The sequence below is a fragment of the Psychrobacter sp. TPE 89C genome (assembly GCF_055522395.1).
The window spans coordinates 115,343-169,403 of the sequence record NZ_JBVFXW010000003.1 but is presented as its reverse complement, the minus strand read 5'-3'; the positions used below and the strand labels follow the sequence as shown (position 1 = coordinate 169,403).

General features: G+C 42.2%; 41 protein-coding genes (1 of these 41 only partly in view). 28 read left to right on the top strand and 13 right to left on the bottom strand.

The annotated features are described in order from the left end of the window. Positions 1-324: 324 nt before the first annotated feature. The 3 genes from ACZW67_RS02375 to ACZW67_RS02365 form a co-directional block, all read right to left on the bottom strand. Positions 325-1,422: a hypothetical protein gene (locus ACZW67_RS02375; RefSeq protein WP_465182013.1), complete on the bottom strand. Its 1,098-nt coding sequence runs from the start codon at positions 1,420-1,422 to the stop codon at positions 325-327. Between the two features lie 224 nt (positions 1,423-1,646). Continuing rightward, the gene (gene coq7, locus ACZW67_RS02370) at positions 1,647-2,291 is read right to left on the bottom strand and encodes a 2-polyprenyl-3-methyl-6-methoxy-1,4-benzoquinone monooxygenase (protein ID WP_110922382.1); all 645 of its coding nucleotides are present in this window, start codon (positions 2,289-2,291) and stop codon (positions 1,647-1,649) included. A gap of 287 nt (positions 2,292-2,578) precedes the next feature. Next, positions 2,579-3,910 (bottom strand): MFS transporter, encoded by a 1,332-nt coding sequence (locus ACZW67_RS02365; protein ID WP_465182012.1) that lies wholly within the window; start codon positions 3,908-3,910, stop codon positions 2,579-2,581. Positions 3,911-4,367: 457 nt separating this feature from the next. Here ACZW67_RS02365 and ACZW67_RS02360 point away from each other — a divergent pair, with 457 nt between their 5' ends. Both ACZW67_RS02360 and ACZW67_RS02355 read left to right on the top strand, forming a co-directional pair. Then, entirely contained in the window at positions 4,368-7,682 is a 3,315-nt protein-coding gene (locus ACZW67_RS02360; RefSeq protein ID WP_465182011.1) for an autotransporter assembly complex protein TamA, read from the top strand. Between the two features lie 75 nt (positions 7,683-7,757). Further along, positions 7,758-12,752, top strand: coding sequence for a translocation/assembly module TamB domain-containing protein (locus ACZW67_RS02355; RefSeq protein WP_465182010.1), 4,995 nt, complete (start codon positions 7,758-7,760; stop codon positions 12,750-12,752). A 237-nt stretch (positions 12,753-12,989) separates the two neighbouring features. Here the strand turns inward: ACZW67_RS02355 and hemP are convergent, their stop codons facing one another. Next, entirely contained in the window at positions 12,990-13,148 is a 159-nt protein-coding gene (hemP, locus tag ACZW67_RS02350) for a hemin uptake protein HemP (RefSeq protein ID WP_227672156.1), read from the bottom strand. A 295-nt stretch (positions 13,149-13,443) separates the two neighbouring features. Between hemP and ACZW67_RS02345 the strand changes: the two genes are divergently transcribed. The 19 genes from ACZW67_RS02345 to ACZW67_RS02255 all read left to right on the top strand — a co-directional run bounded on the left by ACZW67_RS02345 (position 13,444) and on the right by ACZW67_RS02255 (position 36,134). Beyond that, complete coding sequence (locus ACZW67_RS02345) at positions 13,444-14,580, top strand: NUDIX domain-containing protein (protein ID WP_465182009.1); 1,137 nt, start codon at positions 13,444-13,446, stop codon at positions 14,578-14,580. 427 nt (positions 14,581-15,007) lie between these two features. Beyond that, positions 15,008-16,174 carry a lipocalin family protein gene (locus ACZW67_RS02340; protein ID WP_465182008.1) on the top strand — a complete coding sequence of 389 codons (1,167 nt, stop codon included), beginning with the start codon at positions 15,008-15,010 and terminating at the stop codon, positions 16,172-16,174. A gap of 396 nt (positions 16,175-16,570) precedes the next feature. Then, complete coding sequence (locus ACZW67_RS02335; protein ID WP_465182007.1) at positions 16,571-18,013, top strand: glyceraldehyde-3-phosphate dehydrogenase; 1,443 nt, start codon at positions 16,571-16,573, stop codon at positions 18,011-18,013. Positions 18,014-18,312: 299 nt separating this feature from the next. Continuing rightward, on the top strand, positions 18,313-19,524 hold the full coding sequence (gene cgtA / locus ACZW67_RS02330) for an Obg family GTPase CgtA (protein WP_465182006.1): 1,212 nt from the start codon (positions 18,313-18,315) through the stop codon (positions 19,522-19,524). Positions 19,525-19,602: 78 nt separating this feature from the next. Continuing rightward, entirely contained in the window at positions 19,603-20,775 is a 1,173-nt protein-coding gene (gene proB, locus ACZW67_RS02325; RefSeq protein WP_110922390.1) for a glutamate 5-kinase, read from the top strand. 186 nt (positions 20,776-20,961) lie between these two features. Beyond that, a complete protein-coding gene (hemE, locus tag ACZW67_RS02320) occupies positions 20,962-22,098 on the top strand; it encodes a uroporphyrinogen decarboxylase (protein WP_465182005.1) in 1,137 nt (378 codons plus the stop codon). 85 nt (positions 22,099-22,183) lie between these two features. Further along, the gene (argC, locus tag ACZW67_RS02315) at positions 22,184-23,251 is read left to right on the top strand and encodes an N-acetyl-gamma-glutamyl-phosphate reductase (RefSeq protein ID WP_465182004.1); all 1,068 of its coding nucleotides are present in this window, start codon (positions 22,184-22,186) and stop codon (positions 23,249-23,251) included. 101 nt (positions 23,252-23,352) lie between these two features. Further along, complete coding sequence (locus tag ACZW67_RS02310) at positions 23,353-24,186, top strand: hypothetical protein (protein WP_465182003.1); 834 nt, start codon at positions 23,353-23,355, stop codon at positions 24,184-24,186. Between the two features lie 223 nt (positions 24,187-24,409). Next, positions 24,410-24,817: an ATP-dependent Clp protease adaptor ClpS gene (locus ACZW67_RS02305; protein WP_197218433.1), complete on the top strand. Its 408-nt coding sequence runs from the start codon at positions 24,410-24,412 to the stop codon at positions 24,815-24,817. 514 nt (positions 24,818-25,331) lie between these two features. Further along, positions 25,332-27,896, top strand: a complete 2,565-nt coding sequence (gene clpA / locus ACZW67_RS02300; RefSeq protein WP_465182002.1) for an ATP-dependent Clp protease ATP-binding subunit ClpA — start codon at positions 25,332-25,334, stop codon at positions 27,894-27,896. Positions 27,897-28,073: 177 nt separating this feature from the next. Continuing rightward, positions 28,074-28,811 carry a uracil-DNA glycosylase gene (locus ACZW67_RS02295; protein ID WP_465182001.1) on the top strand — a complete coding sequence of 246 codons (738 nt, stop codon included), beginning with the start codon at positions 28,074-28,076 and terminating at the stop codon, positions 28,809-28,811. Further along, positions 28,812-29,378: a tRNA adenosine(34) deaminase TadA gene (gene tadA / locus ACZW67_RS02290; protein WP_465182000.1), complete on the top strand. Its 567-nt coding sequence runs from the start codon at positions 28,812-28,814 to the stop codon at positions 29,376-29,378. Between the two features lie 120 nt (positions 29,379-29,498). Beyond that, entirely contained in the window at positions 29,499-30,266 is a 768-nt protein-coding gene (gene cmk, locus ACZW67_RS02285) for a (d)CMP kinase (RefSeq protein ID WP_465181999.1), read from the top strand. A 300-nt stretch (positions 30,267-30,566) separates the two neighbouring features. Continuing rightward, positions 30,567-32,255, top strand: coding sequence for a 30S ribosomal protein S1 (gene rpsA, locus ACZW67_RS02280; RefSeq protein ID WP_110922399.1), 1,689 nt, complete (start codon positions 30,567-30,569; stop codon positions 32,253-32,255). A 351-nt stretch (positions 32,256-32,606) separates the two neighbouring features. After that, positions 32,607-32,912: an integration host factor subunit beta gene (locus ACZW67_RS02275; RefSeq protein ID WP_110922400.1), complete on the top strand. Its 306-nt coding sequence runs from the start codon at positions 32,607-32,609 to the stop codon at positions 32,910-32,912. 117 nt (positions 32,913-33,029) lie between these two features. Further along, a complete protein-coding gene (locus ACZW67_RS02270; RefSeq protein WP_465181998.1) occupies positions 33,030-33,437 on the top strand; it encodes a lipopolysaccharide assembly protein LapA domain-containing protein in 408 nt (135 codons plus the stop codon). 73 nt (positions 33,438-33,510) lie between these two features. Next, complete coding sequence (gene pyrF / locus ACZW67_RS02265; RefSeq protein WP_465181997.1) at positions 33,511-34,209, top strand: orotidine-5'-phosphate decarboxylase; 699 nt, start codon at positions 33,511-33,513, stop codon at positions 34,207-34,209. Positions 34,210-34,335: 126 nt separating this feature from the next. Beyond that, a complete protein-coding gene (locus tag ACZW67_RS02260) occupies positions 34,336-35,133 on the top strand; it encodes a metallophosphoesterase (RefSeq protein ID WP_465181996.1) in 798 nt (265 codons plus the stop codon). A 164-nt stretch (positions 35,134-35,297) separates the two neighbouring features. Continuing rightward, entirely contained in the window at positions 35,298-36,134 is an 837-nt protein-coding gene (locus ACZW67_RS02255; RefSeq protein WP_465181995.1) for a histidine phosphatase family protein, read from the top strand. A gap of 224 nt (positions 36,135-36,358) precedes the next feature. Here ACZW67_RS02255 and rpsT read toward each other — a convergent pair whose 3' ends face one another. Beyond that, a complete protein-coding gene (gene rpsT / locus ACZW67_RS02250) occupies positions 36,359-36,625 on the bottom strand; it encodes a 30S ribosomal protein S20 (protein ID WP_110922405.1) in 267 nt (88 codons plus the stop codon). 503 nt (positions 36,626-37,128) lie between these two features. On the opposite strand from rpsT, the gene ACZW67_RS02245 reads away from it, so the two are divergent. The 5 genes from ACZW67_RS02245 to ACZW67_RS02225 all read left to right on the top strand — a co-directional run bounded on the left by ACZW67_RS02245 (position 37,129) and on the right by ACZW67_RS02225 (position 44,833). Further along, a complete protein-coding gene (locus ACZW67_RS02245) occupies positions 37,129-37,830 on the top strand; it encodes an NAD-dependent epimerase/dehydratase family protein (RefSeq protein WP_465181994.1) in 702 nt (233 codons plus the stop codon). Between the two features lie 138 nt (positions 37,831-37,968). Further along, positions 37,969-38,484: a ribonuclease E activity regulator RraA gene (gene rraA / locus ACZW67_RS02240; protein WP_465182019.1), complete on the top strand. Its 516-nt coding sequence runs from the start codon at positions 37,969-37,971 to the stop codon at positions 38,482-38,484. Between the two features lie 218 nt (positions 38,485-38,702). Next, the gene (mfd, locus tag ACZW67_RS02235) at positions 38,703-42,404 is read left to right on the top strand and encodes a transcription-repair coupling factor (RefSeq protein WP_465181993.1); all 3,702 of its coding nucleotides are present in this window, start codon (positions 38,703-38,705) and stop codon (positions 42,402-42,404) included. A gap of 223 nt (positions 42,405-42,627) precedes the next feature. Further along, positions 42,628-43,062 (top strand): HIT domain-containing protein, encoded by a 435-nt coding sequence (locus ACZW67_RS02230; protein WP_110922409.1) that lies wholly within the window; start codon positions 42,628-42,630, stop codon positions 43,060-43,062. A gap of 703 nt (positions 43,063-43,765) precedes the next feature. Further along, positions 43,766-44,833 (top strand): adenylate/guanylate cyclase domain-containing protein, encoded by a 1,068-nt coding sequence (locus tag ACZW67_RS02225; RefSeq protein ID WP_465181992.1) that lies wholly within the window; start codon positions 43,766-43,768, stop codon positions 44,831-44,833. A gap of 105 nt (positions 44,834-44,938) precedes the next feature. Here the strand turns inward: ACZW67_RS02225 and fdx are convergent, their stop codons facing one another. From fdx to ACZW67_RS02185, 8 genes are all read right to left on the bottom strand, one after another. Next, a complete protein-coding gene (fdx, locus tag ACZW67_RS02220; protein WP_110922411.1) occupies positions 44,939-45,277 on the bottom strand; it encodes an ISC system 2Fe-2S type ferredoxin in 339 nt (112 codons plus the stop codon). Between the two features lie 70 nt (positions 45,278-45,347). Then, positions 45,348-47,228: a Fe-S protein assembly chaperone HscA gene (hscA, locus tag ACZW67_RS02215; RefSeq protein ID WP_465181991.1), complete on the bottom strand. Its 1,881-nt coding sequence runs from the start codon at positions 47,226-47,228 to the stop codon at positions 45,348-45,350. Positions 47,229-47,436: 208 nt separating this feature from the next. Then, positions 47,437-48,018, bottom strand: coding sequence for a Fe-S protein assembly co-chaperone HscB (gene hscB / locus ACZW67_RS02210; RefSeq protein WP_465181990.1), 582 nt, complete (start codon positions 48,016-48,018; stop codon positions 47,437-47,439). A 127-nt stretch (positions 48,019-48,145) separates the two neighbouring features. Next, complete coding sequence (gene iscA, locus ACZW67_RS02205; protein ID WP_110922414.1) at positions 48,146-48,466, bottom strand: iron-sulfur cluster assembly protein IscA; 321 nt, start codon at positions 48,464-48,466, stop codon at positions 48,146-48,148. 225 nt (positions 48,467-48,691) lie between these two features. Then, positions 48,692-49,093, bottom strand: a complete 402-nt coding sequence (gene iscU, locus ACZW67_RS02200; RefSeq protein WP_465181989.1) for a Fe-S cluster assembly scaffold IscU — start codon at positions 49,091-49,093, stop codon at positions 48,692-48,694. Between the two features lie 149 nt (positions 49,094-49,242). Next, a complete protein-coding gene (locus ACZW67_RS02195) occupies positions 49,243-50,469 on the bottom strand; it encodes an IscS subfamily cysteine desulfurase (RefSeq protein ID WP_465181988.1) in 1,227 nt (408 codons plus the stop codon). After that, the gene (locus ACZW67_RS02190; RefSeq protein ID WP_197132551.1) at positions 50,466-50,975 is read right to left on the bottom strand and encodes an Rrf2 family transcriptional regulator; all 510 of its coding nucleotides are present in this window, start codon (positions 50,973-50,975) and stop codon (positions 50,466-50,468) included. The genes ACZW67_RS02195 and ACZW67_RS02190 overlap by 4 nt, the downstream gene beginning before the upstream one ends. 442 nt (positions 50,976-51,417) lie before the next feature. Next, a complete protein-coding gene (locus ACZW67_RS02185) occupies positions 51,418-52,062 on the bottom strand; it encodes a hypothetical protein (RefSeq protein ID WP_465181987.1) in 645 nt (214 codons plus the stop codon). 518 nt (positions 52,063-52,580) lie between these two features. Here ACZW67_RS02185 and ACZW67_RS02180 point away from each other — a divergent pair. Next, entirely contained in the window at positions 52,581-52,853 is a 273-nt protein-coding gene (locus tag ACZW67_RS02180) for an HU family DNA-binding protein (protein ID WP_045445077.1), read from the top strand. Between the two features lie 372 nt (positions 52,854-53,225). Further along, positions 53,226-54,061, top strand: partial view of a SurA N-terminal domain-containing protein gene (locus ACZW67_RS02175; RefSeq protein ID WP_465181986.1) — the 5' end (the start) only. Its footprint extends 1,039 nt past the window's final position; only the first 836 of its 1,875 coding nucleotides appear in the window; it begins with the start codon at positions 53,226-53,228; its stop codon lies off the right edge, out of view.

Below are 54,061 nucleotides of genomic sequence, written 5' to 3'. Positions count from 1 at the left end.
ACTTGTGCTCGAAAATCTGCTGAGTAGGTCATCTTTTATATTTCACTTTGCTTGGTTTAAAAGTATTGTACCTTTTCTATTTTGGACTGACTATATCTATCATTGATACTACTATTGATATTGCTTAATTATATTTACATCTCATATATAGAATATATTATTCATTTAAGTGGGATAAGAGGCCAATTAAAATAACGGGTTTATTAGTGGACATAAAAAAGCGTCTCCATTTTATATTGAAATAATATCGATATAAAATGAAGACGCTGACTGCTTTGGTCGTAGATTATGTATCAATTATTTTGATCAATACATAAAACCGTTTTAGACACCTGGTTTAACGTTGATGTCAGGTGCTGGTATGTCCCAGATGTAGAACTTACCTTCTTCAACAAGTTTTATCTGCTGACCAATCATAGCATTGTTGGGGTTTTTGCTCTCAAGGCGACGCAGACGCTCTAGCGCGCTATCACGACGGTCGCTTAAGACGTCTGACTGTGCCAAGCTTTGTTCTGCTTCGGTATAGCCTAGAGAGACAGCTTTATCTAAGTATTTTTGACCTTCTTTAAAACCGCCGCCTTCCGATAGCATCATGCCATACAAGAAGTTGGCTTCACCGCTATCAGGTTGTAGCTTGATGGCACGGTCCACATATTTTCCGCCGCGTATCGTATAGTCTGAACCCAAATCTAGGTTACGTCCCATGCCATTAAGCTTGGCTGCACGAAGCAGTACATCATAAGAGGCATTTGGTGACAGTGCATAAGGTTCAATCCACTCAGTTAATACTTTGATTTTTTCACGAACATTATATCGTTGTGTACGGTTAGGGAAGTTTGGTGGGTAATGGCGGGCATTAGGTGACGCCTCTTGGATAAAGTCATCAAGCAAGCTCACGTCTAATTTGTCAGAGTTAGCGGTTGTTTGTTGTGGAATCAATACGGTCTTTAAAAAGCTCACATTTGACAATTGCACTTTTGGCGTTGGAATGTTTGCAAGTTGACCACTACGCAGGTCGATACCAGATGTCGTCATTGGACCTGGCTCATAGACCTGAGTGCTACCTGTGTATACCGGCTTGGTTGGGGCAGGTCTAACAGTCTGTGGCTGCCCAGAACTCATAGGAAAAAGGCTCTGGGTAGGAGTGCTTTGTTGAGTAGCAGCGACAGGTGCATTAGTCTGTGGCGTTGGTTGAGTGTTTGATTGAGCTGTACTGTCTGCTTTAGGTTGTGCCAAACGAATCACACGTTTACTAGAGTCTACAGCACTCGGGACGGATGTGGCTGCTGCATTGGTTTCCGCTGCATTGACAGGCGCTGATAGTAACATTGTGCATGCTGCTGCCAGTGCGGTCATTGTGACCAGTTTAGAAGACTTGGTAGACACACTGCTAGAGAGCATTGATTTTTTAATGGTTTTCATAAAGATTGTTACCTTGTTTATTTAGTCGTTATTTAGCAATTAAATGGTCATATAGGTTGTGTCTTTGCTGCAAAATCGTACAAATTTCTCATACCGTAGCAAATTAAGCTTTACGCTATCAGTAGTAGGATTGTTAATAATAAACGTCAAAAACTCGATAGTAGACGTGATAATCAAGCTTATAGTCTCTATTAATCTAGAGCTGGCAACTACATCGTTTACTACTATAAATGATAAGCAGTGGCTTTCATACGGTTGGCCATCCAGCGCATCGTCTTGCGTACAGGCGGTGACAATGCAGCGCCGCCGCTGGCAAGTGCGAGCTCACGATGGTGCAACTCTTCGATATCCATTTGTGCCAGTATCTCTTTTGAGCGTTTGTCATGCTCAGGCAGTTGCTGGATATGATCTTGCAAGTGCTCACTGACTTGTGCTTCTGTCTCTGCGACAAACCCCAAGCTGAATTCATTAGAGATAGCACCCGCTACTGCCCCAAGACTAAAAGACATGCCGTACCATAGTGGCGTAAAGAGACTGGCGTGGCTACCAAGCTCACTTAGACGAGTCTCACACCAAACCAGATGGTCAACTTCCTCTTCGGCAGAGTGTTGCATGGCTTGCTTGACGCCATGATCTTTCGCAGCAAATGCTTGACCGTGATAAAGCCCTTGCGCGCATACTTCACCCGTATGATTGATACGCATCAGTCCTGCGACATGCCGTGCTTCAGTGATGGTTAGCTCAGGAATCTCGTCGTTGCTGACTGGTAATGGACGTGTACTAGGGTTTGAGTGCGGTACGACAGCTCGTAATGCCTTATCGACGCCGAGTAAGAACTGGTCGATTTTGGATAAGGGACGTAGGGCCATAATTCACTCCTAATGGCTGTATGTACTATCAAAAGGTACTGTTATTAAAAGATGCTGTTATTAAAAGACACTATTATTAAAAGGTGCTATTGCTAAAAGATGCTGTTGTTAAAGTGCTATTGTTAAGAATTACTATCAAAAAATAAGGTTGCCTGTTTTTCTGAGACAATTATAGTCTCAGCTTCACAAGCATTACTATAGCAAACAATCTAAATTATCAGCACGAATATTATCGGCTCAAAACCATACTGATTGCTATGGCAATACTAAATTCAGCTTTAGTATACTTATGGAGCTACTTCATCATGCGTTTGAATCACAGCACTTTTGATATGTTTATTGAGCTTGACGTATAAAAACGCGCCAAATGCAATATTGAGCAGTCCTGTTGCCAAAAACAGCTGAGGCATACTCAACGCCAACGTATTTAAGATAACAATCGCGAAAATCGCTGAGGTAACCATAAATATCGCATTAAAGATATTATTAGCACCAATGATACGCGCACGATGGCTTTTGGGTGCATACGCCTGCATAGACGCATACAAAGGCACAATATATAGACCACCACTAAAGCCCAAAAAGAACAAGTCTGCAAATACTCGCCAGCTACCACTCATACCCACTAAATCACCGACACTGAGGAAAGTGTCATTACTCACGTTGATATTAAGACCTGATAGTGAGAAATATAAATCGATCGCAAAAATACTTAATCCAGCAATACCAAAAGGTAATAAGCGCAAACTGACTTGATTTTTGGTCAATGATTTACACAGTAATGAACCAATCGATACGCCAACTGAAAATAGCGTTAATAGGAAAATCACCACTGACTCATCACCATGCAAAATGACTTTGCTAAGCTCTGGCATTTGGGTCAAGAACGTCGCACCATAAAACCAAAACCAGCTGTTGCCAAGGATGACGCAGAATAGAAAAGGTAATGAATATAAGTAGCGAACCGTGGCCAAACTGGTGGTGAAAATATTCCAGTTGATTTTTAGACCGGGCTGCATCGCTGGCATGGTTGGAATGTAACGTGCTGCCAAATAGCCCAACACGGCTACGATCAGAACGGTCACACTAATCCAATACAGCGACTGCGACAGTTGCGTAAGAACGCCCGCGATAATCATACCCAGCAGAATAGCCAGTGAGGTGCCCATTTGGAACAAACCATTGGCACCAACCAACTCGTCTTCTTTCATCGCTTGCGGCAAGTAGGCGTATTTAATCGGTCCAAAAAAAGTTGAGTGGGTACCCATTAAAAACAATGCTACAAATAATAGGGCATACCACTCAAACACGAAACCAACCGCAGCGATTGCCATGATCACAAGCTCAAGCAGTTTGATCAATTGTGTTAGCTTTGACTTTTCGTATTTATCCGCAATTTGCCCTGCCAGCGCTGAAAACAAAAAATAAGGCAAGATAAATAACATCGCGGCTAAGTTATTTAAAATACTGACTTCCATTCCCAACTGACTTGCAGCGGTGTAAGTCAGAACCAGTATGAGCGCTTGCTTAAAAACATTGTCATTAAACGCGCCCAAAAACTGGGTAAAAAACATGGCACTAAACCGGCGGTGCTTAAATAACTGAAACTGATTTGCCATGAAAGTTCCTACAGATAGATCGCGGCTGATAGATTAAAAGGACATACGGAGTGCGGCTTTTAATATAAAGGTAATTATTAATAGTATCAAAAACTTATCGAAATATAGCATAGGTTTTATCAATATTAGGACGTATAATAGCAAGGCTTTGGTATAAATACATGCGCCCAACGCTATGATTTCATAATTATCTACGTTATGATTTGTGAATTTTACAGGGTTTTACTGTCATATATAAGTGATGGCAAGCCCCGCTATCAATACAGTCTACCTACCTATTGATACGATAACGGCACTCAGGACTAAAGTTTGCACTATAGGCCGTAGACTGTCATTATCAAGAACAAAGGTAGTCAATCAGAATCTCAGTCAACTGTTAATAAGTTTATTCACCGGTAAGACTTAGCGATTGCCCTCGTTAATGACATTGTGCCGCGTGAGGTGATAGGAAATAAACATGAACCACCAGCCTTCAACTCTAGCGCGTCCTGTATCGGTTAATCCGTGTGATACCTCTATAAATGTGCCAGATAATATCAGTGCCCAACGCATGCAAACTTGCCATGCTCAAGCTTGCGATATTCATCCTTGCCATATTCACAATAGCCCTCGTATGGCTACGTGCGATTCGCCGCGCATTCACTTTACACGCTCTGCGCTTTTTTCTGCTCTAGCGACCAGCTTTGTCGGTTTTGGTATCGCACCTGCAGCTTTTGCTGATACTGCCATCAATGCAAATACTCCTGCTCAATCCACGACCAACCAAGTAGCGGCCAGTCAGTTAGCCACACTTTCAGATTCAAATGATGATGCTCAGCGCAATATTTTTGATAGTTCGGATGATGAGTTGTTGCAACAAGCCACAGCGATACAGCAGCAGGGTTATCAGATGATGACGCCTGCGCAGATTGATCGTGAACTGGCTGAGTTGAATACACAAAATACCCAAGACATTAATACGATAGGTAGCGGTAATAACCGCAATAATGCTAATGGTATTAGCAATCGTGACGTTGATAGAGATTTTACGGCGCCAATTGCGACGTTGAATGATACCGCGCCTCCTATTGGTTTAGATGTGGATCTTGATGCTGACAGCCTACCATTACCTAGCAATCTTGATACATTGGGTAGCAGTGAGACAGTATTTGAACCGACAGACGCGACTGAAGTGGTGCCAAATCCGATAAATGTCAGCGGATCTGTTAGTGCTGAAAATGTGGATGGTGACAGTAATAGCGACAGCGATGCTATTGATAATAGTAACGAGGCGGTCGCAAACACTAATGATGTGGCGGATACAGAGGATGCAACATCAAATGTTATTGACCCAAGTGATTACCTGCCAGATTACCAAACAGATACTCAGGTAGCCGTTGAAAATGTGGAACAAACCAATAGACCTGGACCACGGGAACGTAACAAAGGCAACATCGTTAAGCGTTTTTATAATCGCTTTTTTAATGATGGCGCCATTGCCATACCTAATGTCGAAACAACCATCTACTTACAGGAAGCCACGTCTGAAAATACAGACGATAGCGAACCAAAAGAAACTAAGGCTGATAATGATATCCAGCCGATGAAAAACATCAAAGCTGCACTAGACAATACTACGGTTCAATCTGTGGCTGACTTTACTGCGGCCTTACCTCGCTTGCGTCAAACGGCACTAGATGCTGCAAAAGCCGTGGGCTATTATGAAGTTACGTTGAGTTTGCGCCAGCCTAGTAGAGATACTTTGGATGTGGTTATTGAGGAGTTGGGTGAGCCAGTACGTGTCGATAGCCGTACTATTGAGATTCGTGGCGAGGGTAGTGATCAAGAGGAGTTTGCAAACTTTGAAAAAGAACTCCCACCACAAGAAGAAGATATCTTCAATCATCGTGTCTACAAAAACAGCAAAGCTGCGCTAGAGTCACTGAGTAATACCTATGGTTATTTTGACCAATATTGGCTAAACAAGTCTGTTGATATTATCTTGCCGGACAACACAGCAGACGTCTCTTTGGTCTATGACACAGGCAATCGTTACCAATTTGATGACGTTGTGTTTTTTACCTATGATCGAGAGACTAATACGTTAACAGAAGACCCAGACAAGCTGCCTGTCGAGCTATCATTATTACAGCAGTTGCTTGATTTCAAACCCGGCGATCCGTTTTATGCGCCTGATGTGACCAAATTTAGTAATGATTTATCAGCGACTCGTTATTTTAATACAGTGAACGTTGAATCGATACTACCACCAAATGAGAGTAGTGAAGCCAGTACATTGGCTTTTGATAATACCCCAGTGAATAGCAACAGTACGTCAGATGAAAACGTTAGTAATGGCAGCATTACAGATATCATTAATAATGGTAATGAATCTCTAATGACGGCTAACGAGGCTCTTGTCAGTGGCGCCAGCGACTCTAATAATGGCAGTGTGGTTAGTGAAAACACAGTCAATGAAGACGATATTGCTGCTATCGAGTTCGAGGCTGATGAAGCAACCCTTGATAAGCTGCAAGCCATTGAACAAAAAGCAGATCGTTTAAGCCGTTTACCAAACGATCGGGTATTAGATGAAAAACCTCAAGAAGCAGATAACCTGTTGGGTAAAATCAGTGACTCTATCAGTAATATCGCTCAAAAAATATTGCCTGACGAAAAGAGTATACTCGCTGATGAAAGCTTTGTACCACCGACATTAGCAGGACGCAAAACACCGCAAGAAGTAGCAGAAAGTAAAAAAGTGCCGTTGTATGTTTTTGTAGCCTCTAACAAACCACGCGATGCTCAAGTCGGTCTTGGTTATGGCACCGATACTGGCGTGCGAGCAACGGCAAAAATAGATTATAACCTGATAAATCGTCAAGGCTATCAGGCTGGAGCAGAAACGGAAGTTTCAAGAATTGCTAAAAATGTGGCGGTCTATGCCAGTCGACCTTGGAAGCATCCGCTCAATGATAAGCTAGATGCGCGTCTGACTTATGAAGAAGAGGTGATCGACCAAGGTGAAGGTAACTTTGATCTGTCTACTAGAACGTTAAAAGCGGCATTAGCACGTAATATTCGCCGTGATAACGGATGGAATCGTAGCTACTCTGTGCGCTACCGTTTGGATGAGTTAGAAACAGGGGTCGATGAAACAGAGTTGGATGATCTACCTATACGTTTTACGTCTTCAAATCCTAGTCAGCAAGCGTTGTTATTTGGCTATGGTATGAGTAAAACCAGTATAGATAGTGTGACTAATCCGACTCAGGGCATACGTCAGTCTTACTCTATTGAAGCAGGCAGTGAATCAGTTGCTAGTGATACCAATATGGCAATCGTTCGTGCAGGTGTTAGTGGTCTTTATAGCTTCGGCGATGCCGATAAGCATCAAGTATTAGGCAGTTTGAATACTGGCTATATCTGGGCAGATGACTTTTATGATGTGCCTTATAAATTACGTTTCTTTGCAGGTGGTGACCAGAGCATCCGTGGCTATGACTATGAGAGCTTATCACCACTAGAGAACGGCTACCTGACAGGTGGTCAAATTCTCGCTGTGGGTAGTGCAGAGTATAACTATGAGTTCAAACCGGGTCTTCGTGGAGCATTTTTCACGGATGTGGGTAATGCTTATGACGAAAACTTTGATACTGAGACAAAGGTCGGTGTCGGCGTCGGTATTCGTTGGTCGTCACCTGTGGGCGTGGTGCGAGTCGATGTGGCGGCTGGCGTGACAGAGGAGAGTATTCCCATTAGACTGCACTTCTTTATTGGTTCGCCTTTATAATTGTTAGATTCGTTCTGTTATTTATTATTTATCGTACCGATTGCCGGTAATCATTCTTTAACGTAGTTGAGTGCCATGCTGACAAAAAACAACCCGCCTAGTAATTCACCAGATGAAGATCCGGCACAGCGTGACGCTCGTGCAGTCAGGCGCTTGTATCCGTTATCATTTTTGCTCAAGCTACTGGTGCTGATTTTAATCGTACTCGCGATTATGTTTGCGGTGTTCTTTTATGCAGCCGGCACAGAGTCAGGCACCAAGTTTATATTAGAGAAAGTCAGTGCCGAGACAGGCATAGAGTTCGAATATGGGCAAGGTAACTTGCGTGACGGTATTTGGGTGACCGACATCGATATCAAGGCGACTGAAGACCTTGAGATATTGGTTGATAAAGCCTATGTAAAGATAGGCTGGCGCGCTGTATTTGCCAAAGAAGTGCATTTGCGTGAGGCCGACATACAGACTATTGAGATTATCAACAATGAGCCACCAACGGGTGAGCCTTTCGATTATAAAACCCTGCAATTACCCGTTAATCTACGGTTTGATCAAGCTAAAATCAAGAGCATCACTTATAAGCAAGTGACCAAAGATCCTATCATCGTCCGTAATGTCGTTGCCCGTGATTTGACTTGGGTCGGCAGTACGGTATCCATTGCTCGTGGTGATTTGCAGTATGCTGACATCGTTAATATCAGTGCTTTAAAAGGTGAGATTGATTTACAAGGCGATTATCCGCTAGATTTAAGTGCTATTGCAGAAGTAAGTGCGCTAGAACAAGCCTATATTGATCCACTAAACATTACCGCAACAGGTACGCTCAAGCGCACGGTTGGTAAATTACGCAGTCGCTATAATGATAGTGATGTCAGTGGTGATTTTATCGTGCAGGGATTGGACAGCGATTCACCGTTTAGGGCAAAACTGCAATGGGATGATATCTTAATCCCGTATGCAGAAGATCAAGATATTCGCCTAAAAAGCGGTACGGCCACAGCAGAGGGTGTCATCTCTGAGATACGTCTACGCATCAATACTGAACTGACGGCCAAAGACATTCCTTCAGGTCATTATCAAGGCCGTGCGATTATTGCTGATAGTCAGCTGCGTATTGATCGTTTGGATGCTGATGTACCTGCTGGACGTTTGGTGTTGCAAGGTATTTTAGATTGGAAGAGTAGCTTTGATGCAAAAATCCGAGCGACAGGCAGTAACTTTGATATCCGCCAAGCGATTCCTGATGAGTACGCTGACTTTAAAGCGTACGCACCGCAAACGCTTAATGGCAGACTATCATTACATTATCAGCAGCGAAATAGTGTTGGTAATACAGAGATAGATGCAGATTTACGTCAACGTGATGGTGAGCATGTCAATGCTAATATTGCCAGCGGCAAAGTTTCAGCGAAATCTAAACAGGCAGCTCCTTGGTATATTGAGGCTAAATGGCAAAACCTAGTCCGCCGTGATGTGCCTGATGTCGGCAATATTAATAGCCCGAGTGGACAGGCTGATGTTATCATTCGTGGCTCACAGCTATCCGTTGATGCCAATGCGGTTATCAATGAGCTCAATGCTGCTCCCAAAGGCAACTATGACGTGCGTCTACGCAAAGCTGGTGACGTCATTGATATCAATCGCCTTAACTATGAAGGAATCGTAGGCGACCTATCTGGTACTGGACAGATTCGACTAGCGAGTAAGAATACGCCACTCATATGGCAAGTGGATGCGAGTACCAAAGGCTTGCTCCCGAAAAAATACCGTAGTGACTTACCACTTGAGCGTCTAACGGGTAATGTTAGTGCACGCGGTCGTCTGTTAAATATCACCAAAAGCGGTGTCAGTGGTCAGCGCCATATCATTACGCTGAATAACACGGATTTGCAGACGCAGCTTGATGCCACACAAGACAGTCGTACTATCGGTATAACAGGTGGCGGTGATGCCAGCGTCGATATCGTCGGTGGTGAGCTGTCTGTATTTGATGCGCGTTTTGATGGTCAAATTGATACGGCAGATGTACCAAAAGGCCGCCTATCTATTGATGCTGCTGGTACGCCAAATCTGATTAGTATCCGTAAATTGAATTACAATGGCGAGGCTGGTGCAGTGGCAGCGAAGGGTGTCATTGATTTACGCAAAAATATTGGTTGGACGGTAGATGGCCGCTTTGACGATTTTAATTTGGGTTATTTTCTACCCAATAACCCAGCGATTCTGACGGGCGATCTAACCACCAGTGGTGAATGGCAAACGCCGCCTAGCAATAGTAAAAACACGCCAGGTAAGCTGAAACGTTTTGCCGTAAATTTCGATGGTGTACTGGATGCTGAGCAACTGCCAGCAGGTAAGCTGACTATTGATGCCAGTGGCGATGATCAATTGATTCGTATCAAACGCTTCCGTCATGTGGGTGCTGCCGGCAGCATTGATGCCAAAGGCACCGTAGATGTGCGTCAAGGAGTTGCGTGGGATATCAATGCGGTAATGGATCGTTTTAACCTAGGGTATTTCCTAAAAGACACACCAAGTCTTATCACGGGTACGATAGATACTGATGGACGCTGGAGTGATTCGCAGCAAATTATCAATATCAAGCAAGTCAATTTGAGCGGTATGTTAAAAGGGCAGACGTTGAGCGCTAAAGGCAGCTTGGCGGCGAAAATGCGCTTACCAAAAGACTTGGCAAGCTACTTTGAAAGTCTGCAAACGCAAGATGCTCAAGCGCAATACAAAAAAGTAAACGCCTTAATTGATAGCTTAAATGCCGAAAACCTCGTACTGCGTTGGGGTGATAATTACATAACTGCTAACGGTAATGCTAAGCAGCTACAAACCAAAATCAATATCACCAGCTTAGATCAGCTCTCAGATCAGCTGGCTGGTAAAGTAACTGGCGGTGCCACTTTATCGCAGCCAGTAGGACAAGCGTTACCAACCATTTATATTGATTTGGTAGGTGAGCGTCTTGCGCTACCAGGCTTTGTTTTACGTCAGGGTCGTGTCCGCGGAAAACTGGTCAATCTAGCAAATAGCCCAAGTCAGCTTATCATTACTGCCGAAGGCTTAGATGCTGCTGGACAGAGTTTTAAAAGTGTTAAGGCTTCATTCAATGGGACAGAGCAGGCACATGTAGTCGATCTCGACGTAGCCAATGAACAGCTAACTATTGGTGCACGAGTCAAAGGTGGTTTCAATCGTAATAACGTGAGCTGGTCTGGAGTCATCGGTGAGGGTCGTATTCAGTCTAAATATGCGACTTTAAACCAGTTGCAACCAGCGCAGTTGATTGTGAATTTACCTAATGAACAGAACGGAAAAAATACGGACTTTAAAGTACAGCTAGCCGCGCATTGTTGGCAAGCTGCTGATCAAACTGGCAAGCTGTGTTTACGCAAAAAATTAGTCGCATCACCAGATCAAGGTGAGGTCGATGTGGCCTTACAGAATTTAGATACTTCATTATTCTCAGTCTTTTTGCCCAAAGATATTGATTGGCATGGCAAGATTAATGGTAAAGCTATTGTCGGCTGGCAACGTGGTCGTCCGCCGACTATTAATACAACATTGTATTCGGATAACGGCAAAATTGGCTTAGCTCAAGAGGGTGATAGCGCTGCTGTTACTTTACCTTATAAGCGGGTTTCTCTCATTGCTGTATCCGTTCCAGAAGGCCTCAAGCTACGCACAGACATCAATACCGGAAGCGGTGCTCGTGGCTATGCTGAAGTCGTTGTTGATCCTTATAAGGCGCCTAAGCCAATTTCGGGTGCATTGGTACTCAATGAGCTTAATCTAGCGATATTTAAGCCTTTCTTCCCAGGGATGCGAGTCCTGCGAGGAAATGTCACGATGGCAGGTGGCGTCGGTGGTACGCTGGACAAGCCGCAGTTCTATGGTGATGTGAAGCTTTCTAATGGCCGTATCGCCATGTTGGATTTACCGATTAACTTGACCAATGTGAATGCTGCTGCCAAAATTCGTGGCACTCAAGCAACGATGGATGGCACGTTTAACAGTGGTACTGGCAAAGGCTCTCTAACAGGAACGGTTGATTGGAAACAGAAGCTACAGGCTAAGCTAAGTGTTATCGGCGAAGGCTTGGTGCTTACTCAGCCGCCGTTGCTAGTGGCTGAAATCGATCCGGATATTGATATTATTGTGCGCCCAGGTGATCGCTATGTTGATATCAAAGGTGCCATTAGTGTACCGTCAGCGACTATCCGTCCACCAGAAGCCAGTGAAGATATCGTGACGCAAACCGAAGATGCAGTCGTACTTGATCGTCGTTTGATTGGTAATATCGATGAAGTCTTGGCCATCTCGAAGCCTTGGTCTATCAATGCAAATATTGGTATTGATTTGGGTGAGGATATCAACTTCCGTGGATTTGGTGCCGTGATTCCTTTAGCAGGGGCGATTAATATCACCCAAAATGGTACTGGGGTTATGCGTGCAAAAGGTGTGGTGCAGGTATCGCGTCGTACTGACATCAATGCCTTTGGTCAAAGTTTAGAGCTCAATTATGGTCAAGTACGCTTTGATGGCGATGTCATGAATCCGACCTTAAGTGTCGAAGCAGTTAAAAGTATTGAAGGTAAAATAGTAGGCCTACGTGTTAAAGGTGATACTGAGTCACCAAACATTATTGTCTTCAATAATGCTGGTCTGACACAGCAGCAAGCGATGAATGCGTTGGTCACAGGCCGCCTTACTAATACAGGTGCGACCCAAATCAGTGAGCAAGGATTTAAATCGCAGGTTACCAATAATTTAGCAGCGGCTGGATTGAGTTTTGGACTGAGTGGCACGCGCAGCTTAACCAATCAGATAGGTCAGGCTTTTGGTTTACAATCTCTCACCGTGGATGCATCAGGAAGCAGTGAAGACACCAATGTCAATGTCACCGGTTATGTGACCCCTGATTTATATATTCGTTACGGAGTGGGTGTGTTTAATGCTCAAAATAGCTTGTCGGTTCGTTACCAGTTGACGCGTCGTATCTATGTTGAAGCAAGCGCCGCTGCAGAGAATGCAGTAGATGTGGTTTATAGTTGGCAGTTCTAAACGCAACGCTATAGTCAGAGAACTACTAAACTGCTACGGTGTTAGTCTCCTTAGATGTACTACCTGTACAATCTGCAGTCGACTGCCTTGTAGCAATTTTAGATTTCTTTGACTATAAATTATTATCAATATCTAAAACCTATATCCATTAACGATGACCACAGTAATTTTCAGCCAATAAAAAACGCCTTTTAATGAAGGCGTTTTTTTATAAGTGGACATCGAGTGATGTTCATTCTATTTGGTTAGGATTAGTCGATTATTACGTGTCAGGCGTAGGCGGTACTCTTCACCTTCATGCTCGATACGTACTTCCTTAGTTAGGGCAAATAAGTGCTGTGATTGTAGGGTAGGTAGACGGTTTTCGCGGCAGTTTAGATAACGAGAGATGACCATGCTCATAATAAAATCCTTTTGATAAAAAATAGCTGAGTAGCGATAATAGTAAGTAATCGTCTTTAACGATAATAATTATCATTTAGATTGAATGATTTTGCAAGACAATTGATAAAATAAAATGCAGTTATTATGTAAACTTATCTAAAGCAGTTGTTATAAAGCCTATCTTATTCGAGATGAACCATAAGTATTGTATTTTAAATCAGTGACTTAAGTTATATTTCTACTATTTCCTAATATTTTCGTATGACTGAATATACTCTAATAAAAATAAACAACGAAGGACAAAACCATGCATAGCGAACCAAATAACCAAGAAACAAACCAAACCATAGATAAAAAAGCAGTCATCGTAAACGTTGCTGTCGCTGTTATTCATCATAAAGAGCAATATTTGCTTGGGTTTAGAGATGCTACCCAACACCAAGGCAATCGCTATGAGTTCGTCGGTGGAAAGATTGATGCCAATGAGAGTGCAGAACAGGCACTGGTTCGAGAAGTCGCTGAAGAAACAGGGATTGCTATAGAGAATGACATTATCGTCAAGCTTGGTCGTTTGCATCATGACTATGGTGACAAGCAGGTTGTACTACAGGTTTACAAGATTGAGCTGACAGCGCAGCAATACGAGCAGCATAAGCATTGCGAATATGGATTAGAAGGGCAGGCGCTGACATGGGTGGATAAATCTAAGCTATTGGCAGGTGAGTATCCCTTGCCCGCTGCGAATAAAACGATTCTAGAGTGGCTGAGATTGCCAACGCAGATAACGATTACCTATCCATTATCACATTTTAGCGAATATTCTGATCCAGCGGCAGCGTGGTTGCAATATCATCAAGACAAGTTAGCGATAGAGTCTTTGGTTTATATTCGAACAAAAGAAGCTTACGCAGATCGCTCAGACAATCTAGCAGCGCAATTGATGCATGTCCGTCCCGACGTTCAAGCGATTGTACCTTATGATGCCGATAGCCAGTTTCTAGACATTGATAAGTCAACATCGATTAAAGATGAAAGCATTTCCCATCAAATCGTTGCAAATCATTTGACCCATACGGCATTAATGCAATGGCTTGAAAGTGTTTCAGACACTTCTGTATCTGAGTATTGTTTATCGGATGACTTTCCATTGATAATCAGCTGTCATGATATTGCCAGTATTGAAGCGGCAAACAAACTCGCCAGTGCTCGAATACAGCAACAGCTGCCGCCAGTGTTCGGTATTTTCATCTCACCAGTATTAGCCACTCACACGCATCCTGATACTGTGCCACTTGGTTGGGAGGCATGGTCTGCCTTAGCACAGCTGGCCGATATGCCAGTCATTGGTTTGGGCGGTCTATCACCCATGATGATAGAGCGTGCATTAGAACATGGCGGTGTCAGTGTTGCTGGTATTCGTCAGTTTTTTAACAGTGAAAAATGAGAAAAAATTCGACTTATATTGAGCCTATTATTTGTTGAAAATTAACAGGGACATCACTGATTTTTCTGATATTTATCCAGTAAGTAACTATGTTTTTATTAGGTGTTCATTCCACCGCATAAAGACCTAGTTACTTACAAACCGTTGCGTTTCCCTACATTGCGACACTGTTTTAATAGTCAAGTTGTCCTTAACATAGAATACCTAATTAAAGAGTGTTTACTCTATCACTCATAAGCAAACTGTTTATTATTCATTAGCAAATTGCCTATGAAAATATATTTTGACCCTTGCAATAACATCAAATTCTATAGCGCTGGTTTACCTATTAGACACGCTTTTTGAATTTGGCGACGTTCAGAGAGTTAGACTAGGTGGATAAATACACAAAGAATTTTTCACAGTCATTATTAATAACGGTAATTCTATGAAAGCCAACAAGTTACCTAAGTCAGGATGGTCTGATTCACAGGAAGCTGGTTCTCAATCTCAGCAGACTAGCCAGTCAAGCAGTTATTATCTAGATAAAGATAATGCGCAAAAGGCAGGCTATGCCAGCAATGATGCTAGCTACAACCATGACGAATCGAATGATGAGTATCCGAGCCATTCGGTAAAAGACACGTCTTCGCAAGACAGCTATTTTGGGTACAAGAGCGCTGTCAAAAGCCTGCTAAAGGCAAAAGAGTCTGCTATGTCTGATGATGACATTACGAAAAATAATGATTCGAAAAGCAGTCCTGAACAGTCTCAAGGACTGACCAATTCGGAGCCTGTAGCTTCAGAATCTGTAGATGAACAAATAAAAATATCAAAAGATAAATCTGAGCACAGAGATTTTGAACAAGAAACCGATTCGTCATCGGATACCACTCACTCATCATACAAAGAAATACCGGAGCGCATATTTATGAATGGACTGATTAAGCATACAGGTATTGCCTTAGCGATTATTATACCATTGGCTGCGTTTTCAGCTTATGCTGCTACGCCACCAGTCAATGCAGCGTCTATGGCTGCTACCAATGCAACGATGGATAAGACGACAACAGAGACGCTGTCTATCGAACCAAGTGCCATCATTCATAAGTCTGCAAATACCCCAACGACAGTCGATAGCGTCGACCTCGAAAAATATGCTGGAACGTGGTACGAGATAGGGCGCTTACCGATGTATTTTCAACGTAAATGCGCAGGTGATGTTACTGCCAATTATGCTCAAAAAGCTGATGGAAAAGGTATAACTGTCACTAACAAGTGTATGGCCGAAGATGGCTCGGAGATTGTTGCTGAAGGTCTAGCAAAGCCAGCGGATGAGACTGGTAGTAAGCTAAAAGTAACTTTCTTGCCCTCATGGATTCGTTGGTTACCAGTCGGCCGTGCCGATTATTGGGTACTAGCACGTGATGCTGATTATAAGACGGCATTGGTCGGCACACCTGACAAAGATTATTTATGGCTATTGGCTCGTTCGCCTAATGTTAGTCAAGAAACCTATTCTAAATATCGTCAGATTGCACAACAACAAGGTTATGACTTAAAAGAATTTAAGCTCACACCGCAAACCAATCAGACGGTGAATTTAACGCCATAGTTAATATAAATATAAAACGTTAAATTTTGATGGTGGAATGAGTTTGTATATCTGATAGGCAGCTGGTTATTATTAGATTTTTTTTCACAAAAAGCCATAGCAACTCTTACTCAAAAAACCTAATAGGGCAGCATATATGGCTGCCTTTATTTTTATCTCTATTTATATATGAGTCTGTATATGAGAATGAAACCTATTATGCACACTAGCTAATCGGTTACTACTGGCAAAATGAGGCGTTTTAGGCTAAAATCTATGCGATTCAAATACTCTAGTGTCAATAACCCGTATTGATAGTGGTTGATTATCATATTAGAGTCACCATTTAGAGCATACACAACCTATCTATTTCATACTTCTTCATATTTTATTGATCATACATTACTGACCATAAGGATGTTTCTCGTGAGCAACGCTGATACCTTACGCCAATTACATCAAGACCACTTAAGCAACTATAACAATCAAGAGCAACAAGCGATTGAGCTAATGGGGTTATTGAATAAGCTCTATAATGCGCAAGACGTACAAGTGACCTTGTTCGGCGAAACGCTAGACTCTACCTCAGTTGGTCAAATACTCGCTTTGCATCAAAAAGTTGCATTGCGTGACCATGGCGCTAAGTCTATTGATATCGCTGACACGTTAGCGATGGTAAAAGTCATCGCAGAGAGCAAAGATATCCAAGCCACTCGTATCGATGTTGGTCAATTGATCGCTAATGACACTGACGTACAAGCTGCGCTAAAATCTGTTAATAATGCAGGTGCCGTGAATGGCGCGACAGATGTTGTATTATATGGTTTCGGCCGTATTGGCCGTATCTTGACCCGTTTATTACTGGCGCAAGCGTCAAGTGCAAAAGGTATGCAGTTAAAAGCTATCGTCGTACGCCCAGCAGCTGCTGGTGACTTGGCCAAACGTATTTCATTGCTTGAGCGTGATTCGATCCATGGTAGATTCTTGGGTGGCATCAGTATTGATGATGATAACAACGGCATGATTATTAATGGTCGTTTTGTACAAGTTATCTATGCGAAAGATCCTAGTGAAATCGACTACACCGCTTATGGTATCAACGATGCTCTCGTTATCGATAACACAGGTATTTGGAAAGACGAAGCAGGCCTTGGCAAGCATTTACAGTCTACTGGCGTGAAAAAAGTACTACTGACTGCCCCTGCTGGTGGCGATATCAAAAACGTCGTTTATGGTGTGAATAACGATACCGTTGGTGATGACACTATCGTTAGTGCTGCCAGCTGTACGACCAATGCTATTACACCAACGTTAAATGTATTGAATGATGAGTACGGTATCGAAAACGGTCACGTAGAGACTATCCACTCATTTACCAATGATCAAAACTTGGTTGATAACTACCATAAAGCAGACCGCCGTGGTCGTAGTGCTGTGATGAACATGGTTATCACGAGCACAGGCGCAGCAAAAGCAGTTGGTAAAGCATTACCAGAATTAAGTGGTAAGCTAACGGGTAACGCTATCCGTGTACCAACACCAAATGTCAGCCTAGCGATTTTGAACTTAACGCTTAAAACGGCACCAGAAAGTGCTGAAGCGTTGAATGAATTTTTGCGTAAAATCGCTAACAGCAGCGCTTGGCAGTCGCAGATTGCTTATACAGATTCTACAGAAGCCGTATCAACGGATTTCGTTGGCACGACTCATGTTGGTATCATTGATGCGCAGGCGACTATTCTTACTGGTAATCAAGCCATTGTGTATGTTTGGTATGATAACGAAGTAGGTTATAGTACTCAGGTATTGCGTCTGGCGACACAGATGGCCGGAATCAGCTACGCTCAGATTCCTGCATAGAACGTTAAGCATAACAAACCAGTTGTCTGATATTGTGTGAACCAGTGCAGTAATACTGCAAAATTTGCCATAATAGCGTCTGGTTTGGATAGCTTGATATTGCGTTAGCTGTCATACTTAAACACCCGATAGTCCGATTGATTATCGGGTGTTATTTTCATAGTGAATATCAAATACAAGTAGCGTGCTTTTAGCGCTTATTTTGTCACAACATTTTTTGTGAAAATACAGTAAAACCCATAATATAACCGTTGGTTGTAACCAGTATATAAACTGGATTGTGAATTAAGGAAAGTAAAATGCGATTTATTGATGAAGCCGTCGTAACGGTAAAAGCAGGTGACGGTGGTAACGGAATCGCCAGTTTTCGCCGAGAAAAATATGTCCCACGTGGTGGCCCTGATGGTGGTGATGGTGGTAAAGGCGGAGATGTTTATGTCATTGCAGAAGACAACACTAACACGCTAGTTGACTATCGTTATACCCGTCGTCACGACGCCATGCGAGCTGAGAATGGTCACAGTAGAAACTGTTCAGGCAAAGGCTCTGATGATTTGTTTTTACCCGTGCCTATCGGTACCACGGTAGTTGATACCGAAACAGATGAAGTATTGGGTGATTTGATTGAACTTGGTCAGACGTTACTAATTGCCAAAGGTGGTGATGGTGGTCTGGGCAATACCCATTTCAAAAGCTCTACCAACCAAGCACCACGTAAAGCGACATCTGGTTTTGAAGGTGAGTTAAAAGTTCTTAAATTTGAGCTAAAAGTAGTGGCGGATGTTGGCTTGATTGGTTTGCCTAATGCTGGTAAATCTACCTTTATTCGTCAAGTTTCTGCTGCTAGACCAAAAGTTGCTGACTATCCATTTACCACACTCGTTCCTAATTTAGGTGTAGTTGATATCGGTCGTCATCGCTCATTTGTGATGGCAGATATTCCGGGTTTGATCGAAGGTGCTTCAGAAGGTGCCGGACTTGGTATCCGCTTCTTAAAGCATGTGGCGCGTACTCGTCGTCTTTTACATGTGGTCGATGTAAAGCCAGTTGATGGCAGCGATCCAGTAGCCAACGCTCGTGTTATCTTAAATGAACTTGAACGTTTTTCGCCTGAGTTATCCAACTTGCCTCAGATTTTGGTATTAAACAAAATCGATCAGGTGCCTGAAGAAGAGTTAGATGAGCTCTGTACCCATATTGTCGCTGAGCTTGATTGGACAGGCGATGTATTTCGCACCTCAACCCTAATGGGTGAAGGGACTGATGCAGTTAAATATCATTTGATGAATGAGATTGAGCTAGAGCGTGAGCGTGAACTAGAAGATCCTATCTTCGCTGAAGCACAAAGAACACGTTTTGAGCGCTTAGAAGTAGAAGTCCGCCTGAACACTGAAGCCCAGCGTGAAGCCTATCGTGCGGCCCGCAGAGCAGCACGTGAAGGGGTGGACTTAAATGACGATGATGACGACTTCGATGATGAAGACGGTGTCGAGGTGGTTTACGTTCCATAAGTGAACAAGCTTGAACTGATGTACCTGAATTTTTTAAATCAATCCCCTAATCAATTCATAAGATAAAAAGGAGTTTATATGGCAGATGGCATAGAAAACACGATCGAAGAAGCAAGATTTGTTAAGCAAAATCGCAACTTTGATATTCAGCGCGTTATTGTCAAGATTGGCTCATCGTTGTTAACCAATAACGGTCGAGGGCTGGATCGAACTGCCATATACGAGTGGGCCAAACAGATTGCTAAGCTGCATAAGCAAGGCGTCGAGGTACTGCTAGTATCGTCAGGTGCTGTTGCTGAAGGTGTGGTACGTATGAACCTTGAGGAGCGCCCCAAAAAACTAGCCGCACTACAGGCTTGTGCTTCTATTGGTCAGATGGGTTTGATTGAAACATGGTGGTCAGCATTAATCCAACATGGTATCCAAAGCTCGCAGCTGCTATTGACTCATGATGATTTGTCTAATCGTAGCCGTTATCTCAATACGACAGGTGCATTGACGCAATTATTGGAATGGCGCGTGCTACCTGTTATTAACGAAAACGACACCATCACCATTGATGAAATTAAATTCGGTGATAATGACACATTAGGGGCAATGGCAGCAGCGATGGTCAATGCTGATTTGTACATTATCCTCACCGATCAAGATGGTGTATTCACAGACAATCCGCGTGACAATCCTAATGCAAAAATGATTCGTCAAGAGCGTGCGATGGCTGATTATTTGTTTGATATAGCCGGAGATGGCGGCAAGCTAGGACGCGGTGGTATGTTGACCAAAATCCGTGCTGGTCGTCTTGCTGCAATGGGTGGCTGTCCAACCGTTATCGTAAGCGGTGCAATTGATGACGTTATAACTCGTGTTGTATCAGGTGAAGCGGTTGGTACACTTTTGACAACCAACGATGAAGACAAGATCATTGCTCGTAAGCAATGGTTGGCGGCTCACCTGCGTATGTCAGGTAGCTTGGTTGTGGATGCAGGTGCTGCAAAGGCACTGACTGAACATAATAGAAGTCTACTACCCGTTGGCGTTGTCGAAGTCCGTGGTGGTTTTGATGAAGGTGACGTGGTTGAAATTATTCATCAAGATACCGGTGAGCGTCTCGCAGTCGGGCAGGTTAATTTTTCATCGCAAGATGCGCATCGAGTAGCACGTGAGCGTACAGAGCAGTTTGATAAGATTTTTGGTAGTAGTGAAGAGCGTGTGGTCATGGTACACCGTGATAACTTGGCATTAACCGTATAGCACATTAATAATATAGAAATGCTTGGTATGCATACAGTCTTAGTCTAAATATGGATTAATAGTATTGAAACTGAGATGTTGTCATGACCATTCTATAAATATTTATCATTCTTTTATTTAACGTATTTTATCCAACAAAGTATTCATCAATAAGTATGAATGCTTTGTTGTTTTGGAGATTTGTACATGAGTGCTTCAGACAATAGTAACTCGACTCAGCACGACTTTGCACCATTAAAAAACGACAGATTGCTGAGAGCACTACGATTTGAGACGATAGACACCACCCCAGTTTGGATGATGCGTCAAGCAGGTCGTTATTTACCAGAATACAAAGCAACCCGTGCTGAAGCGGGCGACTTTATGAGTTTGTGTAGAGATACAGACCGTGCCACTGAAGTGACTTTGCAGCCACTGCGTCGTTATGATTTAGACGCTGCTATCTTATTCAGTGACATCTTGACCATACCTGATGCCATGGGGCTAGGCTTATATTTTGAAGCGGGCGAAGGCCCTAAGTTTAAGCATCCTATTCGTACGCAAGCGGATCTTGATAGAATACCAAAGCTTGATCCGACCGACTCTCTTGATTACGTCATGCATGCGGTGACGAGCATCCGTAAAGCGCTGAATGGTCAAGTGCCGTTATTTGGTTTTTCTGGTAGCCCGTGGACGCTAGCCACTTATATGATTGAAGGCGGCAGCTCAAAAGACTATCGCTATACCAAAGGTTTTTTATACAGCAATCCTGAATTTTTGCATCAACTATTGGATAAATTGGCAACGTCTGTCATTGATTATCTAGATGCGCAAGTAGTCGCTGGTGCCCAAATTTTACAGATATTTGACAGTTGGGGCGGCGCGCTTGGTCATCGTCAGTTCATTGACTTTTCTCATGCTTATAATAAGCGTATTGTCGCTGAGCTAAAGGTACGCCATCCGGAAATACCAGTGGTATTGTTTACGAAAGGTGGTGGGCTATGGTTAGACATCCAAGCTGATAGTGAAGCCGATGCTTTGGGCCTAGACTGGACGATGCCGATTGACCGTGCACGTCAAGTATTGACTGACAGTCAGCGCCAGTTGACCAAGCAGCATAAAAAACTACAGAGTAGCAAAGCCATCCAAGGTAACTTGGATCCAGCAACTTTGTATGGTTCACCTGCGACAATTCGCGCTGAAGTAAATGCAATGCTAGATAGCGCTTATGCGAGCGGCGAAAAAACAGGTTATGTCGCAAACTTAGGTCATGGCATCACTCAGTGGGTCAACCCTGACAATGCAAAAGTATTTATCGATGCAGTGCACGATTACAAAATCTAAAGTTTGGATATGCAAAGCTTATAAGCGTCAATATAGACGTTATATTTATCTGCTATTTACTGAGTAAAAGAAAAAAGGATATCTTATGATTTCAGCAGCGATTGTTGGTGGTACAGGTTATACAGGTATTGAGCTGATTCGCTTATTATCTGCTCATCCTGAAGTATCTATTGATTTGCTAACCTCGCGTAGTGAAGCTGGTACTCGAGCTGATGAGATATTCCCAAGCTTGCGCGGTATATCGGATATCGTTTTTAGCGACTTAGGTGACGATACGCTTGCGACGCTGCAAAAGTGTGATGTGGTGTTTTTTGCGACACCACACGGCGTGGCAATGCAACAAGCTGAGGCGCTTACCCAAGCTGGTGTAAAGGTCATTGATTTGGCTGCTGACTTTCGTTTGCAGTCATTGACTGACTTTGAAAAGTGGTATAAACAGTCACATGCGTGTCCTGAGCTGTTAAAGACCGCTGTTTATGGATTACCTGAAGTCAATCGCGATAAACTTGCAAATGCATTGTTGGTGGGCAACCCTGGCTGTTATCCAACCACTGCGATTTTGGGTTTGAAGCCGATTATTGAAGCACAAAATAAACAAGCAGAACGTTTGATTGAATCTCGCATTGTTATTGATGCAAAGTCTGGTGTTTCTGGAGCGGGTCGCCAAGCCTCGCTTGCGCTCAATTATGCTGAATCAACAGATAACTTTAAAGCTTATAGCGTCGAAGGGCATCGTCATCTACCTGAAATTGAGCAGGGTGTTGCACAATTATTAGATAGTCAGTTTACCCATCGTATTCGTTTTTTACCGCATTTAGTACCGATGATACGCGGTATGCTAAGCTCAATTCATATGGAACTGACGGATGCTGGGGCTGCTATCGACTGGCAACAGGCGTTTGAAGACGTCTATGCATCAGAGACGTTCGTTGATGTGATGCCAAAGGGTGTTTACCCTGATACACGTAGTGTACGTGCCAGTAATCGTTTACGTATTGCCGTGCATCAAGACAATGATCGTGCTGAGCTGACGGTTATCGTGGTACAAGATAACTTAGTCAAAGGCGCTGCAGGACAAGCGGTGCAAAATATGAATGTTATGTTTGGTTTTGATGAGTCAATGGGGCTGAATTTCGCTCCTATTGTTCCATGATATGGCTTTTCGACGTCAGACCATTGGTATTTATGTTGCTAGGTATTGCTTATAAATTCCGCTATAATAAAACGTACTTATTGTTGAGAGATACCGCCTAAATGCGTGTTAAGTTTATGTTACGCTTTTGCTCACAGTCGGCACGTTCATCGTGTACAGATGTCACTCGCCATCGTTACAGCTTAGTGAGAGCTATAGGCAGCGAGCAGCAAGGAGCCTCTACGCTAGTACTGTCGCTATTTGTGGTTGTCATACTGGTGACAGCTATGGTTGGACTGATATTTGGTCATAAGCTTGGTTATCAGCGTGGCTACCATTCTATAGAGACGGAAACCCAGCAAGTATTAATCAATAGTGGTGAGGCAGTCAAAGAGCTGGAAGACACGCGTCTTAGTCATAAAATAGCGATTAAGAAAGCTGCTACTGCCAAGCAAGAGCTGGCGATAAGCTTAGCCAATGTGAAAGAGCTGCGTGAAAGTAAGCAAGAATTAACGGTCGAAAACAGACAGCTCTCACAGCTCAACGAGCTATATGCTGATATTGTTAGTAGCAAGGGCGGGATGCCATTACAGGTGCTGGGTGCTCATATCAAACCATTACCGGAAAACGCTTTTGAGTATATGTTTGATATTGGAATGCTTGCAAGTGATGGATTATCAAAACGCTTGACGCTAAAATTGACATTGCTTAATGATGATGACTTTGTAGAAGTGCCTATAGAACGTTCAGTTGATACGATTGAAGGTATCGTCCGTATTCGCGGCCGCTTTATCATGCCATCCAGTTTTAAACCGTTACAAGCGAAACTTAGTTTGAGTGCAAACGGGCAGAAAGTAGAGCAGCTTTATGATTGGAAGCTCGGTGCTCGAGTTGACAATATGCCGCTATCACTTATAGACTTGCCAGAAGTCGATGACAGCCCCATTAAGCCTTAGTATTTGCAATGTATGCATACTCGATACTTATATCATATCTACTATCGTCGGTTCAGGGTAACTTAGATACGAGGGAGGCGAGTGACAGTACTACAAACAGTAGACTAAGCGAGCCTGATACTATATTTGAAAGTGTTAAATCTAATTGTATTAAACTAGCGATTACCTCTCTTCAGTATCCCTTATTCCGTAAAAAATATACCTATTAATTTGTACTCTAATTATGATAAATCAAGCAATATTACAGACTACGCCAATCGTCTCTGATTGGCATCTCCCAAACATGCCTGCTGACCGTGCGCAAGATGGGGATACGGACGGCGAAACGTCACCACAAGCAGACGTATTAGTGGCAGAGCCGGAAGTGGCTAAGCCACCGATGTATGCAGTCGTTATGTACAATGACAACTATACACCGATGGAATTCGTCGTCTATATTCTGCAATCAGAGTTTCGTCACAGTATGGAATCTGCCGTTGAGATTATGTTGACGATTCACAATGCGAGCAAAGGCATTGCGGGTATTTATCCAAAAGACATTGCGGAGACTAAGGCCAAAAAAGTAAATAGTTTGGCGCATCGTGAAGGATATCCACTACTGACTCAAATAGAGCCGCACCAAGGCGAATAACTGAATCCCTCTATTATGCTGATTTCAATGTTTCGTTTATATGTTCTTACCTTTGATAAATAGCTCACTTGCCACAGTGAGCTAGATAGTTATCTTACATAGAATTTTTTTCACTTCACTGTTTATATAAAAACCCTTCAAATTCTTTGTTGCCTCGTCCATTCTCTCTTTTATCTGTTTAATTCTCTAAGCTTTTATCCTTTATTATTTCTAACACCGTTAGTGTATAGCACGCTTTGATACACTTTAGTCGTTTTTAATAGATTGACTCTGATTGAGTATCGTGTTGATATAAAGAACAGCAAGTATGAGTTATCAACACTCTGGGTTGGTAATAGTTAGTTGATGATAGATAGTACTGTTATTTATACAATCCCTAGACAGTGTCATTTAGTAAGATATTTTAATAATACAGATATTACCCTTGAACAATCCATCTATCGCCCTGATTTACTTACTAACTCATTCATAAAGCTATCAATTATAAAGATAGGTATAACCGTAGGAAGTTGTTATGTTAAGTCGTCATCTTGAAGTTTCTTTGCGTTTAGCAATGACACTTGCGCGTCAAAAATCGCATGAGTATCTAACTGTTGAACACCTACTACTGGCATTGCTAGAAAATACGCACGCCGCCAATACATTGACTGCTTGCAATGCAAATGTCTCAACGCTGCGTACTGAGTTGGAAGCTTACATCAATAAGCATACGCCAACGATAGATGCAGATACAGAGCAATCACCGCAGCCTACCCAAAGCTTTGATCGTATTTTGCAACGTGCTATTTTTCATGTGCAGTCTATTGGTGGTGGCCGTTTGGTAGAAGGCTCGGATATTTTAGTATCTATGTTCTCTGAGCATGATACCTATGCTGTTTACCTGCTTAAAAAGCAAGGTATCAGCCGCCTTGAGCTGACTCAGTATTTATCACATGGTCAAGATAAAGAAGAACCCTCTGAGCCGCGTGCTTCGATGACTGGTGAGCGCCGTAATGCCTCAGAGAAAACCAGCAAAGATCCATTGGTGGAGTTTGCGACCAATTTAAACCAACGTGCTGCTGAAGGTAAAACGGATCCATTGATCGGACGTGCCTCTGAAATTGAGCGTGCTGCGCAAGTACTATGCCGTCGCCGTAAAAACAACCCATTATTAGTCGGTGAGCCTGGTGTTGGTAAAACGTCTATCGCTGAAGGCTTAGCATGGTTAATTATCAATGACAAAGCCCCAAAACCATTGAATGGTTGCGTTATTTATAGCCTAGATATTGGTTCATTAATCGCTGGCACAAAATACCGCGGTGATTTTGAAAAACGTATGAAGTCGTTGCTTGACGCATTAAAGAATAAACCCAATGCGATTTTATTCATTGATGAGATTCATATGATTATTGGCGCAGGGTCATCAATGAGTAGCAATATGGATGTGTCAAACTTGATCAAACCGGCACTTGCTAATGGTGAATTACGCTGTATAGGTTCTACAACCTTTACCGAGTATCGTCAGGTATTTGAGAAGGATCATGCGTTATCACGTCGTTTCCAAAAAATCGATGTAAAAGAACCAAGCGTTGATGACAGTATCGATATCTTACGCGGTCTAAAGCCTCGTTATGAAGAATTTCATAACGTCGAATATACAGATGAAGCATTGGTTACCGCTGTTCAGTTATCTGCTAAACATATTCACGAGCGCTTTTTACCAGACAAAGCCATTGACGTGATTGATGAAGCGGGTGCTTATAAGCGTTTGGGCGTGATTCCAGATGCGGATGATATCGATGCAGAAGAAAGCTTCATTGCTGATTTAGAGCAAGACTTTGATGCTCAGATTGATGCTGATGAAGAAGATTTGGACGGTGTGACTCACAGCGAGATTGACAGTAATGAAATGCAGGATGAAGCAGATACTGCTAAAGTCAACGATCGCGTTCAATCATCTAAAGATTCAAAAGCTGCGAAAAAAAGACCACCGATGAAAATCGATGTTGCCGATATTGAAGCCATCGTTGCTAAGCTTGCACGCATTCCACCCAAGTCCGTGTCTAGCGATGATAAGAGTATTCTCAAGCATCTAGATCGTGATCTCAAGCATTTAGTATTTGGTCAAGATGAAGCGATTGAAACGTTAGCAGATGCGATTAAGCTGTCTCGTGCTGGCCTAAAGGCACCAGACAAGCCTATCGGCTCGTTTATGTTTGCTGGTCCTACAGGCGTGGGTAAAACAGAAGTATCACGTCAGCTAGCCAATCTACTTGGTGTGGAATTAGTTCGCTTTGATATGTCAGAGTATATGGAAGCACATACGGCCTCACGTCTAATCGGTGCGCCTCCTGGCTATGTCGGTTATGACCAAGGTGGTCTGTTGACTGAAAAAATCAATCAGCATCCGCATTGTGTCTTATTGCTTGATGAAATCGAAAAAGCCCATCCTGATGTATTCAATTTGTTACTACAAGTGATGGATCACGGTACTTTGACGGACAACAATGGTCGTGTTGCTATCTTCAAGCAAGTTATCGTAATTATGACCACCAACGTGGGTGCTGATAGTATCAGCCGCTCATCTATGGGCTTTACTCAGCAAGACCACAGTCGTGATAACACAGAGTCGCTCAAACGTGTCTTTACGCCAGAGTTCCGCAATCGTCTTGATGCCATCATCCAATTCAACCCACTAGATACGTCGGTCGTGGTATCAGTAGTCGATAAATTCTTGGTTGAGTTGCAAGTGCAGCTTGATGATAAGCAAGTTACTTTAGAGATTGACGATGACGTCCGTAACTATCTAGCTGATAAAGGCTACGATCGCCTAATGGGTGCACGTCCTATGCAGCGTCTGATTCAAGACGAGATTAAAAAGCCATTGGCAAGTATGATTTTGTTTGGTGACTTGGTCAATGGTGGGGTTGTACATCTAACGCTAGAGCCTGAAGACAGTAATGAGCAAGATGACAAGTCTGTTAAGATTGAAAAAACCAATGGCAAAACGTCAGATAAAGGTTCGTCAGACAGTCGTATTATTTTGACCGTCGTTGAAACGCATGAGCCATATCCGGACTCTGAGTCGTTAGCCAGCTAAGTCTTTTATTATCAATAAAACAAGAACGGTTACCATGTTGCTACGGTAGCCGTTTTTTTATTGCTATAATTCATCATAAAGCCAATGCATGAGTCCATTCATTCGAATGTCAAAGACTTATTCATGCAATCTGATGCAGCATTTATATGATGTATAACAAATAAAAAAGGACATATTATGGAACTGTTTGATGAGCAGACGACCAAAACCCCAGAGCAAAAGCAGGCGATTTTAGACAATGTACGCCTGCCAACAGATTGGAAGACAGCATTAGCAGATGAGCTAACCTCTGATAATATGGATAATCTGCGTGCATTTTTAAAAGAAGCGTACCAATCAGAGGAAAGCATTTACCCACCAGCATCGTTGATGTTTAATGCTTTTAACTTAACGCCTCTATCACAAGTCAAAGTCGTGATATTAGGTCAGGACCCTTACCATCGTCCAGGACAGGCAATGGGACTATCGTTTTCTGTGCCAAAAGCTATTCCAAAACCGCCATCGCTTAATAATTTGTTGAAAGAAATGGCTACTGATATTGGTCTGAAACCATCAGCACATGGTGACTTAACGTATTGGGCGCAGCAGGGAGTATTGTTATTAAACAGCTCATTGACTGTAAAAGAGGGTGAGCCAAATAGTCATCAAAATCAAGGGTGGGAGCAGTTCACTGATGCAGTGATTGATGTAGTCAATGAACAGACAGAGCGTACAGTGTTTATATTATGGGGCAGTAAAGCACAGAAAAAGGGCAAATATATCAATACAGACAAGCATCTTATCCTGACGGCTGTGCATCCCTCACCACTTGCCGCTAACCGTGGTGGTTTTTTCGGCTCTAAACCATTTTCTAAGACCAATGATTATTTGGTACAGTACGGCCAAACACCAATTGATTGGCAGTTACCGCAATAGATGATAAACATACCGGATATAAGCTTGAAACCATCTCAACTCTTCAATCATCATCCAGTTATCGAAGATATTCAGACCAGTACATTTTGGTCAACTGAAGATGTTAAGTGGATGCAAGAAGCACTTAAGCTTGCTAAACAAGGTGCTGAGCATGGAGAAGTGCCAGTAGGGGCGATACTAGTACACGATCAGCAGGTCATAGGGCAGGGGTTCAATGAGCCAATTGGTCGCCATGATGCGACTGCACATGCCGAAATTATCGCATTGAGAGATGCCTGTACCCGTTTAAATAACTATCGATTGCCATTACAGACAACGCTGTATGTTACCTTAGAGCCTTGTACGATGTGTGTTGGGGCGCTGATTCACGCACGGGTAGAAAGGCTAGTCTATGCGGCGAGCGAGCCAAGAGCAGGCATGGTTGGCAGTCAGATGAACTTGCCGATGCAGCCTTTTTATAATCACAGTATTCAAGTAAACAGAGGTCTTTGTAGCGAGCACAGTAGTCAAATACTCAAAAGCTTTTTTCGCGAACGACGAAAACTGGCCAAAATGAAATCAAAATAATCTGTTAACAAGATATCGGACTTGTCGCTAGTGATAGGGCTGTTTCTTTGCTATAATATCGCCCTATTTAATGGCGAAGTTGTCAGCCATATGAGTATTGTCTCTGATTAAGTGATTATTATGACCGTTTCTACAACTGATAACACCGCGCTTCATAATGATAATAGTCAAACGCAACCATTGCGTTATCCTGTTATTTGTATTGATGGGCCGAGCGGTGCAGGCAAAGGCACGGTTACATGGCGCTTAGCTCAAGCATTGGACTATCAGTTGCTTGATTCGGGTGCTCTATATCGTATAGTAGGACTTAAAGCTTTCGAAGCTGGTTTGGTTACCGCAGATACCAGTCAATCCATTGATGAGATGGCGGTATTAAAGTTGACACAAAGCCTAGAGATTGCATTTGTGCCTAATAATGCGTCAGGACGTGTCGATATTCTCGTGAATGATGAGGCAGTCGGTGAGCAGGTACGTAACGAAACAGTTGGAGGCTATGCCTCACAGATAGCTATTTTTCCAAAAGTTCGTGAAGCGTTGTTAAAGTTACAACATGATATGGCCACTCGTTCAGGTTTGGTTGCTGATGGCCGTGATATGGGGACGGTAGTATTCCCAAATGCTGATGTTAAGGTGTTTTTGACAGCCAGTGCTGAAGCGCGTGCTGAGCGCCGTGTGGCACAGTTATCGAACGCTGGGCAAACAGCAGACTTTGACGCAATCTTAACAACGATTAAAGCTCGTGATGATCGTGATGAAAATCGTAGCACTGCACCGTCGAAACCTGCAGAGGACGCTTTGCTGCTTGATAGTTCAGTACTAGATGCTGATACTGTATATGAACAAGTGAAGAAACACTGTCAGACCAAAGGCATATTCTTTAATAGTTAATAAAAACAATATATTAAGCATTAAAAGCTTTGCTATGAGGTTTGGTTTTAGTATAAAATTGTAGTAGTGAAATTTATAGGGCTTACTAGGCCCTAAGAAAACATGATTTGATAGAATATATAACGAAATTTTTAGGTAAGACAGTTGTTGTTAATAATTTCAGTAAAACATGCGCTTATTAACAACAAACGTTTTTATATATGATTGCATGGGATAAAAAACCAGTATTCTCGTTTTATGCAATCATAAATTTGATCCGTACTGTGCTGGACAGGATACGGCTATACAAAGGTAGACATAATGGAATCATTTGCTGAACTATTTGAAGCGAGCATCGAAGAAACAGGTCTGGATATCGAGCGTGGCTCGGTTATCACTGGTACTGTTGTAGCCATCGATAGCGACTGGATCACTGTTGACACTGGTCTGAAGTCTGAAGGTATTGTCGCTCGTGAAGAGTTTTTAAGCGAAGAAGGCGAACTTGAAGTTGAAGTTGGCGATAGCGTTGATGTCGTGGTTGAAGCAGTTGATAACGGCATGGGTCAAACCTTGCTATCACGTGAAAAAGCTAAGCGTGTTGAAACTTGGAACTTCCTTGAGAAAATTGCTGACAATGATGAAATCGTAAAAGGTATCATTTCAAGCAAAGTTAAAGGCGGTTTCACTGTAGATATCGGTTCAGTACGCGCATTCTTACCAGGTTCATTGGTAGATGTACGTCCTATCCGTGATACGACGCATCTTGAAGGCAAAGAGCTAGAATTCAAAGTTATCAAACTTGATCAAAAACGCAACAACGTTGTAGTTAGCCGTCGTGCAGTTATGGAAGCTGAAAATTCAGCTGAGCGCGAAGAGCTATTGAACAAGCTTGAAGAAGGCATCGAAATCGAAGGTATCGTTAAGAACCTTACTGATTACGGCGCATTCGTTGATCTTGGTGGTATTGATGGTCTATTGCACATCACTGATATGGCATGGCGCCGTATTAAGCACCCATCAGAAGTTGTTGAAGTTGGTCAAGACCTAAAAGTTAAAGTATTGAAGTTTGACCGTGAGCGCAATCGCGTAAGCCTAGGTCTAAAACAACTTGGTACTGATCCTTGGGATAACGTTGGCGGAACTTATCCAGTAGGTAGTGTTGTTAAAGCACGCGTAACTAACCTAACTGATTATGGTTGTTTTGCTGAGATTTCTGAAGGTATTGAAGGTCTAGTACACGTATCAGAAATGGATCATACCAACAAAAACATCCATCCATCTAAAGTTGTTCAAGTGGGTGATGAAGTTGAAGTAATGATTCTTGATATCGACGAAGAACGTCGCCGTATCAGCCTAGGTATCAAACAAACTCTTGCTAACCCATGGGATGAGTTTGATAAGAAACATGAGCGCGGTGATAAAATCACTGGTACTATCAAATCAATCACTGACTTCGGTATCTTTATCGGTCTAGACGGTGGTATTGATGGTCTTGTTCATCTATCTGATATCTCTTGGAACGAAACTGGCGAAGACGCTATCCGTAACTACAACAAAGGCGACACCGTTGAAGCAATGGTATTGTCAGTAGATGCAGAAGCAAACCGCATCAGCCTAGGCGTTAAGCAGTTAAGCTCTGATCCATTCAACGAATACCTAGTCAACAATGACCGTGGTGCTATCGTTAATGGTAAAGTGAAAGAAGTAGACGCTAAAGGTGCTACTATCGAACTTGCTGACGAAGTAGAAGCTTATCTACGTGCCTCTGAGATCCAACGTGACCGCGTTGAAGATGCCACTAAGCATCTAACTGTTGGTGATGACGTTGAAGCGAAAATCATCAGTGTTGATCGTAAAACACGTAACATCAACTTGTCTATCAAAGCGAAAGACGAAGCTGAAGAGCGTCAAGCAATTAAAGAACTAAGCAGCACAAGTACTACTGCCGCTGCCGGTTCTGAAGCTCAACCAAAAACTATTGGTGACTTGATCAAAGAACAGATGCAGTAAGCTGCTAAGTTATTGATATAAAGTAATATAAAAGAAGCGACTCCGGTCGCTTTTTTTTATGAATAAATTTTGATATTACTATTAACAGGTGATGTTTTTGCCCAAAGAGGCAAACTCTTATTTTCATTTACGGTAATATCCGCTATCATTTGCAACATTGAGTAACAAGATGTGAGTCCCTACTTATTCAAAGCGATAGGCCGTTCTAAAGACCGAGTTTTTATCCTTACTATTTTAAGGATGTATTGATTTAGCAGCAGTTATTGGAATAAATACCGTTATTTGAATAACCTAAAATATCGTTTTGACTCACAATCATCTTATCCATTAATTTACAAGGCAAGCGTAATAATGCAGCAAGCGATTAACAAGTCCGAATTTATTAGTAATTTGAGTGCGAACTGTGACAATATGACTGATACAGTTGTCGATGATGCAGTACGCGAAATATTAACTTTAATGACCCATACTTTAGCCAATGATGGCCGAGTAGAGGTTCGTGGGTTCGGTAGTTTTTGTCTACACCATCGCCGTGCACGTCTAGGACGCAATCCTAAAACAGGGGAAAGCGTGCCAGTACCTGCTAAGGCTATTCCTCATTTTAAACCAGGCAAAGCACTACGTGAAGCGGTCAATGACACAGTTGCAACTAGCTAAATGTTGTCATAAACCATTTATTGAATAAGTATTTTTCATAAAATGGTTTATCAGTCGCTCATATCACTTATTTATTCTGAATACATTAACGGCATTTCCAACTAAGGTAACCGTCTCATGCGCTTTTTACTGTTTGTATTACTGTTTCTGAGCTTTGCCTATGCGCTTGGTTTGGTGTTGGCAAATAATACTGAAGTTGGTGTAAATTTACTGTTCTCGCAAGCGCCTACGATGAATTTAGGGCTGCTACTGATACTTTGTCTGATGCTAGGTATCGTTATTGGTATTTTGCTAGCACTGCTTATTTTCCGTGTTTTACAAAATAAGTGGGAAATTTCGCGTTTGCAAAAAGCAAAAACCAATCTACAAGAGCAACTCACACAAGCCAATATAGTCATCGATCGTCAAGCGAATTCGCCAACGGTAGAAGAAGCCATTTATGGCTCTACGGCGACTAATGTACAGGGTGGAGTGGTTAGTGATTTAGATGAAAGTGCTGCTCTTACTAAACATAAGCGAGACTAAACCATCTCGCAATGAATCTGCGGTTAAGTTAGATATACTTCTTTAATAACTCCGATACCAATATGGCTAAGTCATGAATAATATAATTAAGTCTCCAGTCGTCGTTGCTCTAGATAATATGACCATGGAAGCCTCTTTAGCGCTAGCGGATCAATTAGATCCAGCATTATGTCGATTAAAAGTAGGCAAAGAGCTTTTTACTCGCTGTGGTCCTGACATGGTCAAAGCACTGCATCAGCGTAATTTTGATGTGTTTTTAGATTTGAAATTTCATGATATTCCTAACACTACTGCACAAGCAGTTTTGGCAGCGGCTGAACTGGGTGTATGGATGGTGAACGTCCATGCAAGTGCAGGTCTAGAAGCAATGTCACTAGCCAAGCAGCGTTTACTAGATAATGGTTTTGATACCTTGCTGATAGCAGTCACTGTATTGACCTCTATGGACAATGAAGCGCTGATGCAAACGGGCATTACTGACGGTCTGGATGCGCACGTGAGTAGACTGGCGCAATTGACTAAGCAAGCTGGACTTGATGGTGTGGTGTGCTCAGCACAAGAAGCTAAAACGCTTAAAGCATTGTGTGGTCAAGATTTTAAACTCATTACTCCCGGTATTCGTCTGCTAGAAGACAATGCTGATGATCAAAAACGCATTTGTACGCCTAAACAGGCACTCAGTGACGGTTCGGATTACTTAGTCATTGGGCGTTCAATCACACAGGCAGAAAACCCTGCTGCGAAATTGCAGAAGATACTACAAAGTATTTAGGTCACGCTTTAATAACTTGTAATGCCTGAACGATCAAAAGACAGCCTAACTCGCTGTCTTTTTTGCTTTTTGCGGGTAGGTAAAAGGTGCTAAACTATTTGTGTTTATTCAATGATATTGGCTTATATGAAATTACAGATTTTGAGTGACTTACATATTGATAGTTATGCACGTCAGTCACATCCGATAGGGCACATCCCTAAAACCGACGCAGATGTGGTGCTAGTAGCGGGAGATACTGCAAATAGTGACAATGGTATGCCATGGTTACAGGAGCAAGCCGCGCGTTTGCAAGTCCCTCTAATCACTATCGCAGGCAACCATGAGTACTTCAATGAAAATGTACTGCATTTCGATAAGAAACTAGCGACTTGGGACAATTATAATATCGAGTCGAATGAAGGCGTTCGGGTTTTGCAGTGTCAGCATATGGATATTGGTGAAGTGCGAATCCTAGGCTGTACGTTGTGGACGGATTATCAGTATCAAGCCAATGAGGATACGATGGCAGCTGCTAGTCGCTTTATGCGTGATTACAAGCAAATATATGCGGGTAGCGAGTTGTTTTCACCTGAGATATCAATGCAACTTCATGCCGAGCAGCGTCAATGGTTACAGCAAGCATTAATCACTGCTAATAAACTTGGCAAAAAAACCGTGGTGATGAGTCATCATAGTGTTAGCCCGTTATCGGTGTCCGAGAAGTATGCCAATTTGCCGAGTAACGCCGCTTTTATCAGTGACCTCTCCGGATGGATGCATGAGGAGTGGGCACCGACACTCTGGGTACATGGACATACCCATGAAGCATTTGATTATCAGATTGGTAAAACACGGGTGATTGTTAATCCACGTGCTTATCCAAATGAAGTAAGTAGTACAGCATTAGAGTTCTCATGGGATAGAGTGATTGATATCGGTTAGCGTGCATCTGTAGAGATACAGGTATTGTTAGCAATAATGTCATAGCAGTGTTAAGAGTGACAGCCCTATTTTTGAGCAGCTTTGGGTACAATCATTGGCGCCTATACGATGATTGTACTGATATTTTGTTCATTCCTACCAGAAAATCTGCTACGCTTGTTAGCATGAGTAAATATACAAATCACACTTTATCAAAATTATCCGCTGAACAGCTTGCGAGTCACACGCCAAGCGCACCAGCGCCCTCACACCTGCCTGATAGTATGATCTCGTCAGTCAGCTTATTACCCGAAAACAAGCGATTGATTTTGTTTACTAGGCACTCTCTACGCGAGCGTTCTGATGGCAATGGTTTTGCCAGCTATCAGTTGCCATTAACCTCTAAAGGTCGCGTGTTGGCAAAATCTTGGGGTCGTTGGTTGGCAGGACATCTGCCGTACTCCCTCAATGTCGATAGTATCTCAAGCCCTATAGGTCGCTGTATTGATACGGCGCAGCTGATGCAAGAAGGGGCAGGTCTACGACGAGGTATTGCACATCAATCACTGTTGGTTGAGCCTGGCAGCCTCGTTACTGAACCTGAAATAGCCAATCCAGTATTCAAAGAGATAGGTGTACTTAACTTCATCAATCGATTCTTACAAGGTAATCTTGAAGGCACCAAAAACGCCTATCAAGGTGGTCTCGATATATTATCGCTATTTTATCAACACCAGCCTGAGCATGGGCATCTTATGCTTGCCGTCAGTCATGATACGCTACTGTCTGCATTTTTAGCCGTGATGTTTGATGTGATCGAGATTGATTGGAACGATTGGCCAAAAATGATGGAAGGGGTGTTTTTGTGGTTTGATGATATGCCATTTGAGCAAGCCAACGCGCATTTTGTCTGGCGTGGTGAGGTTTATATTCGTCCAATTCATACTTTGTTAGACGGCTACCGCGCTGCAGGGTATCATCCTAGCAAATTACTGCTACCGCCAGAAGTCAAATGGACATGATATCAGCATAGTCAGCGAACTGCTAAGGTGTTACTCTCCCTAGAGGTACTATATGTACAATCTGCGGTCGGCTGCCTTGTAGCTATTTTAGATTTCTTTGACTATATAAGTTGAATCAGTGAGTTTTAAACAGGCATAAAAAAACCTTGCCCCAGTATTAGAACCAGTGACAAGGTTTTAGTCATTACACTATAAAGCGTAATGCGGTCTAAACGCGACCAATCTTAAGCTTGAAGGCCTTTGATTGTTTTGTTTAGGCGGCTCTTACGACGAGCAGCTTTATTCTTATGAATAATACCTTTGTCAGCCATACGATCAAGAACTGGTACCGCTTTTTTGTAAGCTTCGGTAGCCGCGTCATAATCTTTAGCTACGATAGCCGCATCAACACGTTTTAAGTAAGTACGAACCATAGAGCGTTGTGACGCAGAGTTCTGACGACGTTTGGTGTTTTGACGGGCGCGTTTACGAGCTTGTGCAGTATTAGCCACGCGTATCTCCTTGATAAAGACAGATAAAATATGAATGTTGATTGCAATAAAGGGTTTAAACAATCATCGGTGACGAGCAGCCTCTCGCCAAACATGATGTCGATGTCTTATATTAAAGTATCTAATATGAATAGAGCATCGCAAGCGCCAGAACTGTTTGGAATAATTAAACAGCGTTGACGTGTAAAGCCGGACATCTTAGCAAATTATTGCGCTTAGAACAATATATTTGATGATTAATGCCAAAAGAAGTTATGATATCACATGGGCTGCTGATTTCTCTAGTGTCTATTAGGATTGTTGTTAAGCCATCTTTCAGTATTGTTAGTGGAGACGTGATTGGCTACACAGATGCGTCAGCTGATAAAACCTCTTACAATATATTCTATAGAATACCGTCAGTTGTGTATTAAATTAGGTATGATACTAGACTTAAGATCTTTCACACGATAGACCTTCTTATAAAAATAAATTTTCCAACACTATATATAAATGGATCGGATATGCAGCGAAAAGCAATTGTAATTGGTGCGACAGGGCTGGTAGGGCAGTATCTGGTTAAGCAGCTTAGTGAGCTTTATGACACGTTAATTGTGATTGCACGGCGTCCGCCACGCTATATCAATGCCAGCATGCGTTTTTATCAAGTGAACGATTTTGATAATCTAACCGAGATTTTTGCCAGCGTTGGTGCTGATCGCAAAACGGATGCTTTTAGTTGTCTCGGTACGACTAAGAAGCAGGCTGGTAGTGACGAAGCCTTTCGAAAAGTCGACCACGACTACAATGTAAATTTTGCTAAATTGTGTCAAGATAAAGGCGTCGAAAACTTCTTTTTGTTGTCTTCAATGAATGCCGATATTGACAGTCGTTTTCTATACAATCGAGTAAAAGCGGAAACCGAGCAATCCATTATATCATTGGATTTTGCGCATCTAGTCGTTTTACGTCCTTCATTGCTATTAGGCAAACATAAAGGTCGCCCTCTTGAGAGCATTGGTCAAAAGGCTTTTAAGTTCATATCACCGCTTTTGTCAGAATCATTACCACTACATCCTATTTCTGCTAAGCGTGTTGCTAGTGCAATGGCAATGAGTGCGCACGCCATCTATGAGCGTAACAAGTACCGTGCTGAGCCTACATTGAAAAAAATAGAAATCATTGAAAATAAGCAGATGCTTGCAATGACGAGAGTGAAAAATTAAGTAGTTAATGATTTATATATTTATTACAATACAAAGATTTAAAATAGCCTAAGCATTTATATAGATATTCGATAAAAATTGAGAGTAATGACTAGATAATCAAAAACAAGGAGCTTCACTATGCCGGAATCCATGCAGATGACTAGAGAAAATTTTGTGACTTGTGATTTATTGGATGCCAATCCTAAGTCGCAAGTATGTTTGCCAAATATTGAAGGCAAGTCATTTCACAACTTTGGTGGCAAAAACAAGTTTTGCGGTGAAATCGTAACAGTGAAGTGCTTTGAAGATAATAGCCGCGTCAAATCACTATTAAACAGTGACGGTAAAGACAAAGATGGGCATGGCAAGGTGTTAGTCGTTGATGGTGGCGGCTCAATGCGCTGCGCTCTTTTGGGTGATATGATTGCAGAATCAGCAATTGAGAATGGTTGGTCAGGAGTCATTATCTATGGTTGTGTCCGTGATGTGGATGACGTTGCACAGATGGATATTGGTGTTAAGGCACTTGGCTGTATCCCACGTAAATCAAATCGTCGCGACGAAGGCCAAACGGATATCGAAATCAGCTTTGGTGATTTAACCTTGAACTCAGGAATGTTTGTTTATTCAGATAACAATGGCATTATCGCTAGTGATAAACCACTAGTTTAATAATAGCTCAATGATTACCAACTAAAAACCTCGGCTTGTAAGTTGAGGTTTTTTCATTTCACGACGATTTTAGGTGGTAATGAGTATTTTTAAGGTCTTAATTGATCATTTAATAATTAGTAAAATTTTAAGTGACAAACCGTTACGGCATAAATTTTGGTAATTGATGAAATATTCGTATAATAGCTATCTGACTCTTAACTTTGATCCTATTCTATATGCCTATCACTGCTTTGACTGACGCGTTTGACCCTATTAATCAGCAGCTATTTCCTATCCAAAATGCCGAGCGGCGTTGGCTAGCACCTGTGCATGGTGCTGTCAGTAGTTTGTGGTTAGCAAGCTTGGTACAGGGATCGATATGGGATGTGGCTGATCGTCTCAAGGTTGTCGTGACTCGCGACCAAAATCAGCTCAATCAGATAGAGACAGAGTTGGCATTTTGCGGCGTGGATGCCTACGTGTTCCCTGATTGGGAAACGTTAACTTATGACGAGCTGTCACCGCATCAAGATATTGTGAGTGAGCGTATCAATCTATTGACGGATATGCCGACATCGGGTGTCTTGCTGATTTCTGTGCAGGCGTTGATGCACCGAGTAGCACCGCCAAGTTGGTTGATTGGGCAACATTTTGATTTGAGTGTGGGTGATCAATTTGATATCAATACCCAACGCGGACTACTAGCAAAAGCAGGTTACCGCGCCGTTGAAAATGTCTTTGAGCCGGGTGAGTTTGCCGTACGTGGCAGTATTATTGATATTTTTGCGATGGGTCAGCCGTTTCCGCTGCGTCTCGATTTGTTTGATGATGAGATTGAAACCATTCGCTTCTTTAATCCACAGACTCAGCGTACTCTGACGGTTGATGATCTCAAATCAATGATGAGCGGTAATGACAGTAGTATGGGTAAAGAGTCGTTGTCGCTACTACATAAACTGCCAGATATCTCAAAGCCTATTCAGCAGTTCCAAATCCTACCAGCAAAAGAGTTTCCACTTGATGAAGGGCGTGAGACCTTCCGTACAAACTTTGCCGCGATATTCCCCAATACGAATAGCCGCAAGTTTGAACTGCATAAAGACGTAATGGCAGGTATTGCCAGCAGTGGACTTGAATACTATCAGCCATTATTTTTTGATTTAAAAGACTGGGAAGCAGAGAGTAGTTTATTTGCCTACTTGCCAAGTAATGCGTTATTTATCACTGATGAATTGATTAACGAAAAACAGGCAGATTATTGGTCACAAATTCAGCGCCGCTATGAAGAGCGCCGTCATGATATTGATAAGCCTATCGTCGCCCCTGAGCTACTGTATCTATTGTCTAATAAACTTAATGAGCATCTCAATGATTATCCACGCGTTATTCTAAGCGCGCGCGATGAGCTAGCATTGATGACAGATGTTGCTGATGTGGATAATGAGGATTCATTATTAGAGCCTGCATCAAATAAACCACAGGGACTCGTGAGATTAAGTGCCCAGCCACCACTGCAGCTAGCAGTAAATCATCAAAAGTCCGAACCTCTTGCTGAACTATTAGATTTCTTAGAGATACAAGAAAAAACGTCTACACCTGTATTAATCGTTGCTGAAACAGCTGGTCGTCGTGAGATTCTCATTGAGTTGTTTAAAGGCAAGGTTGATATCAAAGCCTATGATAGCTTTGAAGCGTTTCTAGTAGCCGATAAACCGAGTGGTACTGGTCATAGCAAACTACCAAAGGTCGGTCTAACCGTTGCGCCTATTGAGCGCGGTGTTTATGTGCCTGAGCGTTTGGTGCTGATTAGTGAGACGCAATTATTTGGTCGGCAAGTCCTGCAAACCCGCCGTCGTCGTCAGAGCGGTGTGTCAGAAGAGTTTTTGGTTAAGAGTGTTACCGAAATAACCCAAGGTAGCCCTGTTGTCCATATTGAGCACGGTGTAGGACGTTATAACGGCTTGATTACGTTAGACGTAGGTGATGGCGAGCAAGAGTTCATTCACCTGAAATATGATGGTGATGCCAGTATTTATGTCCCAGTTGCCAATTTGCAAATGATTAATCGCTATAGCGGCGGTGATCCAGCACTTGCGCCATTGCACAAAATCGGTAGTGGTAAATGGGATAAGGCTAAACAAAAAGCCTTGGAGCAAATCCATGACGTCGCGGCTGAGCTACTAAATATGCAGGCAAGACGCGAAGCTAAAGTAGGTATTCATTTTAAAATAGACTCGCCACAATATGATTTGTTTGCCAGTCAGTTTGCGTTTGAAGAAACGCCTGACCAAGCCAATGCCATCCATGCAGTGATGGAAGATATGAAGCAAAATCAGCCGATGGATCGTCTTATCTGCGGGGATGTTGGTTTTGGGAAAACAGAGGTCGCCATGCGTGCGGCTTTTATTGCCGTTAGTGCGGGCTACCAAGTGGCGGTACTAGTACCTACAACGTTATTGGCAGGTCAACATGAAGACAATTTCCGTGATCGATTTGCTGATTGGCCAGTACGTATCGAAACGCTATCGCGCTTCGGTGGCAAAAAGCATCAAGACACGGTATTAGCGGATTTGACCGCTGGAAAGGTCGATATCGTTATTGGTACGCATAAGTTACTACAACCGGATGTCAAATTTTCTAATTTAGGTCTTATGATTGTCGATGAAGAGCATCGCTTTGGTGTGCGCCATAAAGAGCGTATTAAAGCCATTCAGACTGATGTAGACAGTATGTCTATGACAGCGACGCCTATCCCTAGAACGCTCAATATGGCGCTCTCAGGTATGCGTGATATGTCAATCATTGCTACACCGCCTGCGAGACGCTTGGCGATTAAAACCTTTGTCATGCAAAAGACAGAGGCACTTATGAAAGAAGCTATTTTGCGTGAACTATTGCGCGGTGGTCAGGTGTATCTGCTGCACAATGATGTGGCTAGTATTGAGCGCATGGCAGAGACCATACGCGAGCTGGTTCCAGAGGCGCGTGTAGGAGTGGCTCATGGACAGATGCAGGAGCGCCAGCTTGAACAAGTAATGCAGCAGTATTATCACAAAAAATTCAATGTGTTAGTATGCTCGACTATTATCGAAACGGGCATTGATGTACCTAATGCCAATACTATTATCATTGAGCGCGCTGATAAATTTGGTCTAGCCCAGTTGCATCAGCTACGTGGTCGCGTTGGCCGTAGCCATCATCAGGCGTACTGTTATTTGCTTGTGCCGTCTATTAAAGGTCTCAAAGGCGATGCGAAACGCCGCCTGCATGCTATTGAACGTGCCAACACACTGGGCGCAGGTTTTATGCTGGCCAGTGAAGATTTAGAGATTCGCGGAGCAGGTGAGATACTGGGTAAGCAGCAAAGTGGTAATATGCAGGTAATTGGCTTTAGCTTATATATGGATATGCTAGAACGCGCGACGAAAGCGATTAAAGCAGGTAAACAGCCTGATTTAAGTACACCGCTGTCACTGACCAGTGAAATAAATCTACACAGCTCAGCATTGATACCAGAAGAGTACTTGCATGATGTGCATCAGCGCTTATTGTTTTATAAACGCATTAGTAATGCCGATGAAAAAGAAGCGCTGACGGATATTCGGACTGAAATGATTGACCGTTTTGGTATATTGCCGGATCAAACCAAGCAGCTCTTTGCCATTCATGGGTTACGTTTACAAGCAGAACCATTGAAGATTAACAAAATCGATGCCAATGGTAGTAGTATGACGCTAGAGTTTGCACCTGACACACCTGTCGATGCATTAGCGATTATTAAACTGATTCAAACAGATGGTCAGCGCTATCGTATGAATGGCGCGTCTGGCATTCGTTACCAAAATGCTGATAAACTCGAGACGCCTCAACAGCGTGTTACGGTCATTCAAGAGCTGTTGCGCTATTTTAGCGAGCATATGGTATCAGAGCCTGCTTAGCTTTATTTCGTAATGGCTATCTGCTATGCAGATGAATTATGATATTGCCAAGGTCGTTCACGCAGATAGTCTAAAGATAAAACGCCAAGGCAATGAGTCATGGCGCTATTTTATCGGATAGATAACTGATAAAATAATGAGACCATATTTTATTTACTCATATTTTAGCTTTCTATACTTTTGATTTCTTTTATTTGAGATCCATAACAAGAGAACCGTCATTATGTTCCAACTTCATCATAAACTTGCTGCCGATAGCTTTTTAGTGGGTGACTTTCCGCTATCGACTTGCCGTTTAATCAATGATTGCCAGTTTCCTTGGTTGATATTGGTGCCACGTGTATCAGGTATCAAAGAGTTATATGAGTTATCCGAAACAGACCAAGTACAGTTTTTACGTGAGTCGAGCTGGTTATCAAGTCAACTGGCCAAGACTTTCCAAGCAGATAAAATGAATGTAGCGGCACTGGGTAATCAAGTACCACAGTTGCACTTCCATCATATCGTACGCTATCAAAACGACATGCAGTGGCCAAACCCAGTATGGGGTGTTCCAGCCGTTCCTTATACTAAAGAAGTTTTGGCACAAATGCAGCAGACTCTGATGATGGCGCTACGTGGACATCATCAAATGCCTTTTGATTGGCAAATGAAATAAAGTTTTAAACCATAGCTACCTTAATAAGAAAAGATACTAAGCTATTTGAAATATATTTCGCAGCACTTAAAAAAACCAGATATTTATTATCTGGTTTTTTTATTTTTAACTTGAATAATCGTTAGCATTATTTTGATTTAATTAGATGTTAAGGTAAAATAAATGATGAATGGTATGCTTTGAGCTATCAATGACATAGTTTTTACTATATTTGAAAAGTATAATGTCTTAACCAAAGGGTTTTTATCCAACCTATTATCAAAATAAATGCTGATTTTTTACTAAATTTCTATTATATTCGTACCTTTTGGCCCCTCTGATAGGCTATTTTGCTTAAGCGAACACTCATATGACTACTTTAGACACATTGAGACCAGAGCTTCTGACAAAAGAAGAGGTATACGATAAGGTCGACTATCCAGAAGTTTTCGTGTTAATACTCACGGTTATACTCCTCGCTATATATTTTGACTTTAGACCTACTGCAATGGCGCTCCTTGTCATCGTCTGCCTGCCAGGCTTGTTAATTCTAATTTATAATTACCGTCGCCAAGCCAGCTTTTGGACATCCAATATTGTAATCATTTTACTGTCTATGGTGATTGGGTCGATACAGTTACATATGATAGTGTCGCTCAGTCTGGCGGCATTAATAGGTCTTAGAATTATTGTGAGTAGCCCTGAAAATCATATAAAGCTGATTATGGTTTCAGTAATAACGGTCATTATTTTTTATTACGTCAGTATTATTTTAAATATTCCCAAGTTAGAAGGTTATGATGATTGGATAACACCTGTCATATTATTAGCCAGTATGATTGTTGTTTTATGTCGGTTTGGGTGTTTTTATAAGAAATATATTCGCTATGAAGCTCGCTCTCATCAGGCTGTTGGGCGATTGACTAGTGCAGTCTCTGTTATCAATAAACTAACACGTTTTGTCCCATTGCAAGTTTGGGAGCCAATTGTAAGAGCAGATATCCCAGTAAACGTCTCTAACAAACGTGCCAAGCTGACTATTATGTTCTCAGATATCATTGGTTTTACTGAATTGTCTGATAGTCTCAGCTCGGACAATTTGGCTGATATCTTGAATACCTATATGCATAGTATGACGTTAATTGCTAACAAACATGGTGCAGTGCTTGATAAGTTTGTTGGCGATGGCATGATATGTTTTTTTGGTGAGCCAAACAGTCAGGGTACGCGTCAAGATGCTTTGAGCTGTCTTGAGATGGCAATAGATATGCGGCGTGAAATGCGCACCTTGAGACAGAAATGGCGCCTTATGGGATTTGAGGGGCTATATATACGTATTGGTATTACGACAGGTTATTGCCATGTGGGTAATTTTGGTAGTAACAATCGTCTTAGCTATACATTGATTGGTAAAGAGGCCAATTTAGCTGCGAGATTAGAGTCTAGTGCTGGTAAAGATGAGATATTGATCAGTGAAAGCACCTATGACTATGTCTGCCATAATTATGAGTGTCAGCATGCTGGTGCATTTCGTTTAAAAGGATTTGATAGTAAGGTGCAAGCATGGCGAGTCTTTGATCCTGATATCAATAAAGCCAATCTATCAAAATGGGTCGATTACACATTGCCTGGATTTAATTTGCACTTAAACTTTAAGGACATGAATCATAACGACTATCAGGATATTAGAGCTCGGTTAAATTTTGCGCTTGGACGTATTGAGCAAGAAAACGAAAAAAATGAAAATGATATTAATGCAGAAAATAAACGCAATGATATGGGTAATAAGTAAGCCGCATTGACACATAACAGTCTTTGAATATATACGTAAAAAAGCCAACGATTATAATGATCGTTGGCTTTTTATATGAAAATAAAAATAGCTTTCTACAAGTGCCTAATGATTTTCTTTAGCATGATTTAAGGTATATTTAGGCACTTCGATGGTTAAGTCTTCGTCCTCAACTATCACTTGGCAGGATAGACGTGAATCAGGCTCTAACCCCCAAGCACGATCTAACAAGTCAGCTTCTATATCATCCATCTCTTCCAGACCATTAAAGCCTTTGCGTACGACTACATGGCAAGTTGTGCATGCTTTTGACATCTCACAAGCATGCTCAATTTTAATGCCTTTCTCTACTAGTGCTTTGCATAAGTTACTACCGGCCTCTAGCTCGACTTCAGCGCCTTCAGGACAAATCTCGTGGTGGGGTAATACAGTAATCTTTGGCATAAATCGTCTTTCCGATGCTAATCAATTTAAAGAAATAAAAATATAATGGAGATGCTATTCAGCGAATGTGCTACCAATCTTGGGCGTTCGTACCAGCCATACTGGTTTTGACACTCTGATTCATAATACGGGCAGCAAAAGCATCACTATGGGGCTTGAGTTGTGATTGTTGTGCTTCAATAAGTGCTAAGTCATTAGTGCTCAGTACTTCTTGCATTAGTTGTATTTGATCAGCCAGTGATTGCTGCTCTTCAGAAGATAGCAAAGCTGCAAACTCATTAAGTGCCGATTGTAGTGCTAATATTTCACGCTCAGCCTCTACTTTGGTTTCGATTAAAGAGCGGGCATTTTTGTCTTCTTCTGCATGCTTAAAGCCTGCAATCAGTAACTGCTCTTTTTGTTCGTCTGATAACCCATAAGAAGGCACAATTTCAATCTTACTTTCTGTTTTGGTTGTGGTCTCTTGTGCGCTGACCGTTAGCTGACCATTGGCATCAATACTAAAGGTAACCTCAATACGGGCAAATCCAGCTTTCATAGAAGGAATGCCATACAACTCAAAGCGTCCAAGTGAGCGGCAGTTATCGACAGTTTCACGTTCACCCTGTACAACATGGATTACCATGCCTGTCTGACCATCTTGATAAGTCGTAAATACTTGACGTTTTTTAACAGGAATAGGCGTGTTACGTGGTATGAGCACTTCGACTAGGCCACCCATAGTCTCAAGACCAAGTGATAGCGGCGTCACATCTAGCAATAGTAGGTTATTGTCACTATCACCGTTGACCAGTTGATGCGCTGTCTGCGCCGCGCCTAGAGCGACTACTTCATCTGGGTTGAGGCGGCACAGCGGCTGTTTGGCAAAGAAATCAGTCACGACTTGCTGAATAGCAGGCATACGGGTTGAACCACCAACCAAGATAACTTCGTCCAAATCAGTACTAGAGAGTTTGGCATCACGTAGTACTTGCTCGCAGACACTTAAAGTACGGCGGCTAACAGGTTCTACGATAGTTAAGATGTCTGTACGGCTAAATACGCCTTGATAAGACTGAGTATTGACGACAATGTCGATATCGACTTGTTCACCATCAGTCAATGCTTGCTTATAAGCTTTAGCTTGTTGCGCAAGTATTGACTTGTCATGAAGACTGACATCTTTTGGATCGATATCCAATTGTTTGATAAGCCAATTGGTGATGAGGCGATCGATATCGTCACCACCTAGTGCACTGTTACCACCAGTGGCTAGTACTTCAAAGACGCCGTCAGTCAGCTTTAAGATAGAGACATCAAACGTACCGCCACCCAAATCGTAAATCAAATAGTAGCTTTCTTTTTCGCTAGCTTCTGTGGCCTGATCAAGACCATAAGCGACAGCAGCAGCAGTTGGCTCGTTGAGTAAACGCAGTACCTTGATACCAGCTGCTTGAGCTGCATCTTTGGTCGCTTGACGCTGCGCTTCATCGAAGTAAGCAGGTACGGTAATGACAGCACCTTCGATACTATCTTCAGGAAGTGCGCTTGCTGCACGTTGCTCAAGCGCTGCTAGTATACGGGCAGAAACCTCAACAGGAGACACTTCACCTTGAGCGGTAACAAAAGCTGGCATGTCATCTTTATTGCCACTTAATTCGTAAGGATGAGAGAATTTGATATCTGCTTGGCTACGACCCATAAAGCGCTTAGCCGAGACAATCGTATTTTTTGGATCATCCGCTAAGTGGGACAGGGCATTATAGCCGACCAATGGCTTGCCTGTACTTGGGTAATAAACAACAGACGGTAACAAGGTATCAGTGTTGGTATCTGCTTCTAACACTTGCGCCTTGCCTGAACGTACTACAGCGACCAACGAGCGTGTGGTGCCAAGATCGATTCCTAAACCAAAACGATGCTGGTGAGGTTGGGCACTTTGATTGGGTTCGGCAATTTGCATTAAAGACATAAAATAACTCAAAGATAAAATAAATAAGTGAAATGGAGCAAATATAGCACATGCAATATGAGCATTTAACGTCTGTAATCTCACTCCAAAGATAATAAGTTCTGGCTGTCTGGCGTACTTGAATTCAGAGATTATACGGTATAGTTGATACTATTTTAACCAAATATTCAGAACTTGGTTTTTAAGTAAAATACAAAACCACAGGTATTTAGACGTATAGGTCATCATCATCTGAATGCGCTGCAGCTGCAACGTCATCAAGACCAGTCGTGACATCTGCATTTAACTTGACCAAAAACTTCAATTTTTGTGTCGCATCAATCGCCGTTTGCCAATCTTGGCTGTCATAAGCATGGCTAAAGCGCTCGGATTGTTTTGCGAGACGCTCTGTGATTTGAGGATGTAACTGCTGCAAAGCTGGAAGATCTTTGCCTTCAATAGCGTCATCCAGATCCATTCGCATTTGCATCGCATCTTCTAAAAAATCTAAATCTGCAATTGAATGCTCTAGATTTTGAGCTTGATCTGCTATGTCTAATAGATAACTAGCACGACTATCAGGTGAGCTGAGCGTTTGATAAGCTTGATTAATCAATGCTGAATATTTTTCAGACTGTAACTGTGCTTGGGCCATGTCGGCTTGGTTTTTGGCAACATTGTCAGGATGATAACGTTTTTGTAGCAGACGTAGATGTTGATCGAGACTGTGTTGATTGACTTCAAATTTTACTGTTTGCTCGAATAAGGCAAAGAAGTTATCAAACTGTGCTTCTGGTGTGATGTCTGTCATATCATACGCCTTGCTTTTCTGTTTGTTTGAAATGTCTGGTTGATTTTCTATCACTGAGTCTGCAATCTGGATTGCAGCGTAGACTGTTTACTGTTTTTCGAGCGTAAAGGTTGTAAGGGTTAAATCATTAAACTGTAAATGACTCACCGCAACCACATTCGCCTTTTTGATTAGGGTTACTGAACTTAAAGCCTTCGTTGAGACCTTCTTTTTCATAATCCATCAACAAACCATCTAAATATACCAAGCTTTTAGGATCAATAAAGATGCTAACGTCTCGGCTTTCATAACGTGTGTCATTTTCGTCAGGGGTATCTACAAACTCTAAAACATAAGCTAGACCTGAGCAACCCGCTGTGCGGATACCGACTCGAATGCCTTCACCTTTGCCGCGATTGTCCAAAAAGTCTCGAACATGCTGAGCGGCGCGTTCTGTCATTTCAATCATGCCAACTCCCATTGACTATTAATTATAAGTATCAATAAAAAAATCTATATAGATTGGCAACTGAAATTACGAGATTGCCAAGATAATATGCTAGCGGCTCTTAGAAAATAAAAGGTGACAATTACATAAGTGTCATTGTCACCTTTTTGGCATCAGTAGCTGTTTAACGTGTTGCTACTATAGCACTGCTCATGCCACACAGCACATAGGCTAGTGAGTCTAGCCTTAGATAACAGCTTCTTCGGTTACTGCTGCCTTACCTTTATAATCGCTAATAGCAGCTTTGATGGCATCTTCTGCAAGTACAGAGCAATGTACTTTCACTGGTGGTAATGCCAATTCTTCAGCAATGTGACTGTTCTTGATTTCACCAGCTTGGTCTAGACTCTTGCCTTTTAGCCACTCAGTAACAAGCGAGCTTGAAGCAATAGCTGAACCGCAGCCATAAGTTTTAAAGCGGGCATCTTCGATAATACCTTTGTCATCTACTTGGATCTGTAGACGCATTACATCGCCACATGCTGGAGCACCGACCATGCCGGTACCAACATTTTTGGCGTTTTTATCAAGGTTGCCAACGTTGCGTGGGTTTTCGTAATGATCAATAACTTGGTCGCTATAGGCCATGGGGTTTTCTCCTAGTTAGATAATGAGCAGCAGCTGATTGGTTTGAACGCTTATGCTCATTGATAATTGGGGTCAAACACTTAATCTTAATTGTCTGATCAATCGGTTAATGGCTATGTTTGATAACCATATCTTCGTTTTTGGTAATTTTAGTGCTCAGCCCATTCGACTGAATCTAAATCAACACCATCTTGGTACATGTCCCAAAGTGGTGATAGGGCACGTAATTTGTCAACGGCTTCATGCATTTGCTTAATAACGGTATCAATGTCTTCTTCAGTCGTATAACGGCCAAAGCTAAAGCGAATAGAACTATGTGCCAATTCATCTGGACGGCCAATAGCACGTAATACATATGATGGCTCAAGCGTCGCTGAAGTACAGGCTGAGCCTGATGATACAGCTAAATCTTTAAGTGACATCATTAGTGACTCACCTTCAACGAAGTTAAAGCTGATGTTCACAATGTTAGGAACGCTATGCTCTAAATCACCGTTCAGGTAGATCTCTTCAATATCTTGTAGACCATCCCACAATTTTTGACGTAGTTTGGCTGCATGGGCATTGTCTTCTTTGTAGCTGTCATTGGCTAGAGCAAATGCTGCGCCAAGGCCAACGATTTGATGCGTAGGCAAAGTACCTGAACGCATGCCACGCTCGTGACCACCACCATGTTGCTCAGCTTTTAGACGAATACGTGGCTTGCGGCTAACAAATAATGCACCGATACCTTTAGGACCGTAGGCTTTATGACCTGAGAAGCTCATCAAGTCGATTTTCATCTCTGCAAGATCGATCAATACTTTACCAACTGATTGCGCGCCATCCACATGGAAGACCACATTAGCTTCGCGAGTGATTTCACCAATTGCGGTCACGTCTGTAAGCGTACCAAGCTCATTGTTCACCATCATAAGTGATACTAAGATTGTATCCTCACGTAGCGCTTCTTTAACTTGTTCTGGTAAGATTAGCCCAGTGCTTGGTTGTGGCTCAAGATAAGTGATTTCAAAACCTTCTTGCTCAAGCTCACGGCAGGTATCTAGTACCGCTTTGTGTTCAATTTTACTGGTGATAATGTGCTTACCACGAGACTGATAGAAATGTGCAGCACCTTTAATGGCTAGGTTATCAGATTCAGTCGCACCAGAGGTAAAGACGATTTCGCGTGGATCAGCATTAATGACTTCAGCCACTTGTTGACGAGCTGTCTCTACTGCTTCTTCTGCTTGCCAGCCGTAACCATGCGAGCGCGAGGCTGGATTACCAAAGATACCGTCTACAGTCAAATACTCGCTCATTTTAGCAGCTACTGATTTAGCAACTGGGGTAGTGGCGGCATAATCTAAGTATATAAGGTTGTTATGTTGGCTCATGCTGGGTTTGCCTCGCTGTTCGATAGAGTAATAGTGTTGATGTCTTTTATGGAAATCTCTTTAGTAGAGCTGTGCTGGCGTTCTGAAACTGACTGCACGTTTTCCATATCTAATAATTGTGCTAATGTTATATTATTCAAGTACTGTTCGATATGATTTGACAGTGCACACCACAAATCATGGGTTAAGCACATTGTACCACCTTGGCAATCACCACGTCCTTCACACTGCATAGCATTTACAGACTCATCGACGGCAGATATGATGCTCATCACATCTATTTCATCTAGTGGTTTAGCCAAATGGTAACCGCCGGCTGCACCGCGAATACTGGTAACGAGTCCACGTTTGCGAAGTTTGGAGAATAATTGCTCAAGATAAGAGATAGAAATCGACTGCCGTTTGGCTATATCAGATAAGGATACCGCACTTTCTTGTTGGCTGGTTTGCAGTGCCAAATCTAGTAACGCAGTAACGGCATACCTGCCTCGAGTAGTCAAACGCATGTGTTATCTCCAAACTGTTATGTCATTTTAGTTAACAACGATCTTAGCGAAATGATATCTGCAATAGCTCATATAAACATACAAGTTACTGATATAAATCATATGACAGCTAAGTTGTGTCTTATCGTTATTAAACAACAGATGATTGACCCGATGTGTGCAACGATTGGACCAATTATACTTAATCCCGAGTAATTTAGTCAAGATTAAAGTGTGGTTGAATGGTTAATCTAGCTTATTACTATGATTGATAAAAACAATGGTATTCAGAAGGAGTTTGAGAGCCAGTCAATTGGGATCCCTATAGGTACTGCTATCAGAGTTTTGAAACTGTCAAAGATTGAGATAATGAATAAGCAAAAAAATGGCTGATATCCTATGTTAGGTATCAGCCGTTTTTTATTATTAAGCTATTTTGCTAAGTTATAAAGCACCGTTAAGATTAATTCATCAATAACGCAATAATAGCAATAATCATAATGACAAGAGCAGCGACCGTCACAATGACAAGCATCTTTTGCTTACTCTGTAATTCTTTGACGGTGGTTTCAAGCTCACGGTTTTTGATAGTAAGTGTGTTTATTTGGGTTTGTTGCTCTTTAATACGTAATTTATAGTTTTCCTTTTTTTCTGCTAGGTCAGCTTCAGTTGGCTTGGACTTACCTTTGCCACCTTTTATTTTTTTGAGCAAACCTTGTATCAAGCTGCCGAGACCGAGTTGCATAATGAATTGCTTGACCAACTGTACTTGTACAGACTCACCGCGCATTTGTAGTTTTTCAGTGGTTCCGCTGTCGTGAGTGGTTATGGCATTGATGACTTGAAGGCTGTAAGCATTAATGATGACATCAGGTTCGGTACGGTCGATAGGCAGCTGGGCATCTAACAGTACGCCTTTAGTGCTAAAAGTCGCAAAAATTTCAACATGTGGCAAGTACAGACGTAACGCCACAACTGTGCCTTGCTTAGCAAGTGGATAAGCTGCTCTACGCAGTTCAGGATCTAAACGTAACAATAATGTCAGCGCTGACTCGATGAACACCAGAATGATATTAGAAAAAGAGTGAGACAACGTAGAACGCTTCATGTAAATAATCCGTTTTTTTATTTGGCAAATTATAGGCAAAAGACAATCAAGGGTCAAAATCGACGCAAAATGTGCAGTAATATTTTGCTTATAGTAACGCCTTTATAATAAAAAGTAACGTTAGTTTCTGTCAGTTGGTCAATTATTACTTTACAATTTGTTAGGCAATAAAGACACTAGTGTTTGTGACTGATGCTACATTAATGTGACCTGACCAGCGTTAAACGATAAGATAGCATATAGCTGTATATTTAAGATAAGGTCACATTAGTTGAACATTGTGCCTTGATAGAACAGTTGCAGATACTTTGCGTAACATTGAGTGTCAAATACGTAGTGTAGTGAACAAAAATATGTAAAATCGCTTGCGCTCCTTATGCTGCCTTGATATAAAGACGATAACAAAGCGAAACCTGTTAATACGTCAGTCAGGCGGTTTTTATTGCTTAAATGCTATGAGAGCGTTACAATGCTTGGCGTGAGCGTTTATTATCCCCCTTAAACTTGAAGGAAATTTTATGAATAAGTCAGAATTAATTGATAGCATCGCAGACAAAAGTGGTCTAAACAAAACCCAAGCTGGTGATGCATTGAATGCTGTTATGGAAAGTGTTGGTGAAGCGCTAGAAGCTGGCGATAGCATCTCATTAGTTGGTTTTGGTACTTTCAGCGTAAAAGACCGTAAAGCGCGTACTGGCCGTAACCCTAAGACTGGTGAAGAGCTTAGCATCCCTGCAAGCAAAGTACCAAGCTTCAAAGCTGGTAAAAACTTAAAAGAGCGCTTGAACTAAGCCATACTATTGTCAGTAAGTGCTATGTCATGACGTAATATACGAATAAACATGGCGTTTACCAATAGTAAAGTAATAGATGATTTAGAGTATGGTTTAACGTCATATTTTGAGTCATAAAAAAGCACCTAATATTTGGGTGCTTTTTTTATTGCGATAGTTTGTATCATACAACGTGAATATTTTGAGTCTATACCAAAAATCACGTATCATAGGGCGCGCGATAGATGCGTTGTTGAAACTAGGCTGCTTTAGTCAGTCTTGCCCTTCTATATAAAATGCACACGCGCTTACTTTTACCATTGCCTGCTTAGATAGCATTCATATTACAATGGTTTTTCATCAATATAGGTTAATACAGCAGAGATAACTATGGATAAATTGCGCGATTTCTTAAAAAGCTGGCCAGGTCGCATTTTATTGATTTTATGCCTATCGCCACTCGCTCTATTGGGTGTCGAAAGTTACTTTGGCGGTGGAGTTGATCCCAACCAAGTCGCTCAGGTAGGTGACGCAAGCGTAGGGCTGACCGAATACCAGTCTGCTGTCAATAGCCGTCGTACTGAAATATTAGAACAAGTTGAGGATGCCAGTCTATTAAATGAAGATGTGTTGCACGAGCAAGTGCTAAAAGGTCTTATTGATCGTACGCTACTAGAGCAGCAAGCAGGAAAGCTTGGTATGACGGTTTCCGATGACACAATCAATCGTTTATTGCGTCAAGAAGAAGTCTTTCAGGATGCTGATGGTAATTTTTCTAACGATCAATTTGCGAACTTTTTGCGTCAGCGCGGTATGACAAAGAACCAACTGTTTGCTGAGTTTCGCAATCAGTTAAGCTTGGATCAGCTTAATGCTAGTATCGTTGGTACGGCAGTGTATCCAATGCAAGCGGTCAGTCAATTGATTGATTTGCAGCTTGAGTCGCGCAATGTTTGGTTGCATCGTTTTAATTGGCAAGACTACACCGATCAGGTTAAGTTGAGCAAAAATGACATACAAGCTTACTATGATGCTAATAAAGAGACGCTAAAAAGCGCGGCAATGGTCGATTTGGCTTATTTGCAACTCAGTCCTCAAACCATTCAGGTGACAGACGTTACAACAGAAGATCTACAGCAGCAATATGAAGCCTATAAGCAAGAGCAAGCCATCGTCGATGAGCGTCAAGTTAGTCAGATTCTATTGGCAGGTGATGATGCTAAGGC

What these genes read in the sequence shown, in the direction of transcription:
- ACZW67_RS02375 (WP_465182013.1), bottom strand. Translation starts at nt 1,422, where the DNA reads ATGAAAACCATTAAAAAATCAATGCTCTCTAGCAGTGTGTCTACCAAG.
- coq7 (WP_110922382.1), bottom strand. Translation starts at nt 2,291, where the DNA reads ATGGCCCTACGTCCCTTATCCAAAATCGACCAGTTCTTACTCGGCGTC.
- ACZW67_RS02365 (WP_465182012.1), bottom strand. Translation starts at nt 3,910, where the DNA reads ATGGCAAATCAGTTTCAGTTATTTAAGCACCGCCGGTTTAGTGCCATG.
- ACZW67_RS02360 (WP_465182011.1), top strand. Translation starts at nt 4,368, where the DNA reads ATGAACCACCAGCCTTCAACTCTAGCGCGTCCTGTATCGGTTAATCCG.
- ACZW67_RS02355 (WP_465182010.1), top strand. Translation starts at nt 7,758, where the DNA reads ATGCTGACAAAAAACAACCCGCCTAGTAATTCACCAGATGAAGATCCG.
- hemP (WP_227672156.1), bottom strand. Translation starts at nt 13,148, where the DNA reads ATGGTCATCTCTCGTTATCTAAACTGCCGCGAAAACCGTCTACCTACC.
- ACZW67_RS02345 (WP_465182009.1), top strand. Translation starts at nt 13,444, where the DNA reads ATGCATAGCGAACCAAATAACCAAGAAACAAACCAAACCATAGATAAA.
- ACZW67_RS02340 (WP_465182008.1), top strand. Translation starts at nt 15,008, where the DNA reads ATGAAAGCCAACAAGTTACCTAAGTCAGGATGGTCTGATTCACAGGAA.
- ACZW67_RS02335 (WP_465182007.1), top strand. Translation starts at nt 16,571, where the DNA reads ATGTTTCTCGTGAGCAACGCTGATACCTTACGCCAATTACATCAAGAC.
- cgtA (WP_465182006.1), top strand. Translation starts at nt 18,313, where the DNA reads ATGCGATTTATTGATGAAGCCGTCGTAACGGTAAAAGCAGGTGACGGT.
- proB (WP_110922390.1), top strand. Translation starts at nt 19,603, where the DNA reads ATGGCAGATGGCATAGAAAACACGATCGAAGAAGCAAGATTTGTTAAG.
- hemE (WP_465182005.1), top strand. Translation starts at nt 20,962, where the DNA reads ATGAGTGCTTCAGACAATAGTAACTCGACTCAGCACGACTTTGCACCA.
- argC (WP_465182004.1), top strand. Translation starts at nt 22,184, where the DNA reads ATGATTTCAGCAGCGATTGTTGGTGGTACAGGTTATACAGGTATTGAG.
- ACZW67_RS02310 (WP_465182003.1), top strand. Translation starts at nt 23,353, where the DNA reads ATGCGTGTTAAGTTTATGTTACGCTTTTGCTCACAGTCGGCACGTTCA.
- ACZW67_RS02305 (WP_197218433.1), top strand. Translation starts at nt 24,410, where the DNA reads ATGATAAATCAAGCAATATTACAGACTACGCCAATCGTCTCTGATTGG.
- clpA (WP_465182002.1), top strand. Translation starts at nt 25,332, where the DNA reads ATGTTAAGTCGTCATCTTGAAGTTTCTTTGCGTTTAGCAATGACACTT.
- ACZW67_RS02295 (WP_465182001.1), top strand. Translation starts at nt 28,074, where the DNA reads ATGGAACTGTTTGATGAGCAGACGACCAAAACCCCAGAGCAAAAGCAG.
- tadA (WP_465182000.1), top strand. Translation starts at nt 28,812, where the DNA reads ATGATAAACATACCGGATATAAGCTTGAAACCATCTCAACTCTTCAAT.
- cmk (WP_465181999.1), top strand. Translation starts at nt 29,499, where the DNA reads ATGACCGTTTCTACAACTGATAACACCGCGCTTCATAATGATAATAGT.
- rpsA (WP_110922399.1), top strand. Translation starts at nt 30,567, where the DNA reads ATGGAATCATTTGCTGAACTATTTGAAGCGAGCATCGAAGAAACAGGT.
- ACZW67_RS02275 (WP_110922400.1), top strand. Translation starts at nt 32,607, where the DNA reads ATGCAGCAAGCGATTAACAAGTCCGAATTTATTAGTAATTTGAGTGCG.
- ACZW67_RS02270 (WP_465181998.1), top strand. Translation starts at nt 33,030, where the DNA reads ATGCGCTTTTTACTGTTTGTATTACTGTTTCTGAGCTTTGCCTATGCG.
- pyrF (WP_465181997.1), top strand. Translation starts at nt 33,511, where the DNA reads ATGAATAATATAATTAAGTCTCCAGTCGTCGTTGCTCTAGATAATATG.
- ACZW67_RS02260 (WP_465181996.1), top strand. Translation starts at nt 34,336, where the DNA reads ATGAAATTACAGATTTTGAGTGACTTACATATTGATAGTTATGCACGT.
- ACZW67_RS02255 (WP_465181995.1), top strand. Translation starts at nt 35,298, where the DNA reads ATGAGTAAATATACAAATCACACTTTATCAAAATTATCCGCTGAACAG.
- ACZW67_RS02245 (WP_465181994.1), top strand. Translation starts at nt 37,129, where the DNA reads ATGCAGCGAAAAGCAATTGTAATTGGTGCGACAGGGCTGGTAGGGCAG.
- rraA (WP_465182019.1), top strand. Translation starts at nt 37,969, where the DNA reads ATGACTAGAGAAAATTTTGTGACTTGTGATTTATTGGATGCCAATCCT.
- mfd (WP_465181993.1), top strand. Translation starts at nt 38,703, where the DNA reads ATGCCTATCACTGCTTTGACTGACGCGTTTGACCCTATTAATCAGCAG.
- ACZW67_RS02230 (WP_110922409.1), top strand. Translation starts at nt 42,628, where the DNA reads ATGTTCCAACTTCATCATAAACTTGCTGCCGATAGCTTTTTAGTGGGT.
- ACZW67_RS02225 (WP_465181992.1), top strand. Translation starts at nt 43,766, where the DNA reads ATGGTTTCAGTAATAACGGTCATTATTTTTTATTACGTCAGTATTATT.
- fdx (WP_110922411.1), bottom strand. Translation starts at nt 45,277, where the DNA reads ATGCCAAAGATTACTGTATTACCCCACCACGAGATTTGTCCTGAAGGC.
- hscA (WP_465181991.1), bottom strand. Translation starts at nt 47,228, where the DNA reads ATGTCTTTAATGCAAATTGCCGAACCCAATCAAAGTGCCCAACCTCAC.
- hscB (WP_465181990.1), bottom strand. Translation starts at nt 48,018, where the DNA reads ATGACAGACATCACACCAGAAGCACAGTTTGATAACTTCTTTGCCTTA.
- iscA (WP_110922414.1), bottom strand. Translation starts at nt 48,466, where the DNA reads ATGATTGAAATGACAGAACGCGCCGCTCAGCATGTTCGAGACTTTTTG.
- iscU (WP_465181989.1), bottom strand. Translation starts at nt 49,093, where the DNA reads ATGGCCTATAGCGACCAAGTTATTGATCATTACGAAAACCCACGCAAC.
- ACZW67_RS02195 (WP_465181988.1), bottom strand. Translation starts at nt 50,469, where the DNA reads ATGAGCCAACATAACAACCTTATATACTTAGATTATGCCGCCACTACC.
- ACZW67_RS02190 (WP_197132551.1), bottom strand. Translation starts at nt 50,975, where the DNA reads ATGCGTTTGACTACTCGAGGCAGGTATGCCGTTACTGCGTTACTAGAT.
- ACZW67_RS02185 (WP_465181987.1), bottom strand. Translation starts at nt 52,062, where the DNA reads ATGAAGCGTTCTACGTTGTCTCACTCTTTTTCTAATATCATTCTGGTG.
- ACZW67_RS02180 (WP_045445077.1), top strand. Translation starts at nt 52,581, where the DNA reads ATGAATAAGTCAGAATTAATTGATAGCATCGCAGACAAAAGTGGTCTA.